Annotated in this window: 38 protein-coding genes and 1 tRNA gene; 20 read left to right on the top strand and 19 right to left on the bottom strand. The window is 73.0% G+C overall.

What is annotated here, in order from left to right; translation table 11 throughout:
- Positions 1 to 20: 20 nt before the first annotated feature.
- Positions 21 to 1,265 carry an exo-beta-N-acetylmuramidase NamZ family protein gene (locus tag ACZ4M3_RS32595; protein WP_467738785.1) on the bottom strand — a complete coding sequence of 415 codons (1,245 nt, stop codon included), beginning with the start codon at positions 1,263 to 1,265 and terminating at the stop codon, positions 21 to 23.
- Positions 1,266 to 1,362: 97 nt separating this feature from the next.
- Between ACZ4M3_RS32595 and ACZ4M3_RS32600 the strand changes: the two genes are divergently transcribed.
- The 3 genes from ACZ4M3_RS32600 (at position 1,363) to ACZ4M3_RS32610 (ending at position 4,521) form a co-directional block, all read left to right on the top strand.
- A complete protein-coding gene (locus ACZ4M3_RS32600) occupies positions 1,363 to 2,127 on the top strand; it encodes an SDR family oxidoreductase (protein WP_467738787.1) in 765 nt (254 codons plus the stop codon).
- Positions 2,124 to 3,845, top strand: a complete 1,722-nt coding sequence (locus tag ACZ4M3_RS32605; protein ID WP_467738789.1) for a class I adenylate-forming enzyme family protein — start codon at positions 2,124 to 2,126, stop codon at positions 3,843 to 3,845. Before ACZ4M3_RS32600 ends, ACZ4M3_RS32605 begins: the two co-directional genes overlap by 4 nt.
- Before the next feature lie 64 nt (positions 3,846 to 3,909).
- On the top strand, positions 3,910 to 4,521 hold the full coding sequence (locus ACZ4M3_RS32610; RefSeq protein ID WP_467738791.1) for a TetR/AcrR family transcriptional regulator: 612 nt from the start codon (positions 3,910 to 3,912) through the stop codon (positions 4,519 to 4,521).
- A 55-nt stretch (positions 4,522 to 4,576) separates the two neighbouring features.
- Here the strand turns inward: ACZ4M3_RS32610 and ACZ4M3_RS32615 are convergent, their stop codons facing one another.
- The 7 genes from ACZ4M3_RS32615 to ACZ4M3_RS32645 all read right to left on the bottom strand — a co-directional run bounded on the left by ACZ4M3_RS32615 (position 4,577) and on the right by ACZ4M3_RS32645 (position 9,654).
- Entirely contained in the window at positions 4,577 to 5,815 is a 1,239-nt protein-coding gene (locus tag ACZ4M3_RS32615) for an acyl-CoA dehydrogenase family protein (RefSeq protein ID WP_467738793.1), read from the bottom strand.
- A 9-nt stretch (positions 5,816 to 5,824) separates the two neighbouring features.
- Positions 5,825 to 6,868: a phosphotransferase family protein gene (locus tag ACZ4M3_RS32620; protein ID WP_467738795.1), complete on the bottom strand. Its 1,044-nt coding sequence runs from the start codon at positions 6,866 to 6,868 to the stop codon at positions 5,825 to 5,827.
- Positions 6,869 to 7,003: 135 nt separating this feature from the next.
- Positions 7,004 to 7,915, bottom strand: coding sequence for an MBL fold metallo-hydrolase (locus ACZ4M3_RS32625; RefSeq protein WP_467738796.1), 912 nt, complete (start codon positions 7,913 to 7,915; stop codon positions 7,004 to 7,006).
- 94 nt (positions 7,916 to 8,009) lie between these two features.
- Positions 8,010 to 8,306 (bottom strand): hypothetical protein, encoded by a 297-nt coding sequence (locus ACZ4M3_RS32630; RefSeq protein ID WP_467738798.1) that lies wholly within the window; start codon positions 8,304 to 8,306, stop codon positions 8,010 to 8,012.
- An 83-nt stretch (positions 8,307 to 8,389) separates the two neighbouring features.
- Complete coding sequence (locus ACZ4M3_RS32635) at positions 8,390 to 8,719, bottom strand: DUF202 domain-containing protein (protein ID WP_467738872.1); 330 nt, start codon at positions 8,717 to 8,719, stop codon at positions 8,390 to 8,392.
- A 5-nt stretch (positions 8,720 to 8,724) separates the two neighbouring features.
- The gene (locus tag ACZ4M3_RS32640; RefSeq protein ID WP_467738800.1) at positions 8,725 to 9,123 is read right to left on the bottom strand and encodes a YidH family protein; all 399 of its coding nucleotides are present in this window, start codon (positions 9,121 to 9,123) and stop codon (positions 8,725 to 8,727) included.
- A gap of 9 nt (positions 9,124 to 9,132) precedes the next feature.
- Complete coding sequence (locus ACZ4M3_RS32645; protein WP_467738802.1) at positions 9,133 to 9,654, bottom strand: NUDIX domain-containing protein; 522 nt, start codon at positions 9,652 to 9,654, stop codon at positions 9,133 to 9,135.
- A gap of 84 nt (positions 9,655 to 9,738) precedes the next feature.
- Here ACZ4M3_RS32645 and ACZ4M3_RS32650 point away from each other — a divergent pair, with 84 nt between their 5' ends.
- The 7 genes from ACZ4M3_RS32650 (at position 9,739) to ACZ4M3_RS32680 (ending at position 20,093) form a co-directional block, all read left to right on the top strand.
- Entirely contained in the window at positions 9,739 to 11,394 is a 1,656-nt protein-coding gene (locus ACZ4M3_RS32650) for an FAD-binding dehydrogenase (protein WP_467738804.1), read from the top strand.
- A gap of 794 nt (positions 11,395 to 12,188) precedes the next feature.
- Positions 12,189 to 13,136 (top strand): hypothetical protein, encoded by a 948-nt coding sequence (locus tag ACZ4M3_RS32655; RefSeq protein ID WP_453356024.1) that lies wholly within the window; start codon positions 12,189 to 12,191, stop codon positions 13,134 to 13,136.
- A gap of 75 nt (positions 13,137 to 13,211) precedes the next feature.
- Positions 13,212 to 14,756 (top strand): APC family permease, encoded by a 1,545-nt coding sequence (locus tag ACZ4M3_RS32660; RefSeq protein WP_467738806.1) that lies wholly within the window; start codon positions 13,212 to 13,214, stop codon positions 14,754 to 14,756.
- Between the two features lie 219 nt (positions 14,757 to 14,975).
- The gene (locus ACZ4M3_RS32665; RefSeq protein ID WP_467738808.1) at positions 14,976 to 16,415 is read left to right on the top strand and encodes an amino acid permease; all 1,440 of its coding nucleotides are present in this window, start codon (positions 14,976 to 14,978) and stop codon (positions 16,413 to 16,415) included.
- Positions 16,416 to 16,786: 371 nt separating this feature from the next.
- A complete protein-coding gene (locus tag ACZ4M3_RS32670) occupies positions 16,787 to 18,274 on the top strand; it encodes an FAD-dependent monooxygenase (protein WP_467738810.1) in 1,488 nt (495 codons plus the stop codon).
- Positions 18,275 to 18,300: 26 nt separating this feature from the next.
- The gene (locus ACZ4M3_RS32675; RefSeq protein ID WP_467738812.1) at positions 18,301 to 19,572 is read left to right on the top strand and encodes an amidohydrolase family protein; all 1,272 of its coding nucleotides are present in this window, start codon (positions 18,301 to 18,303) and stop codon (positions 19,570 to 19,572) included.
- Positions 19,569 to 20,093: a VOC family protein gene (locus ACZ4M3_RS32680; protein ID WP_467738814.1), complete on the top strand. Its 525-nt coding sequence runs from the start codon at positions 19,569 to 19,571 to the stop codon at positions 20,091 to 20,093. The genes ACZ4M3_RS32675 and ACZ4M3_RS32680 overlap by 4 nt, the downstream gene beginning before the upstream one ends.
- Positions 20,094 to 20,107: 14 nt before the next feature.
- On the opposite strand, the gene ACZ4M3_RS32685 is transcribed toward ACZ4M3_RS32680, so the two are convergent.
- The gene (locus tag ACZ4M3_RS32685; protein WP_467738816.1) at positions 20,108 to 20,716 is read right to left on the bottom strand and encodes a TetR/AcrR family transcriptional regulator; all 609 of its coding nucleotides are present in this window, start codon (positions 20,714 to 20,716) and stop codon (positions 20,108 to 20,110) included.
- A gap of 116 nt (positions 20,717 to 20,832) precedes the next feature.
- A tRNA-Leu gene (locus tag ACZ4M3_RS32690) sits at positions 20,833 to 20,917 on the bottom strand.
- 170 nt (positions 20,918 to 21,087) lie between these two features.
- Here ACZ4M3_RS32690 and ACZ4M3_RS32695 point away from each other — a divergent pair.
- From ACZ4M3_RS32695 to ACZ4M3_RS32705, 3 genes are all read left to right on the top strand, one after another.
- Positions 21,088 to 22,413, top strand: coding sequence for a M20/M25/M40 family metallo-hydrolase (locus tag ACZ4M3_RS32695; RefSeq protein WP_467738818.1), 1,326 nt, complete (start codon positions 21,088 to 21,090; stop codon positions 22,411 to 22,413).
- A 137-nt stretch (positions 22,414 to 22,550) separates the two neighbouring features.
- Positions 22,551 to 22,784, top strand: a complete 234-nt coding sequence (gene chpH, locus ACZ4M3_RS32700; protein ID WP_405981454.1) for a chaplin ChpH — start codon at positions 22,551 to 22,553, stop codon at positions 22,782 to 22,784.
- A 154-nt stretch (positions 22,785 to 22,938) separates the two neighbouring features.
- Complete coding sequence (locus tag ACZ4M3_RS32705; RefSeq protein ID WP_467738820.1) at positions 22,939 to 23,745, top strand: chaplin family protein; 807 nt, start codon at positions 22,939 to 22,941, stop codon at positions 23,743 to 23,745.
- A gap of 61 nt (positions 23,746 to 23,806) precedes the next feature.
- Here ACZ4M3_RS32705 and ACZ4M3_RS32710 read toward each other — a convergent pair whose 3' ends face one another.
- Positions 23,807 to 23,995 (bottom strand): DUF5703 family protein, encoded by a 189-nt coding sequence (locus tag ACZ4M3_RS32710; protein WP_112452273.1) that lies wholly within the window; start codon positions 23,993 to 23,995, stop codon positions 23,807 to 23,809.
- 47 nt (positions 23,996 to 24,042) lie between these two features.
- On the opposite strand from ACZ4M3_RS32710, the gene ACZ4M3_RS32715 reads away from it, so the two are divergent.
- Positions 24,043 to 24,705: a hypothetical protein gene (locus ACZ4M3_RS32715; RefSeq protein ID WP_453409311.1), complete on the top strand. Its 663-nt coding sequence runs from the start codon at positions 24,043 to 24,045 to the stop codon at positions 24,703 to 24,705.
- A 58-nt stretch (positions 24,706 to 24,763) separates the two neighbouring features.
- On the opposite strand, the gene ACZ4M3_RS32720 is transcribed toward ACZ4M3_RS32715, so the two are convergent.
- A complete protein-coding gene (locus tag ACZ4M3_RS32720; protein ID WP_467738823.1) occupies positions 24,764 to 27,079 on the bottom strand; it encodes a helix-hairpin-helix domain-containing protein in 2,316 nt (771 codons plus the stop codon).
- On the bottom strand, positions 27,076 to 28,068 hold the full coding sequence (locus tag ACZ4M3_RS32725; protein ID WP_467738825.1) for an aldo/keto reductase: 993 nt from the start codon (positions 28,066 to 28,068) through the stop codon (positions 27,076 to 27,078). The genes ACZ4M3_RS32720 and ACZ4M3_RS32725 overlap by 4 nt, the downstream gene beginning before the upstream one ends.
- A gap of 100 nt (positions 28,069 to 28,168) precedes the next feature.
- Between ACZ4M3_RS32725 and ACZ4M3_RS32730 the strand changes: the two genes are divergently transcribed.
- A complete protein-coding gene (locus tag ACZ4M3_RS32730; protein WP_467738827.1) occupies positions 28,169 to 29,218 on the top strand; it encodes an LLM class F420-dependent oxidoreductase in 1,050 nt (349 codons plus the stop codon).
- A 179-nt stretch (positions 29,219 to 29,397) separates the two neighbouring features.
- Positions 29,398 to 30,186, top strand: coding sequence for a ferritin-like domain-containing protein (locus tag ACZ4M3_RS32735; RefSeq protein ID WP_467738829.1), 789 nt, complete (start codon positions 29,398 to 29,400; stop codon positions 30,184 to 30,186).
- Between the two features lie 50 nt (positions 30,187 to 30,236).
- Here the strand turns inward: ACZ4M3_RS32735 and corA are convergent, their stop codons facing one another.
- Positions 30,237 to 31,238 carry a magnesium/cobalt transporter CorA gene (corA, locus tag ACZ4M3_RS32740; protein WP_467738831.1) on the bottom strand — a complete coding sequence of 334 codons (1,002 nt, stop codon included), beginning with the start codon at positions 31,236 to 31,238 and terminating at the stop codon, positions 30,237 to 30,239.
- A gap of 54 nt (positions 31,239 to 31,292) precedes the next feature.
- On the opposite strand from corA, the gene ACZ4M3_RS32745 reads away from it, so the two are divergent.
- From ACZ4M3_RS32745 to mshC, 4 genes are all read left to right on the top strand, one after another.
- Positions 31,293 to 31,982 carry a histidine phosphatase family protein gene (locus tag ACZ4M3_RS32745; protein ID WP_467738833.1) on the top strand — a complete coding sequence of 230 codons (690 nt, stop codon included), beginning with the start codon at positions 31,293 to 31,295 and terminating at the stop codon, positions 31,980 to 31,982.
- A gap of 83 nt (positions 31,983 to 32,065) precedes the next feature.
- Positions 32,066 to 32,656, top strand: coding sequence for a DUF3090 domain-containing protein (locus ACZ4M3_RS32750; RefSeq protein WP_467738835.1), 591 nt, complete (start codon positions 32,066 to 32,068; stop codon positions 32,654 to 32,656).
- A 5-nt stretch (positions 32,657 to 32,661) separates the two neighbouring features.
- Positions 32,662 to 33,456 (top strand): SCO1664 family protein, encoded by a 795-nt coding sequence (locus ACZ4M3_RS32755; protein WP_467738874.1) that lies wholly within the window; start codon positions 32,662 to 32,664, stop codon positions 33,454 to 33,456.
- 121 nt (positions 33,457 to 33,577) lie between these two features.
- Positions 33,578 to 34,807 (top strand): cysteine--1-D-myo-inosityl 2-amino-2-deoxy-alpha-D-glucopyranoside ligase, encoded by a 1,230-nt coding sequence (gene mshC, locus ACZ4M3_RS32760; RefSeq protein WP_467738837.1) that lies wholly within the window; start codon positions 33,578 to 33,580, stop codon positions 34,805 to 34,807.
- 156 nt (positions 34,808 to 34,963) lie between these two features.
- Here mshC and ACZ4M3_RS32765 read toward each other — a convergent pair whose 3' ends face one another.
- The 5 genes from ACZ4M3_RS32765 to ACZ4M3_RS32785 all read right to left on the bottom strand — a co-directional run bounded on the left by ACZ4M3_RS32765 (position 34,964) and on the right by ACZ4M3_RS32785 (position 41,205).
- Positions 34,964 to 35,947: a PAC2 family protein gene (locus tag ACZ4M3_RS32765; RefSeq protein ID WP_361314165.1), complete on the bottom strand. Its 984-nt coding sequence runs from the start codon at positions 35,945 to 35,947 to the stop codon at positions 34,964 to 34,966.
- A gap of 128 nt (positions 35,948 to 36,075) precedes the next feature.
- Positions 36,076 to 37,683, bottom strand: coding sequence for a glycerol-3-phosphate dehydrogenase/oxidase (locus ACZ4M3_RS32770; protein ID WP_467738839.1), 1,608 nt, complete (start codon positions 37,681 to 37,683; stop codon positions 36,076 to 36,078).
- Positions 37,684 to 37,720: 37 nt separating this feature from the next.
- Complete coding sequence (glpK, locus tag ACZ4M3_RS32775) at positions 37,721 to 39,262, bottom strand: glycerol kinase GlpK (RefSeq protein ID WP_467738841.1); 1,542 nt, start codon at positions 39,260 to 39,262, stop codon at positions 37,721 to 37,723.
- 74 nt (positions 39,263 to 39,336) lie between these two features.
- On the bottom strand, positions 39,337 to 40,119 hold the full coding sequence (locus ACZ4M3_RS32780; protein ID WP_467738843.1) for an MIP/aquaporin family protein: 783 nt from the start codon (positions 40,117 to 40,119) through the stop codon (positions 39,337 to 39,339).
- Between the two features lie 318 nt (positions 40,120 to 40,437).
- Positions 40,438 to 41,205 (bottom strand): IclR family transcriptional regulator, encoded by a 768-nt coding sequence (locus ACZ4M3_RS32785; RefSeq protein WP_467738845.1) that lies wholly within the window; start codon positions 41,203 to 41,205, stop codon positions 40,438 to 40,440.
- Positions 41,206 to 41,606: the final 401 nt, after the last annotated feature.

Genomic DNA, 41,606 nt, shown 5'->3' on the forward strand with positions numbered 1-41,606 from the left:
CCACCCGGATCGGTTCCGTCTCACCGGTACAGCAGGTACCCCTCCCGGACCGCCGCGAACCGGGCCAGTCCGGCCGCCCAGTCACCGGCGATCTCCTCCACCCCGGCTCCGGCGTCCACCAGCGTGCGCACCCGGTCGGAGCCGGTCAGCCGGTCGATCCAGTGGTCGGGCCGCCAGCCGAACCCGCTCCACGTCCGGCGCGCGGTGACCAGCAGCCCGATCCCCGTCCGCACCGGGTCGAAGGCCGCGCGGTCGTGCACGAGCAGCCGGACCCCGCCGCACACCTTCCCGGCGTGCTTGGAGAAGACCGGCGTGAAGTAGGCCTCGCGGAACCACACCCCGGGGAGGTCCAGGGCGTTCGCCGCTTCCGCCCACCGCCGGTCGACGCCCTCCGCGCCCACCACCTCGAACGGCGTGGTCGTCCCCCGCCCCTCGGACAGGTTGGTCCCCTCGAACAGGCAGGTGCCCGGGTAGACGAGGGCGGTGTCCGGAGTCGGCACGTTCGGGCTCGGGGGCACCCAGGGCAGCCCCGTCTCCCCGAAGAAGGCCCCCCGGCGCCACCCCGACATCCGTACGGTGCTCAACGCGAGCGGGCGCTCGGCGGGGAACTCGCCCTGGAACAGCAGCGCCAGCTCGGCCACCGTCATGCCGTGCGCGAGCGCGACCGGCTCGCGCCCCACGCCGCTGGCGTACGGCCGCTGGAGGACCGGGCCGGCCGCGCGCAGCCCGCCGATCGGGTTGGGCCGGTCCAGCACGACGACCGCCTTGCCGGCCAGCGCGGCGGCGCGCATGCAGTCGTACAGGGTCCAGATGTAGGTGTAGAACCGCGCGCCCACGTCCTGGACGTCGAAGACGACCGTGTCGATCCCGGCGGCGGTGAAGACGTCCGCGAGTGCCCGCCCGCTCTTGCCGTAGATGTCGTGGACGGGCAGTCCGGTGGCCGGGTCCCGGGCGGAGCCCTCGGACCCGCCCGCCTGCGCCGTGCCGCGGAAACCGTGCTCGGGCCCGAACACCGCGGTCAGCTGGACCCGTTCGTCGGCGTGCAGGACGTCGACCAGGTGGCGGGCGTCCGCGGTGAGGCCCGTCGGGTTGGTGACGACCCCGATCCGCTGGCCGCGGAGCATCCCGTACCCGGCCGCGGCGAGCCGCTCGAACCCGGTACGCACCCGCCCCCGCGCGGCGGCGGCGCCCGCCGGGCCGCCCACGGCCCCCGCCGACCCCACGGCCCCCGCCAGTCCCAGCACCCCGCGTCGCGACAGCGTCATCCGCGCACGCTAGCCCCCCGCCCCCTTCCGATCCGACATACCGACTGGTTAGTCTGCCCGGATCACCGATACCCCGGCAGCGTCGAAAGGCATCCCCGTGAACGCGTACCAGGACCAGCGAGTCGTCGTCACCGGCGCGGGCGGCGGCATCGGGGCGGCCCTCGCCCACCGCTTCGCCGCCGAGGGGGCCACCGTCGTCGTCAACGACCTAGACCCGGCGAAGGCCGCCGCCGTGGCGGACGGGATCGGTGCCCGGGCGATCGCGGTTCCCGGCGACGCCTCGGCCGTGGTGGAACAGGCCCGCGAGGCCCTCGGCGGAACGGTCGACGTCTACTGCGCCAACGCCGGACTCGCCTCCGGCGGCGACGCCTTCGCCGACGAGGGCGTCTGGGAGGCCGCCTGGGACGTCAACGTCATGGCGCACGTGCGCGCCGCCCGCGCCCTGCTGCCGCACTGGCTGGAGCGCGGGAGCGGCCGCTTCGTCTCCACCGTCTCCGCCGCCGGGCTGCTGACCATGATCGGGGCGGCCCCGTACAGTGTCAGCAAGCACGGCGCCCTCGCCTTCGCCGAATGGCTCTCGCTGACCTACCGCCACCGTGGCGTCCAGGTCCACGCGATCTGCCCGCAAGGCGTACGCACGGACATGCTGACCGCCGCGGGATCGGCGGGCGAGCTCGTCCTGGCGCCGACCGCGATCGAGCCGGAAGCGGTCGCGGACGCCCTGTTCGACGGCATGGAGAAGGGCCGGTTCTTGATCCTCCCGCACCCGGAGGTGGCCGACTACTACGCGGCCCGCGCCACCGAACCCGACCGCTGGCTGTCCGGCATGAACCACCTCCAGCAGAAGTGGGAGGCCCGGTGAGCGCGACCCCCCGCTACGCCGACCGGCCCTGGCTGGGCCGCCTCACCGCCGCCCAGCGGGCCCCCGTCACGCCCCCGCCCAGCGTCCTGCACGCCTTCCGCGCGGCCGTCGCCCGCGCCCCCGAACACCCGGCGCTCGCCTACTTCGACGGCCGGCTCAGCTACGCCGAGACCGACACGCTCTCCGACGCCGTCGCCGGACACCTGGCCGCGCGGGGCGTCCGCCGCGGCGACCGGGTCGCGGTCATGCTCCAGAACACCCCGCACTTCGTGCTCGCCGTGCTGGCGGCCTGGAAGGCCGGCGCCGTCGTCGTCCCCCTCAACCCCATGTACAAGTCGGGTGAAGTCGGGCACATCCTGGGGGACTCCGGGGCCACCGCGCTGATCTGCGACGCCCGGGCCTGGCCGGCGTACCTGCGCGAGGCCGCCCGGGACAGTGCCGTGCACACCGTCCTGACCGCCCACGACACCGACTTCCAGACCCGCGACGACGTACGGGTCCTCGGGCCCGGCCGGGAGCAGCGGACGGCCACCCTCCCGACGGTCCCGCACCAGGGCCACCCGCCCGCGCCCGCCCCGGCCGGCCCCGGCCCCGAGGCCGCCGACCTCACCACCGTCGCCCGCCAGGGCCGCCCCGCCCCGCCCGGCCCAGGCCCCGCTGCCACCGACACGGCCCTCATCAGCTACACCTCCGGCACCTCCGGCAGGCCCAAGGGGGCCATGAACCCGCACGGCGCCCTGAGCTACAACGCCACCCGCCAGGTCACCGGCCACCCCGTCCCCGAAGGCGCCGTCTACTTCGCGCTCGCCCCGCTCTTCCACATCACCGGCATCGTCTGCGAGCTCGCCGCCTGCATCGCCAACGCCGGCACCCTCGCCCTCGCCCACCGCTTCGACGCGGGCGCCGTCCTCGACGCCTTCCTCGAACACCGCCCCGCCTACACCGTCGGCCCGGCCACCGCCTTCATGGCCCTCGCCGCCCACCCCGCCGCCACCCCGGACCACTTCACCTCCTTCCGGGTGATCTCCTCCGGCGGCGCACCGCTGCCGCCCGCCCTCGTCGCACGGCTGCGCGCCGACTTCGGCTTCTACCTGCGCAACGGCTACGGGCTCACCGAGTGCACCGCCCCCTGCGCCTCCGTACCGCCCCACCTGGAAGCCCCCGTCGACCCCCGCTCCGGCACCCTGTCGGTCGGCGTTCCGGGCGCCGACACCTGCGTACGCATCCTCGACGAGCACGGGGCCGAAGTCCCCTTCGGCGAGACCGGCGAGATAGCCGTCCGCGGCCCCCAGGTCGTACCGGGCTACTGGGGCCTGCCCGACGAGAGCGCCAAGGCGTTCCCGGACGGCGAACTGCGCACCGGGGACGTCGGATTCATGGACCGCGACGGCTGGCTCTACGTGGTCGACCGCAAGAAGGACATGATCAACGCGTCCGGCTTCAAGGTCTGGCCGCGCGAGGTGGAGGACGTGCTCTACACCCACCCCGCCGTCCGCGAGGCGGCCGTGGTCGGCGTCCCCGACCCCTACCGCGGGGAGAGCGTGAAGGCCTACGTCAGCCTGCGCCCGGGCACCTCGGCCGAGCCCGGGGAACTGTCCGCGTACTGCGCCGAACGCATCGCCGCGTACAAGTACCCGCGCCAGGTGGAGATCCTGCCTGTCCTTCCGAAGACGACCAGTGGCAAGATCCTGCGACGGGAACTGCGCGAGCGCGGCTGAAAACAGTCGGACGGTCGTACAGCGCGCCCTGACAGGCGAGGGAACAGAGAGGAAGGCGAGCGCCATGGCCGCCAGAACCACCACGGAGCCGGAGGGCGCCGCCCGGGAGACCCCGGTGCCGCAGCGGCTGCTCGCCGTCGCCACCCGGCTGTTCGCCGAACGCGGCTACGACCGCACCTCCGTCCAGGAGATCGTCGAGGCGGCCGGGGTCACCAAGGGCGCGCTCTACCACTACTTCGGCTCGAAGGACGACCTGCTGCACGAGGTGTACGCGCGCATGCTGCGGCTCCAGCAGCAGCGGCTCGACGCGGTGGCCGATTCCGACGCGCCGGTCGAGGAACGGCTGCGGGCCGCGGCCGCCGACGTCGTCGTCACCACCATCGAGAACCTCGACGACGCGGCGATCTTCTTCCGTTCGATGCACCAGCTCAGCCCGGAGAAACTGGGACAGGTGCGCGCCGAGCGCCGGCGCTACCACGAGCGCTTCCGCGCGCTGGTCGAAGAGGGCCAGCGCACCGGCGTGTTCTCCGGCGCCACGCCCGCCGACCTGGTGGTGGACTACCACTTCGGGTCGGTGCACCACCTGTCCACCTGGTACCGCGCCGACGGCCCGCTCACGCCGCAGCAGGTCGCCGACCACCTCGCCGACCTGCTGCTGCGCGCCCTGCGCCCCTGAGCCGTCGGGGGCCGCGGGGAGCCGGCGGTACCGCGTTCAGCGGTACCGCCCGCGCTCAGCGGTACCGCTTCAGCTCCCGGAGCGCCAGCGAGCGCTGGTGCACCTCGTCCGGGCCGTCCGCCAGCCGCAGGGTGCGCGCCGCCGCCCACAGTTCGGCCAGCGGGAAGTCCTGGCTCACCCCGCCCGCGCCGTGCAGCTGCACCGCGTCGTCCAGGATGCGCACCACCGCGCGCGGCGTCGCGATCTTGATGGCCTGGATCTCGGTGTGCGCCCCCCGGTTGCCGACCGTGTCCATCAGCCAGGCCGTCTTGAGCACCAGCAGGCGCAACTGCTCGACGGTGACCCGGGCATCCGCGATCCAGTTCTGCACCACGCCCTGCGCGGCCAGCTCCTTGCCGAAGGCGGTACGGCCGACCGCCCGCCGGCACATCAGCTCGATCGCCCGCTCCGCCATGCCGATCAGCCGCATGCAGTGGTGGATCCGGCCCGGGCCGAGCCGCGCCTGGGCGATGGCGAAGCCGGACCCCTCCTCGCCGATCAGGTTCGCCGCCGGGACCCGGGCCCCGTCGAAGACCACCTCGGCGTGACCGCCGTGGTCGTGGTCCTCGTACCCGTACACCCGCATCGCCCGCCGGACCTCCACGCCCGGCGTGTCCCGCGGCACCAGGATCATCGACTGCTGGCGGCGCGGGTCCGCGCCGTCCGGGTCGGTCTTGCCCATGACGATGAAGACCTTGCAGTCCGGGTTCATGGCGCCCGAGATGTACCACTTGCGGCCGGTGACGACGTACTCGTCACCCCGCGCGGAACGCTCGATGCGGGTCTCGACGTTCGTCGCGTCCGAAGAGGCCACCTCGGGCTCGGTCATCGCGAAGGCCGACCGGATCTCCCCGGCCAGCAAGGGCTCCAGCCACTGCTTCTGCTGCTCCTCGCTCGCGAACTGCGCGAGCAGCTCCATGTTCCCGGTGTCCGGGGCGGCGCAGTTGGTCGCCATCGGCGCCAGGTGCGGGCTGCGGCCGGTGATCTCCGCGAGCGGCGCGTACTGGAGGTTGGTCAGCCCGGCGCCGTGCTCCGCACCCGGCGAGCCGTCCTGGCTTACGTAGAACAGGTTCCACAGGCCCTGACGGCGCGCCTCGGCCTTCAGTTCACCGAACACGGCCGGGGTGTCCCAGGGCGAGGCCAGCCGTGCGCGCTGCTCGGCGGCGACGGGTTCCGCCGGGTAGACGTACTCCTCCATGAACGCGGAGAGCCGTGCGCGGAGTTCCTCGGTACGGGCGTCGAATGCGAAGTCCATGCGGATGCCTCAGCCTTCCTGGAGGGTGTTCAGGCCGTGTTCGATGAAGACCGGGACCAGTTCGCCGATCCGGTCGAAGCCCGCGCCGACGGTCTGACCGAGCGTGAAGCGGTAGTGGATGCCTTCGAGGATCACCGCGAGCTTGAACCACGCGAACGCCGTGTACCAGGCGATCGCCCCGGTGTCCCGGCCCGAGCGGGCGGCGTAGCGCTCGATCAGCTCGGCGGGCGAGGGGTGGCCCGGAGCGCCGCTCGTCGTGCTGACCGGGGAGTCGGTCAGGCCGAGGTCCGCGCTGTACATGGCGAGCAGCCCGAGGTCGGTCAGCGGATCGCCGAGCGTGGACATCTCCCAGTCCAGCACCGCCCGGATGGTGTCGTCCGGGCCGCCGATCAGTACGTTGTCGAGCCGGAAGTCCCCGTGCACCACGGTGGCGGCGGGGGAGCCGGGCAGGGCCCGGCCGAGCGCGCCGTGCAGTTCGTCGATACCGGCGAGCTCCCGGCCCCGGGAGGCCGCGAGCTGCTTGCCCCAGCGGCGCAGCTGCCGGTCGAGGAAGCCCTCGGGGCGCCCGAAGTCGCCCAGGCCCACGGCCTGCGGGTGCACCGCGTGCAGGTCCACCAGGGTGTCCACCAGGCCGAGGACGGCCCGGCGGGTTCGCTCGGGTCCCAGGGCGGCGAGCTGGTCGGCCGTCCGGTACGGGACCCCGTCCACGTACTCCATGACGTAGAACGGCGCTCCCAGCACCGACTCGTCCTCGCACAGCAGCACCGGCTGGGGCACCGGCACGGCCGTCCCGTGCAGGGCCCGGATCACCCGGTGTTCGCGCCGCATGTCGTGCGCGGTGGCCAGGACGTGACCCAGCGGCGGGCGCCGCACCACCCAGCGGGCGGACCCGTCGGTGATCACGTACGTGAGGTTCGACCGGCCGCCCTCGATCAGCCGGCCGCTCAGCTCCCCGGCCACGAGCCCGGGCCGCGCCGCGTCGAGGTGGCCGCGCAGCCGGCCGAGGTCGAGGCCCCGTGGGCCGGCCGGCGGCGAGGCTGGTGCTGGGGTCATGGGGCGCACCTCCGTGCGGAGTGGACGACGGTGGGACGAACGAGAGCCATCATGCCGACCAGTCGGTATGCCGTCCAGTGCTCCGGGCCGGGAAATGCCGGGGCGCAAGGGTCCCGCCCCGGCCCTCCCGGCGCGTCAGGCGTGGCAGAGTATCGGCGTCCCGCCGTTCATCACGGTCATGTCCTTGAGCACGGCCAGGATGTCCAGCGGCGCCCCTTCGGGCTCCCCGGCCAGCTCCGCGTACGCCCGGTGCAGGTTCGCCACCAGCCGCTCGCTCTCCCGCCAGGCCGCGAACTCCCCCAAGTCGGCCTCCTGGGCCACCTCCAGCGGGGTCAGCCCCTTCGCCCGGCCCTCCCGGGCGAGTTCGGCGACGTAGCGCAGGTACCGCTCGGTGGCGTCGTACGCCGACGCGTCGGTCAGCGGCCCGTGGCCCGGTACGACGGTCTCCGCGCCGAGCGAGCGCAGCAGCTCCAGTGCCCGCAGGGACCCCGCGAGCGAGCCCATCGCGAGGAACGGGGTGCCCTCGGCGAAGACCAGGTCCCCCGTGAAGACGATCCGCTGCCGGGGCAGCCAGACGACGGAGTCCCCGGTGGTGTGCGCGACGCCCGGGTGGATGACCTGGACCTCGGTCTCCCCGACGTGCAGGGTCATCCGGTCGCTGTAGGTGAGGGTGGGAGCGGTGATCTCCACGGCGCCGAAGTCGGTCGCGGGCCAGATCAGCTCCAGCTGGTGCCCGGCGGCGAGCTGCTCGGAGCGCGCGTTGTCGTGGCCCAGGACCAGCGCCTCGGGCACGAACACGCCGTTGCCGTAGGTGTGGTCGCCGTGGTGGTGGGTGTTGACCACGGTCCGGGGCAGCGGTACGCCGGCCGCCACGACCGCGTCCCGCAGGGCCAGCGCCCGGCGCTCGGTGGCGGCGGTGTCGATGAGCAGCGTCCGGCCGCCGTCACTGACGAACCCGGCGTTGTTCAGGCACCAGCCGCCGTCGGGCTGGACGTAGGCGTACACCCCGGCCGCGGGCTGGACGAGGTACGGCTCGGCGACGGTCATGCGCGCTCTCCCCGGGTCGCTTGACGGACAGTCGGCAATCCTGCCAGCCGCCGCGACACCCGGGGAGGGCGGGGTCTACCCGCCGCGGGGGCGGTCAGTGGTCGTCGTAATGGTCTTCGTGCTCGGCGTGCCGGTGCCCGTCGTGCAGGTAGTCGACGTGGTCGCCGTGGGGCACGCTGTCGTGCCCGCACGCGGGGCCGTGCTCGTGCCCGTGGTCCTGGTGCGCCGCGTGCCCCTGGGGGTCGCACTCGTCCCAGTGTCCCGAGTGTTCCCGGTGCAGGTGGCCGTCGTGCGCGTAGTCGACGTGGTCACCGTGCGGCACCTGCGGGTGGCCGCAGCCGGGGCCGTGCGCGTGCTCGTGCAGGGGGTGTTCCTGGTGGAGGGTCGTCATGGCACCGAGGCTAATACGCATCGTCCAGGTATGTCGGCTATGTTCCGGACGGCGCGGAAAAGGCGGATCATCCGGCAGTCCGATCAGAAGATCACCGTCATGGCGAAGGCCGCCAGTGCCACCGTGCACAGCACCGCCCCCAGCGCCACCCGCGGCGCCAGCACCGGGGGGCGATAGGCCTCCAGCTCCCGGATCCGCCGGTGCGCCACCCCCAGGAACGCCAGCCAGACCAGCGCGATCACGGCCGCCCCGGCCACCTCCAGCGGCGCACCCGACCCGCGCAGCGCCTGGCGCAGCGCCAGCAGCGCCGCCACCGAACAGGCCAGAGTCGTACGCCGCCACGCCAGCCGGGTCCGCTCCGGCTGGAGCCCCGCGTCCCGCCCCTCGTCAGGGTCGCGCCCCGGCCCCGGCACCGTCGTCACCGCCCGTTCGTCAGGCCCAGCAGGACGACCAGCACCATCGCCCCCGCGACCAGCCCCACCCCCAGGCCCATCAGCACCGGGAACCGGGACAACGGCAGATCCACGCCCCGGCGCATCGCCCGCTCGCACCGCATCCAGTGGTTCACCGCCCGCAGCGCACAGGCCGCCCCCACCCCCAGCAGCGCCAAGGACATCCCGACCCGCACCCCCCAGCGCAGGTCCGGCAGGAACTGGTCCACCGCGAACCCGCCGCCCACCAGCGCCAGCGCGGTCCGGATCCAGGCCAGGAAGGTCCGCTCGTTGGCCAGCGAGAACCGGTAGTCCGGGGTCTCGCCCTCGTCCTTCAACCGCTGGGGGGCGAACCAGAGGCGCACGTCCTTGACCAAGTCGATCACCCGGTCAATCTACTGGCGCCATCCCTCCTGCGCGCGCAGCCGCCGGTACGCCTCCATCCCGTCCGGCACCCACGCCCAGCCGCCCTGCGCCACCCGCTGCGCCAGCTCCTCCTCCGAGAGCCACGCGTGCCAGGCCACCTCCGACTCCTGCGGACGCACCGGCAGCTCGCACCGGACCTCGTGCACGTACGACCACCAGGCGCCGCCCGGCCCCTCGTAGAGGAACTTGAACAGCGGTCGCGGCTGCTCCAGCCCGCGCACCCCCAGCTCCTCCTCCGCCTCGCGCAGCGCCGCTTCCGGGTAGCTCTCCCCGGTGCCCAGCACCCCGCCCACGAACATGTCGTAGTACGAGGGGAACACCAGCTTCGAGGCGGTCCTGCGGTGCACGAAGACCCGCCCCGCCGCATCCCTGGCCCGCACGAACACGCACCGGTGGATCAGGCCGCGCGCGTACACCTCCCCGCGCGGCGCCCGTCCCGTCACCCGATCCTCGCGGTCCACCACGTCCAATACCTCGTCTGCAGCGCTCACGCGATTCATCCAACACCCCTGTTGACGGGTTACCGGTCCGTAGCAAAGGATCTGCCCCACCAGCCGACCGAGGACGGGCAGCGCATGACGTACGACGCAGACGTGATCGTGATCGGGGCGGGGCTCGCGGGTCTCGTGGCCACCGCCGAGCTCGTCGACGCGGGCCGCAAGGTCATCCTGCTCGACCAGGAGCCCGAGCAGTCGATCGGCGGGCAGGCGCACTGGTCCTTCGGCGGCCTGTTCTTCGTCGACTCGCCCGAACAGCGCCGGATGCGGATCAAGGACAGCCGCGACCTCGCCCTCCAGGACTGGCTCGGCACCGCCGGGTTCGACCGGGAGGAGGACGCCTGGCCGCGCCGTTGGGCCGAGGCCTACGTCGACTTCGCGGCTGGGGAGAAACGGCCCTGGCTGCACGCCCAGGGGGTGCGCTTCTTCCCCGTCGTCGGCTGGGCCGAGCGCGGCGGCTACGACGCCGGCGGCCACGGCAACTCCGTACCCCGCTTCCACATCACCTGGGGCACCGGCCCCGGACTGCTGGCCCCCTTCGAACGCCGGGTCCGCGCCGGGGTCGCCCGCGGCCTGGTCGAGCTGCGGTTCCGCCACCGCGTCACCGGCCTCTCCCGTACGGCCGGCGCCGTGGACACCGTCAGCGGCGAGGTCCTGGAGCCCTCCGACGCCGTACGGGGCTCCGCGAGCGGCCGCGGGCGCGCCGGCACCTTCTCGCTGCGGGCCCAGGCGGTGATCGTCACCAGCGGCGGCATCGGTGGCAACCACGACCTCGTCCGCGCCCAGTGGCCGGCCCGGCTCGGGACCCCGCCCGAGCGGCTGCTCTCCGGGGTCCCGGCCCACGTCGACGGCCTCATGCTCGGCATCGCCGAGGAAGCCGGGGCCAGCCACATCAACAAGGACCGGATGTGGCACTACACCGAGGGCATCGAGAACTGGAACCCGATCTGGGCCCGGCACGGCATCCGCATCCTGCCCGGGCCGTCCTCGCTGTGGCTCGACGCCACCGGCAAACGGCTGCCCGTACCGCTCTTCCCGGGCTTCGACACGCTCGGCACCCTCGACCACATCATGAAGACCGGCCACGACCACACCTGGTTCGTGCTCAACCAGCGCATCATCGGCAAGGAGTTCGGCCTCTCCGGCTCGGAGCAGAACCCGGACCTGACGGGCAAGTCGGTCCGTGACGTCATCGACCGCGCCCGCCAGGCCGTGCCGGGGCCGGTCCAGGCCTTCATGGACCGCGGGGCGGACTTCGTCGTCGAACGGGACCTCCCCTCGCTGGTGCGCGGTATGAACGCCGTCACCAAGGAGAACCTGCTGGACGAGGCGACCGTCCGGGAGGCGGTCGTGGCGCGGGACCGGGAGATGGCGAACCCGTTCTCCAAGGACGCCCAGGTGACCGCGATCCACGGAGCGCGCAGGTACCTGGGGGACCGGCTGATCCGGACCGCCGCGCCGCACCGGATCCTGGACCCGAAGGCCGGCCCGCTGATCGCCGTCCGGCTGTCCGTCCTGACCCGCAAGTCCCTCGGCGGCCTGGAGACGGACCTCTCCTCGCGGGTGCTGACCGGTGCGGGCGAGCCGCTCCCGGGGGTGTACGCGGCCGGCGAGGCGGCCGGCTTCGGGGGCGGCGGCGTCCACGGCTACCGCGCCCTGGAGGGCACCTTCCTGGGCGGCTGCCTCTTCTCCGCCCGCACGGCGGGCCGCGCCGCGGCCCACGCGGTGACCTGACCGCCCCCCGGACCCGCCCGCGCCCCCGGGCCGGTACGGCCGCCCCGTGCCTCCGCGCCGGTCCGCTGCGGTTCGCACCCCCGGGCGGGGCCGGGCCGATCCGCCCGCGCCCGCGTGGGCCCGCCGCCGGCCGCGGGCCCGGTCCGTACGGCGGGGCCGGCGGCCTACCGCCCCGCGCCGCACCCGCTTCGGGGCCGGCCCGGCGGGATCGGCATTCGGCCACTGATGCCCGGCCGTCTGCCGCGACCGCGCGGGCGCCGGGGGCGCGCGGGGCGGCGGTGGGGCGCCCGTGCCCGTCACCTCCGCGACAGCCGGCGGACAGCCGGCAGGGCCCGCTCCCGCCGCCCGCCGGCCCCCGGCGGGCGGCGCCCCGGCCCGCGGCCGGTGCGCGTACCGCGCTCGCGCCGCCACCGCCTTCGCGCAGGTCGGCGCGGCTGCCGCGGGCCCCGCGGGACGCGGCCCGGGCCGGCCGGACCGGGCCGGGGAAGGAGCTTCGCCGACCGCCGCCGGGCCGCCGCGGAAGGCCCCCGGCCGCCACCACCACGGTACGGTCAAACCGGAACAAGCGCCTCAACTCGCCCCACGGAAGCTGCACTTGAAACCCGCCACGCGCCGGGCTGGACCTTGACGCGGAGCTGTGCTCACCGGTTTGCTGTGCGTGATCATCCGGTCCTCGACCGGCGTGATCCAGCCGTAACGCCCGCACCACCAGTACCACCCGCGCCACCCGACCATCCCGCGCGTGCCGCCCGCACGCCGTCCACCCGCGTCCGTGTCCAGGAGGGAACCCGCGGATGTCGCCGCCTCCGCCGCCCCTCGGCCGCGCCCGCAAGCGGGACGCCCAGCTCTTCGACCCCGCCCTCTGCGACGCCGAACTCGTCGACGTCCGCTCCCAGTTCACCCAGGGCCGGTGGTCCAAGGCCCGCTCCCTCCTCGTCGGCACCGGCGACGACTGGGACCGCCGCGGCCACCGCGTCGTCGTCCTCGCCCAGACCCCGGCCGCCACCGCCTGGGCCCGCGAATGGCTGCTGGCCGAACCCGACAGCGCCGACGCCGCCACCCTCCTCGCCTGCGCCGCCGTGTTCGACGCCCTGCGCCGCAAGGGCACGCCCGAGGCCGCCGACGAGGCCTGCCGTCGCGCCGCCGCGCTGCTCCCCGCCGACCCCACCCCCTGGCTCGGCCTGCTCCTGCTCTCGCGCGCCCACGGCACCGAGGAGGAGTTCAGCCGCCACTTCGACCAGGTCCGGGCCCGCCACCGCGAGCACCACCACGCCCACCACCTCATGGTCGCCAAGCTGGCCGAGCGCAACCCCGCCACCGGGTACGACCCGCTCCACGAGGTCTACGACTTCGCCGCCTGGGCCGCCGAGGAGTCCCCGGCCGACTCACCGCTCGCCGTGCTCCCCGTCATCGCGCACGCCGAGCGCTACCGCGTCCTCGCCGCCGTCCACGGCCGCAGCCCCGACGCGGCCGCCGCGCACTGGTCCGGCCGCCGGGCCCGCCAAGTGCTCCGCTCGGCCTTCGACTGGTGGCTCGAATGGGAGCGCGAGGACCACCCCCGCAACCGGGTCGACCTCAACTTCCTCGCCCACGCCAAGCTCTGCGAAGGCCGCCCCGCCGAAGCCGCCGCCCTCTTCCACCGCATCGGCAGCCACGCCACCCGCGCCCCCTGGTCCTACCCCGACCTCGACCCGCACAAGGCGTTCCTCGCCGCGCGCAGCGCCGCGCTCGGCACCGCTTGACCCCTCGGGGATCCCCCGGTCCCCGACGTCCCCCGGCGTCCCCGACGCCCCGCCCTTCCGGAAAGGACACCCGCCATGCCGACGGGCAGATCCACCACGCTCACCGACCCGCCCGAGATACGGACGTACAAGGGCCAGGACCGGGCCCTGCGCGCCGACCGGCTCGGCACCGCCGGTCTGCTGCTCTCCGTACTCGCCGCCAGCGCGCCCCTGATGGTCGTCGCCGGCGTCATGCCCACCATCTTCGGCGTCATGGGCATCGTCGGCCAGCCCCTGCTGTACGTCGTCCTCGGCGCCGTCCTGGCCCTGTTCAGCGTCGGCTACGCCGAGATGAGCCGCCACGTCCACAACGCCGGCGCCTTCTACGCCTACATCGCCCGCGGGCTGGGCCCCACCGCCGGCTCGGCGGCCTCCTTCGTCGCCCTGATCGCCTACAGCGCCATGCAGGTCGGCGTCTACGGGATCCTCGGCTTCGAGATCTCCGGCCTCTTCGCGAGCTACCTCGACATCGAGCTCGCCTGGTGGATCCCGGCCCTGCTCGCGGTCGCCGCGACCGGCGCCCTCGGCTGGCTGAAGATCGACCTCAACGCCAAGGTGCTCGGTGTCCTGCTCCTGATCGAGTGCGCCCTCGTCGTCGTCTTCGACCTCGCCGCCCTCGGCAAGCCCGGCGCCGAAGGCCTCTCGCTGCACGCCTTCGACCCCTCGACGCTCGGCGGAGCCGGGCTCGGCACGGCCCTGTGCTTCTGCATCGCCGCCTTCGTCGGCTTCGAGCAGTCGCCGGTCTACGCCGAGGAGACCAGCAAGCCGCACATCGTCGTCTCCCGCGTCATGTTCCTGGCCGTCGGCTTCGTCGCCCTGTTCTTCGCGCTCAGCGCGTGGGCGCTCACCGTCGCCACCGGACCCGGCGAGGTGGTCAAGACCTCCGCCGAGGCCGGTCCGGGCCTGCTCTTCCAGCTCACCGAGAGCCGCCTCGGCACCGCCTTCACCGACGTCCTGCACGTGCTCTTCGTCACCGGCATGTTCGCGGCCATGCTCAGCTTCCACAACGTGGTCGCCCGCTACGCCTTCGCCATGGGCCGCGAGGGCCTGCTGCCGGCCCCCTTCGGCCGGACCAACGCCGGCACCGGCGCCCCCGCCACCGGCTCGCTCCTGCAGACCGGGATCGCCGCCGTCGTCGTCATCGCCTTCGCGGCGACCGACGACAAGCCGGCCGGCGACCCGACCGCGCCCGTCCTGCACCTGTTCACCTGGATGGGCAGCGTCGGCGCCCTCGGCGTGACCCTCCTCATGGCCGCCGCCTCCTTCGCCGTGATCGCCTTCTTCGTCCGCCGGGGCACCGCCGCGGCCCAGATCTGGCGGCTGGTCGCGGCCGGCGCCGCGGGACTCGCCCTGCTGTTCATCGCCGGCTACACCGTCAAGGACTTCGCCGTCCTGGTCGGCGCCGAGGAGGGCTCCGCCCTCAGCTGGATCCTGCCCGCCATCATCGCCGTCGCCGCGCTCGCCGGCCTGGCGCACGGTCTGGTGCTGCGCTCCCGCCGCCCCGAGGCACACGCCCGGATCGGCCTGGGCAACGAGGCCTTCCGCCTCGACCAGGCGGCGGAGTCCGGTCCGCGCGGCTGACCCCGCCACGCCGCTTTCCAGCGCCCAGGAAGCCCCCGGCACCCCTTTCCATGGTCGCCGGGGGCTTTCGCGCACATGACCGCGTTTTTGGCGGGCAGCGGAGCCTCATGGTCTCCTGGGGCCACCAAACCGTCCGGACCGCGGCACAGGTGAGACCACCCAGCTCCCCTGCCCCGCGGCCGGACCTGCCTGTCCCACCCACGAAGGCGAAGTCATCACATGAGTGACAGCACCTTGGCCAAGGCCCCCAGCCCGCCGTCTTCCCCGCACGTCGACGCCGGCGACGAGGGCTACAGCAAGGACCTCAAGTCCCGCCACATCAACATGATCGCGATCGGCGGGGCGATAGGCACCGGCCTGTTCCTCGGCGCCGGAGGCCGCCTCGCCGGCGCCGGACCCTCCCTCGCCATCGCCTACGCGGTGTGCGGGATCTTCGCCTTCTTCGTGGTCCGGGCTCTCGGTGAGCTCGTCCTCTACCGCCCGTCCTCCGGCGCCTTCGTCAGCTACGCGCGCGAGTTCATGGGCGAGAAGGGCGCCTACGCGGCCGGCTGGCTCTACTTCCTGAACTGGTCGACCACCACCGTGGCCGACATCACCGCCGCCGCGACCTACGCCCACTTCTGGGCGATGTTCACCGACGTCCCCCAGTGGGTCCTCGCCTTCATCGCCCTCGCCGTCGTGCTCACCGCCAACCTGATCTCGGTGAAGTACTTCGGCGAGATGGAATTCTGGTTCTCCCTGGTCAAGGTCGCCGCCCTGGTCGTCTTCCTGGCCGTCGGCATCTACCTCGTCGCCACCAGCCACCCCATCGACGGCCACACCCCCGGCCTGGCCTCGATCACCGACAACGGCGGCATCTTCCCCGTCGGCATGCTCCCCATGCTCCTGGTCATCCAGGGCGTGGTCTTCGCGTACGCCTCCGTCGAGCTCTGCGGCGTCGCCGCCGGCGAGACCGAGAACCCCGAGAAGATCATGCCGAAGGCGATCAACTCGATCATGTGGCGCGTGGGCCTGTTCTACGTCGGCTCGGTCGTCCTGCTCGCCCTGCTGCTGCCGTACACCGAGTACTCGGCCGACCAGAGCCCCTTCGTCACCGTCTTCGACAAGCTCGGCGTGCCCGGCGCCGCGGGCGTCATGAACCTGGTCGTCCTGACCGCCGCCCTCTCCAGCCTGAACTCCGGCCTCTACTCCACCGGCCGCATCCTGCGCTCGATGGCCATGTCCGGCTCCGCGCCCAAGTTCACCGGCGTGATGAACAAGGGCAAGGTCCCCTACGGCGGCGTCCTGTTCACCGCGGCCTTCGGCGTCGCCGGCGTCGCCCTGAACGCCTACATGCCGAAGGACGCCTTCGAGATCGTCCTGAACTTCGCCTCCCTCGGCATCCTCGGCACCTGGGCGATGGTCATGCTCTGCTCGCTGCACTTCTGGCGCCGGGCCAAGCAGGGCCGCGTCGAGCGCCCCGCCTACCGGCTGCCCTGGGCTCCGTACACCCAGCTCGTCACGCTGGCGTTCCTGCTCACCGTGCTGGTCCTGATGTGGTGCGACGGCGGAGTGGGCCGCACCACGGTCCTCTTCGTCCCGGTCATCGCCGCGGCCCTGGTGGGCGGCTGGTTCCTGGTCCGCGGCCGCGTCGCCGCGATCGCCGCGGCCCGCGACTGACCCCCCCGCCACGACGACGGAGGACCCCGCCCCGGCGGGGTCCTCCGTCGTTCCGCGAGGCATTGCAGGACCAGCGGGCGGACGCCCCCCTCGGCGCCGCGGGCCTCCGATCACACCAAGGTGACGACGTCGTCGACGCGGCGGAGTGGATGCCCGCGGAAGCCTCGCGCACGTAGCGTTCGCGCAGCTAGTGGGCCTTCTTGTACGCGTCGGGTGCCGACTGCGACACCACGACACTAAACGAAAACGACCGTTTGCGTTAAGCCCCTCTCCGGTGTTAGATTCCTCATGAAGCGAAAACGATCGTTTCTCTTTTGTGAGGCGGATCTCCTGCGGATCTCGCGGGTCATCCCGCACGACGAGGAGGCGTCATGCCTGCGTCGCCCATCACCACCCCCCTCCCGCCGCACACGGACGTTATGATCGTCGGCGCAGGGCCCGTGGGGCTGACCCTGGCCGCGAGCCTGCGGCAACTGGGCGTGGACCACGTTCTCATCGACCGCGACACCGACGTGCGGACCGGGAGCAGAGCGGCAGCGCTCCAGCCCCGCTCCCTGGAATATCTGGAACGGATCGGCGTCGCCGAACGCCTCGTCGAGGCGGGCGGGCGAGGGCGTGGGTTCCGCATCCATGACCGGGAGCGCACCCTGCTGCACGCTTCCTACGGCGGCCTGGACACGCCCTACCCCTATGTCCTGCTCGCCTCCCAGCAGACGACGGAGGAGCACCTGCTCCGCCGCCTGCGGAAGCTCGGCGGCGAGGTGCACCGCGGTCACAAGTTCCTCGGCTCCACTCCCGACTTCCCCGGCGTCACCGCCGTCATCGCCGGTCCGCAGGGCGTGGTGCGCCCGGTCTCCGCGCGCTACCTGGTGGGCTGCGACGGTGTGCACAGCGCCGTACGCACGGCCGCGGGGATCGGGTTCCCCGGAGAGGCGCCGGAGCAATTGTTCGCCCTGGCCGACGTCCGCCTGGACGCGGGGGCGAGCGGCCCGGGGGAGGACGACACCACCTTCTTCCTCTCCTCCGCGGGGATGCTGCTCCTCTCGCCGCTCGCTGACGGACAGCACCGCATCGTGACCCCCACCGCACCGGGGTCGGCCGCGCCCGGCGACGCCGCCGACATCGAGCGGCTGGTGGCCGAACGCGGGCCGCTGGCGGGACGTATCCGGGTGACGGCGGTGGTCAACGCCTCCACGTACCGCGTACAAGAGCGGGTCGCCGAGCGGTTCCGGGCCGGTCCGGTCTTCCTGGCCGGGGACGCCGCGCACACGCACAGCCCGGCCGGCGGCCAGGGCATGAACACCGGCATCCAGGACGCCGGGAACCTGGCCTGGAAGCTGCACGCCGTCCTCACCGGCGCGGCCCCCGCCGAACTGCTGGACGGCTATCACGCCGAGCGGCATCCGGTCGCATCCGAACTGGTCGCCCTCACCAGCCACTTCGCCAGAATGGCCACCCTCAGTGACCCGGCCGCCGGACAGCGCCGCAACGACCTCCTCGCGGCTGCCGCGGCCACCCCCGGGGCCCTCGACCGGATAGCCGCCAAACTCGCCCAGCTCGACATCGGTTACGCGCACGAGCCCGGCCACGTCTCCCCCCGTGCGGGAGACCGGGTCTCGCCACTGACAGTCCCGCAAGCGGGCCTGCGCTGGACGCTGGCCCTACCCGGCCGGAGCGACCCGAAGGACGGGCGGCAGTGGGACACCGTCCTGTCCGTGTGCCACGTACCGGGACTACGAACTCCCTTGCTGGTGCGCCCGGACGGCTACCTGGCCGCGCACGGAGTACCGGCCGAGCCGGCCGAGGTACTCAGCCGGCTGGCCCAGCACCTGCCCCTGCCCGTTCCGTCCACCCGATGACCCGGCTGTGCAAAGGAGACAAGGGCATGTCGACTTCTGCTTCCGCCCCCACCCTCATCCGCAACGTCGCCGTCTTCGACGGCAGCGAGCTCCGCGCACCCCAGGACGTCCTCATCGACGGTCCCCTGATCACCGCCGTCGGCCCCGCCCTCGGCACACCGACCGGGGCCACCGTTGTCGACGGCAGCGGCCGCACCGTGCTGCCCGGGTTGATCGACGCCCACACCCACACGAGCGACACCGAACAGCTGCGGCGGGCACTCCTCTTCGGGATCACCACCGAGCTCGACATGGGCGGTACGCCCTCGGTCGCCCGCGCGGTACGGGAGGCCGCGCGCGAACGTGACGACCTGGCCGACCTGCGCATCGCGACGACCGGAGCCACCGCACCCGGCGGCCACCCGAGCCAGTTGGTCGACCTCGGCCTGCTGGACCCCTTCCCCGCCGTCGCCGGTCCCGCGGACGCCGGAGCCTTCGTCGCGGCGCGGATCGCCGACGGGGCGGACCACCTCAAGATCTTCATCGAGGACGGCACGGCGATCGGGACGCCGATGCCCGTCATGTCCCCCGAGACGATCAGCGCGTTGGTGCGGGCCGCACACGAGCGCGGGCTGCGCACCGCCGCCCACACCCTCACCCGCCGCTCGGCCCGCCTCGCGATCGACTGCGGCGTCGACGGCCTCGCCCACGTCCCGGCCGACGCGCCCTCCGACGACGCCCTCGTGGAAGACGCCGCGGCCCGGGGTGCGTTCGTGATCCCCACCCTGGCCTCACTGACCGGCATGACCGACAGCCCGGCCGAGTACGCCCTCGTTGACGACCCGCGGTTGCGGCCCTACGCCGACCCCCAGTGGCTCAAGGAGATCGAGCGGATGCGTACCGACGGCCCGGGCGAGGTGCGGGTCGGACCGGTCTCGGTCGACGCCCGCCACGCGGCCGACCTCGCACTGCGGATGTTCCGGGCCGGGGTGCCCCTACTGGCCGGGACCGACGGCACCGGCGGCGCGGGCCACCCCACCACGCACGGCATCAGCTACCACGGCGAACTGGCCCTCCTCGTGGGCGCCGGACTCACCCCGGCTCAGGCCCTGACGGCCGCAACCGCCGCCCCCGCCGACGCCTTCGGCCTCCACGACCGCGGGCGCGTCGCCGCCGGGCTGCGCGCCGACCTCCTGCTGGTCGAGGGCAACCCCCTGGTCGACATCACCGCGGTCCGGGACATCGCCGGCCTGTGGCGGCGCGGCGTCCCCGTAGACCGCACGGCCGCGCTCCTCACAGACGGACTGGTCCGGTCATGAGCGCCCTGACGACCACGCCGACGGCCCCGGCACACCAGGGCCTCCACCACCTCAAGCTGTGCGTCAGCGACCTGGAGCGCAGCGCCGGCTGGTACGGCGCCGTCCTGGGCGCCCACCGCATGGCCGGACTGGACCACCGCCGCCCGGACGGCACGCTGTTCGCCCTGGTCCTCGACGTCCCCCACCTGCCCTGCCGGCTGGAGCTGCGCCTGGACCCGGTGACCGCCCGCGCCCTGGACGGGAACGAACTCCTCACCCTGGCCGTCGAGGACCGCGCCGCCGTGGACGAATGGATCGCGCATCTGGACGGCCTGGGGGTCCGCCACTCACCGCCGGTCGTCGCGATGGTGGGCTGGGTGCTGGTCGTCCCCGACCCGGACGGGCTGCGCCTGCGGCTCTACACGACCGAGCCCCACGGGCTCGACCGCTCGCGCGTCGAGTACGGCTCCCCCTGGCTGAGCACCGGACCCACCGACGGCACGGCCGGGGGAGGGGACACCGCCGGAACACCGCGCACGTGACGGCGTTCGGCCCGTCACCCGGTCCAGGAGGCCGGGCCGAGGGAGGACAGGCCCGCGATGAGGTGCTCGGCGGACACGGGTGCCACCAGGTGCCGCCCGACGAGGAGACCCGGCATGAGGGTCATCAGGACCGTCGCGATCCCCCGGGGATCGGCATCCGCTGCGACCTGGCCCTCCGCGCGCCACCGCCGGGCCAGTTCCGCCAGTTGCCCGTGCGCGCCGAGGTAGAAGGCCCGGGTGCGTTCCTCCATGCCCGGCCTGCGCAGGGCCTCCCCCCACGACTGGATGGCGATCCGCGTGAGGTCGTACTCCGACCGCGCGTCCCGGTCCCGGACCTCCCCGACCATCGCCGCGACCACCTGGGCCGGTGACGCGGTGGGACGCTGCGCCAGCAGTCCGTCGAACAAGTTCCGCACGAGGGCGAGCGCCTCGTCCGCGGCGGCGTCGATGAGGTCGTCCTTGCTGCGGAAGTACCGGTAGACGGCGCTGGAGGACATGCCGGTCGCGGCGATCACGTCGTCCATGGACGTGGCGTGGAAGCCGTTGGCGGAGAAACAGGTCCAGGCACTGGTGAGGATGTGACGGCGCCGCTCTTCCCGGCGCTCGTCCGTCAGGCGGGGCATCCTCCCACCCTAAACGAGAACGATGGTTTCCGTTCCAGTCGGAGTTGCAAACGACGGAGCCGGTCAGAGCGACGTGGTGTCGCTCTGACCGGCTCAGTCTGGTCGGTTGACCGCTGTGTCCGAGGGGGGACTTGAACCCCCACGCCCGATAAAGGGCACTAGCACCTCAAGCTAGCGCGTCTGCCATTCCGCCACCCGGACCAGGTGTGTGTCTCGCGTCCCTCGCGGGCCGTTCCGACGTGGAAAACATTACCAAACATTCCGGGGTCCCCGATCACACCCCCCGGTGACCGGGGAACGCCCTTGGGGACGGCGGCCCGGGGCGGGAGGATGGGGGAGGCAGTCGGTACTGATCAGTGGGAGGAAGCAGCGTGAGCGAGTCGAGCGCGGGCAGGACCGTCTCCGGTGAGGACGAGGTCGTCGACCTCTGCCGGGACCTCATCCGGATCGACACCAGCAACTACGGGGACCACTCGGGCCCCGGCGAGCGCAAGGCGGCCGAGTGGGTCGCGGAGAAGCTGGCCGAGGTCGGGCTGGAACCGCAGATCTTCGAGTCGCACAAGGGACGGGCCTCGACGGTCGCGCGCATCGAGGGCGAGGACCCCTCGCGGCCCGCGCTGCTCATCCACGGGCACACCGACGTGGTCCCGGCCAATGCCGCCGACTGGACGTACGACCCCTTCGCCGGTGAGATCGCCGACGGCTGCCTGTGGGGGCGCGGCGCCGTCGACATGAAGGACATGGACGCGATGACGCTGGCCGTCGTACGCGACCGCATGCGCAGCGGCCGCAAGCCCCCGCGCGACATCGTCCTCGCCTTCCTCGCCGACGAGGAGGCGGGCGGCGTCTACGGCGCCCGGCACCTCGTCGACAAGCACCCCGGCCTCTTCGAGGGCGTCACCGAGGCCATCGGCGAGGTCGGCGGGTTCTCGTTCACCGTCAACGAGAACCTCCGCCTCTACCTGGTGGAGACCGCCCAGAAGGGCATGCACTGGATGCGGCTCACCGTGGACGGCACCGCCGGCCACGGTTCCATGACCAACAACGACAACGCGATCACCGAGTTGTGCGAGGCCGTGGGGCGGCTCGGACGCCACCAGTGGCCGGTGCGCGTGACGAAGACCGTACGGTCCTTCCTCGACGAACTCTCGGACGCCCTCGGAACCCCGCTCGACCCCGACAACATGGACGCCACGCTCGCCAAGCTCGGTGGCATCGCCAAGATGGTCGGCGCGACGCTGCGCAACTCGGCCGCCCCGACGATGCTGGGCGCCGGCTACAAGGTCAACGTCATCCCCGGCCAGGCCACCGCGCACGTCGACGGCCGCTTCCTGCCGGGCTACGAGGACGAGTTCTTCGCCGACCTCGACCGGATCCTCGGCCCGCGCGTGAAGCGCGAGGACGTGCACGCCGACAAGGCCCTGGAGACGGACTTCGACGGCAAGCTGGTCGACGCGATGCAGGGCGCGCTCAAGGCGGAGGACCCGATCGCCCGCGCGGTCCCGTACATGCTCTCGGGCGGCACGGACGCCAAGTCCTTCGACGACCTGGGGATCCGCTGCTTCGGCTTCGCGCCGCTCCAGCTGCCGCCCGAACTGGACTTCGCGGGCATGTTCCACGGAGTGGACGAGCGGGTGCCGGTGGACGGTCTGAAGTTCGGCGTTCGCGTGCTGGACCGATTCATCGACAACGCCTAACGCCGGGGAATCGGGAAGGTGTGCGGATTCCACTGAGAAGAGTGAATGCGCTCATACGCTCGTAGCCCTGGTGATCCCTCCTCGTTACAGGTGGTGCGGTCCGCGGCTGGGACCGCACTTGCCTACTAGGAGGAACAATGCTCAAGAAGGTTGTCGCCGCTGCGGCTGCCACCGGTGGTCTGGTTCTCGCGGGTGCGGGCATGGCTGCCGCCGACGCGGGCGCCCAGGGTGCGGCCATCGGCTCCCCCGGCGTCCTGTCGGGCAACGTCGTTCAGGTCCCGGTCCACATCCCGGTCAACGTGTGCGGTAACACCGTCAACGTGATCGGCCTGCTGAACCCGGCCTTCGGCAACACCTGCGTCAACGCCTGACGCGTCTGAAGTCCTTGGCCCCGGAGCGCATCCCAGCGCTCCGGGGCTGCCGGGCTTTCGGGCCCGCACCTCTTCATCTATTCGGCGTCGCAGGCGGGGGAGCGTGTACGGCCTGTACGCCGACCGAACGTACACAGCATGGGGACGAGTACAGATGCGACGACCGGTAGTACAGGTCACCAGGAAGACCCTGATCACCATGGCGGCCGCAGGGGGCGCGCTGGCGCTCGGCGGCGGTTACGCGCACGCGGACGCCGGGGCGGCGAGCCACGCCGTGAACTCGCCGGGCGTGCTGTCCGGCAACAACGTGCAGGCGCCCGTGGACGTGCCGGTGAACGCCTGCGGCAACACGGTCACCGTGATCGGAGGCCTGAACCCGGCCTTCGGCAACCGCTGCGTCAACGGGGGCGGCCCCGCGAAGCCGGACCACCCGGGCCACCCCGGAACCCCGGGCCACCCGGGAACCCCGGGCCACCCGGGGCACCCCGGCAACCCCGACGAGCCGTGCGACGACGACCACCCGGGGCACCCGGGACACCCCGGAACTCCGGGCCAGCCCGGCAACCCGGGTACGCCCGGCAACCCCGGTACGCCGGGTCAGCCCGGCAACCCGGGTACACCTGGAAACCCGGGTCAGCCCGGCAACCCTGGAACCCCGGGCACGCCCGGCACGCCTGGCAATCCCGGTAACCCGGGCAACCCCGGCACGCCTGGGAACCCCGGTACGCCGGGTCAGCCCGGCAACCCGGGCACACCCGGTACGCCGGGCCACCCCGGCAACCCGACCGCACCCGGCCACGGCACGGGCACTCCCGGTACCCCCGCAACGCCCGGCCAGGGCACCGGCGGGGGACTCGCCGCCACCGGGGCCGGTGACGTCCTGACGGCCGGCCTCCCGCTCGCGGGCGGCCTGCTCCTCGCGGGCAGCGTGCTCTACCGACGCGCCCGCAACGCCGCCTGACGCGGGCGGAAAACGGGCACACCGGCACTCCCGACGCGGGCCCCCTGCCAGGGGGTCCGCGTCACCACGTGGCGCGGACCTGGCGGATGATCCGGCGGCGCAGCCGCACGCGGCGACTGCCGTCCCGGAGCAGCGTCAGCCGGTCGAGCTCCCAGTGCCCGTACTCGGCATGGTCGGTCAACAGGCGGGTCGTCTCCTGGCGGGGCACCCCGCGGGGCACGTACAGGTCGACAAATTCGTATTCCGGCATCGCATCTATTGTGCGGGCAGAGGCCTGCTACGGATAGCGTCTGCACTATGTCTGATGCCGCTCTGCCCACTGTTGCCGAGGTACGCGCCGCCGCCGAGGCGGTCAAGGCCGCGCTCGACCGCCACCTCGCCGCGGTCGAGAGCAGGATCGGGGACGACGACCCGGCCGTCTACGCCGCGTTCAACGAGCTCGCCGCCGCCGCCGACGAGTACGACGAACTGCTCTACGACCGCTACGACGAGGTCACTCCCTTCGAGATCCCCACCCCCGAGGACGGTGTCCCGTACACCGGGCCCGCCGAGCCCGCCGCCTTCAGCGTGCTCATCCGCCGCGACTACGCCGTGGTGGAACCACAGCGCCTGATCGCCCAGGCCGACCGCGTCGCCGCGCACGACCCGGACGCCGAGCCCGTCGAGGACGGCGGCACCGCCGGGGCGCTGGGCGTCCTCTTCGGGGAGTACGAGCCCGACGAGATCCACTCCCGCTACCGGGAGTTCGGCCTGGAGGAGGGCGACTCCACGCTCTGGGTCGCCGCCGCGGAGGAGGTCGCGGAACCGGGCGAGTGGCTCGACTCGCCCTTCGAGCACGCCGACGCGCAGAACGTGCTGCACCGGTTCGACGTGAGTTCCGTCTTCGACGACGAGCCGGAGGACTTCGAGGACGACGACGCGCCGGACGGGGCCTCGGCGCCGGGCCTCACCCCGGCCTGATCACCGCACGGCGCTGTGGGTCGCCGCCCGGCTCCGGGCGGCGACCCACAGCGCACCGTTACTGCGGCTGTTCCGCGGCGGCCGCCGCGAGGGCCCGCAGCAGGTCCGCCAGCCGGGTCGTGCGCGGCTTGGCCGGTACGCCGGCCACCGCGCGCGCCAGCGCCTGGTCCACGCCGTGCACCACGGACAGGTGCCGCTCGGCGCGCCCGAAGGCCGTGTACACCCAGTCCCGGGACAGCGCGTCCGCCGCGTCCCCGGGCAGCACCACGACCACCGCCGGCCAGCGTGCGCCCACGGCCTGGTGTCCGGTCACGGCCCAGCCGTGCCGCACCTCCGACTCCACGCGCTCCTTCGGTACGACGATCCGCGGGCCCGCCGCGTCCAGGTGCAGCCCCTGCGCGTCGGCCGACACCACCCGGGCCGGCCGGGCCCGCCCGGGCGCCGGCACGTGCACCACCTTGTCGCCGGGGTCGAAGCCGCCGAACCGGCCCGGGCCGGGGTTCAGCCGCTCCTTGAGGGCCGCGTTCAGCGCCCGGGTCCCCGCAGCACCGCCGTGGCCCGGGGTGATCACCTGCACCTCGTCGGCCGGGATCCCGAAGGCGCGCGGTACCGACTCGGCCACCAGCTGGACCGTGCGGTGGACGGCCTCGCCCGCGTCCCGCACCGGGACGATGACGACCTCCTTGCCGGGGGCGTCGACCTGGTTCAGCTCCCCGGCGCCGATCCCCGACACCAGCTCGCCCAAGGGGCCCGGATCCGGGACGCGGGAGACCACCTGGGGGCAGGTCCGGGCCGCCAGCACGTCGGCGAACACCCGTCCGGGGCCCGCGGAACCGAGTACGCCGGGATCCCCGGACAGCACCAGGCGGGCCCCGTCGGGCAGTGACTCCACCAGCGCGGCCGCGCTCTCCACGTCCAGCTGGGGCGCGTCCAGGACGATGAGCAGGTCCAGCGCGAACTGCCCGTCGGCGTCCCGCCCGGGCCCCTCCGTCCCGTCCAGCAGGCCCGCCACGGTGACGGTGCCGGCCGCCGGGGCGTGCGCGGCCAGAGCGGCCCGCAGCCCGAGCCGGCGGGCGGCCGCCAGCAGGGCCGCCGGTTCGGCGCGGGCGGCCTCGCCGCCGGTGTGGGTGACCAGGCCGTGGCCGGAGACGGCCCGGATCAGCTCGGCGCCGAGGCCGCCGGCGGCGGCCTCGGTCCAGTCCGTCGGGCCGGCGAAGGTGCTGGCCAGCCGGGCCAGGCCGTCGGCCAGGCTCTCCTCGGCCAGCGCATAACCCTCCAGCCCCACCAGGACCGTGCCGGGCGGCTCGTCCCGCTGACCGTCCTGCCCGTCTTGTCCTGGTTCCCCGGACTCCGCGGACCCGGCGGCGCCCGCCGCCGGTTCGTGGAACACCAGCACCGCGCCGTCGCCGATGGCCCGCTCCAGGGCCCCGGCCGGGTCCGGTACGCCGTACTGGGCCAGCGCCTTCTCCAGGACCGGCGCCTCCAGGGCGGTGTGCCCCTTGAGCGCGGCCCGGGCCAGCAGCCAGCCCACCAGGGCCGCGCCGCGGCGCTCGTCGCCCGGGCCCGCGCCGGGGCCCAGCAGGGCTCGGGCGAAGCCGTCGGCCTGGGTGGGGCGCACCGAGGCCACCGCCAGCAGCCGCCACGGATCCTCCGCGAGCTGCTCGGCGGCGCCCTCGCCCAGCGCGGTGGCGGCCGCCTCGGCCAGCGCCTCGGGGGCGCCGCCCCGGGCCAGCACCGCCCGTACGCCCTCGGCGTCACCGGCCGCGGCGACCGGCGCGGGGGTGCGGGGCTGCGGGGGAGCGGGGGCGGCCGCCTTGCGCGGCGCGGCCGGGGCGTCGTCGAAGTACGCGGCGGGCTTGGCCCCGCTCTCCACCGCCCGCACGGCGGCCAGCAGGTCGGCGGCGGTCCCGCTGAGCTTGGCGCCCGCCTCGACCGGCGCCTGCCGCTCCGCCTTGCGCCGGGCGATCCGCTCCCGCTCGATCTTCTGCGCGGCCAGCTCCGCCTGGGCCTCGGTCAGCTCGGGCTTGGCGCCCTGGGCCGCCGCGGCCCCGTCCGCCGTCAACCCGGCATCCCCTTCGGCCGCGCCCGCGCCCTCCTCCGGGCCCGTCCCCGGGTCCTCCTCGGGCGCCGGGTCCACGGCTGCCGCCGGGTCCTCCTCGGGCGCCGGGTCCACGGCTGCCGCCGGGTCCTGGGCCGGCGCCGGTTCCGGCGTCTCCCGCGGGCCCGGGCCGGCTTCGCCGGCGGCGTCCGACGCCCGGGGCGCGGGTTCCCCGCCGGGGGGTTCCGGGGTACGCGCGCCCTGGACCGCCCCGGCCTCCGGGCCGGGGGTCTCCGGTTCGTCCGCGGCGCCGGTGGCGGCGGGGTCGGTACTCACAGCGTGCTCCAGTCCTGATCGGGATAGCGGTGCACGGGCGCCGACACGTCGTCCAGCGCCCGGCAGATCTCCTCCGGAAGACTAAGGGCCTCCACCGACAGCGCCGCCCCCAGCTGCGCCGCGGTACGCGCGCCGACGATCGGCGCGACGACTCCCGGCCGGTCCCGCACCCACGCCAGCGCCACCTGGAGCGGGGTCACGGCCAGCCCGTGCGCGGCCGTCGCCACGGCGTCCACGATCCGGCCCGACGCCTCGTCCAGGTACGGGTCCACGAAGGCGGCCAGGGTCTGCGACGCGCCCCGCGAGTCGGCCGGGGTGCCCGCCCGGTACTTCCCCGTGAGCACGCCGCGCCCCAGGGGCGAGGACGGCAGCAGGCCCACGCCGAGGTCCAGCGCGGCCGGCAGCACCTCGCGCTCCACGCCCCGCTGGAGCAGCGAGTACTCCATCTGCGTGGAGGCGAGCCGGGTCCGGGTGCCGGGGGCCGCGAGCTGCCAGGTCGCCGCCTTCGCCAGCTGCCAGCCGCTGTAGCCCGCCACCCCCGCGTACCGGGCCCGGCCGCTGCTGACGGCGAGGTCCAGCGCCTGGAGGGTCTCCTCCAGCGGGGTCCGCGGGTCGAAGGCGTGCACCTGCCACAGGTCCACGTACTCGGTTCCCAACCGGGCCAGCGAGTCGTCCAAGGCCGCCAGCAGGTGCCCGCGCGAGCCGTCGCACCGCCGGTCCGGGTCCCGCACGGAGCCCGACTTCGTCGCGATCACCAGCTCCCGGCGCGGCACCAGCTTGCCGGCCAGCTGTCCGAGGAGGTACTCCGCCTCCCCGCCCCCGTACACGTCGGCGGTGTCGACGAAGGTGCCGCCGGCCTCCCAGAAGGTCTTCAACTGTTCGGCGGCGCCCGCCTCGTCCGGTCCCTCCGCGGACCGGCCCCAGGTCAGGGTGCCGAGGCCGATCCGGGACACGCGCAGGCCGGTGCGGCCGAGATGCCTCTGCTCCATGAGCGCTGAGACTACTGGGGCCCTGCCGCGGACGACCGGGGCGCGCTACAGTCCCCGCAGACCTACGTTACTGATCGGTAAACCGGTAAGGGGACGACTCATGCGGCTCGGCATCAATCTCGGTTACTGGGGTGCGGGCATGGACGGCGACAACCTCGCCGTCGCCCAGGAGGCCGACCGCCTCGGCTACGACGTCTGCTGGGCCGCCGAGGCCTACGGCTCCGATGCCGCGACGGTGCTGGCCTGGGTCGCGGCCCAGACCGAGCGGATCGACGTCGGCTCGGCGATCTTCCAGATCCCGGCCCGCCAGCCCGCGATGACGGCCATGACCGCCGCCACCCTCGACTCCCTCACCAAGGGCCGCTTCCGGCTCGGCCTCGGCGTCTCCGGACCGCAGGTCTCCGAGGGCTGGTACGGCGTGAAGTTCGACAAGCCGCTCGCCCGCACCCGCGAGTACGTGGAGATCGTCCGCAAGGCCATGAGCCGCGAGCGCCTCTCCTACGACGGGCAGCACTGGACCCTCCCGCTGCCCGGCGGCCCCGGCAAGCCGATCAAGCTGACCGTTCACCCCGAGCGCGAGCACATCCCGCTCTACATCGCCGCCATCGGGCCGAAGAACCTGGAGCAGACCGGCGAGATCGCCGACGGCGCCCTGCTGATCTTCCCCGCCGCCGAGCACCTGGAGGAGACGGCCCTGCGCCACATCCGCGCGGGCCGCGAGAAGGCCGGGCTGACGATGGACGGCTTCGACGTCTGCCCGACCGTGCCCCTCGCCGTCGGTGACGACGTCAACGCCCTCGCGGACACGTTCCGGCCGTACACCGCCCTGTACGTCGGCGGTATGGGCAGCCCGAAGCAGAACTTCTACAACCAGCTCGCACAGCGCATGGGCTACGAGAAGGAAGCGGCCGAGATCCAGACCAAGTACCTGGGCGGCGACAAGGCGGGCGCCGCCGCCGCGGTCCCGCACTCGCTGATCGACTCGACCACCCTGCTCGGTTCCGTGGAGCGGATCGCGGACGGGATGCGCGCCTACGCCGACGCCGGGGTCACCACCCTGACGCTCGCGCCCGCCGGGTTCACCCTGGACGAGCGGGTCACCGCCCTGCGGGCCGGGGTCGAGGCCCTGGACCGCGCCGGTCTGGCCTGAGGAACGCCCGCGGCCGTGGTGGGGGCTCGGGGGTCTTCCCCGCCACGGCCGACACCCGCATCAACGCGTACGCGGGCCCCGGGGTTACGCCCTGGGGCCACGGCCTTCGCTTCGTTCATTCGGCCGAGTCCCGCCACGTATCGGTTGCCCGCCCGCCGCATCCGCCTTTGACTCGGAACATGCTCTCTGCCCGCAGCCTGTTCCAGGAGATCGTGGACAACGACGACTCCTTCCAGCTGTTCTGTTCCATCGCCGCCAGCGGGGAGGCCCAGGGCGGCTGGGAGAACGGCCGGATCGCCGCCCTCGTTCCCGACGGCATGCGCCACCTCGCGCCGAAGATCACCCGGCACGGAGCGGACGAGGACAAGCACGGCCGCATCTTCCAGGCCCTGCTGCGCAAGCGCGGTCTGCCCGCCGTCCCGGTCCCGCCCGAGACGGACTACACGATGCTGCTGGAACGCCGGGGCATCGGCCTCGCGCACGACAAGCTCAGCCGTGAGGAGCCGCTGACGGTGGAGGACATCGTCGTCTACCTCGCGCACAGCCGCGTCACCGAACAGCGGGCCGCCGACCAGATGGACATGCTGGTGAGGCACTTCGGCGACCACCCCGAGGTCGGCAAGGCCATCCGCATGATCAGCAACGACGAGGACAACCACCTCGCCTACTGCCACGAGGAGCTGCTGGCCCTCGTCCGGGCCGGCCACGGCCGCACCATCCAGCGGGTGCTCCGCGACAGCGCCCTCGTGGAGATCGGCATCTACCGGGACGTCAGCCTCGCCGTCATGGGCCACATGGGCCGGCTGCTCAGGTGGCCCGCCCCCAAGGCGGCCGCCCTCGCCGCCGGGATCCGGGCGATGTACGGCTACGAGCGGTTCAGCGGCTGGCACCGCATGGTCAGCCTGCGCATGCCGCGGCGGCGCGACGCCCTGGGCGGCGTCCCGGCCGGCGCACCGGGCTACGTCTGACGGCCCGGGCGACCGGGCGGGTCAGTACGCGGCCCGGCGGGTCAGTACGCCTAGAGCCAGCCGCGGCGCTTGAACAGCCGGTGGAGCCCCAGGCAGGCGCCCGCCATGACCACCAGCACCGCCGGGTAGCCCCACTCCTGCCGGAGCTCCGGCATGTGGTCGAAGTTCATCCCGTAGATCCCCGCCACCATCGTCGGGACGGCCGCCATCGCCGCCCACGCGGAGATCTTGCGCATGTCGTCGTTCTGCCGGACGCCCATCTGCGCCAGGTGCGCCGACAGCGCGTCCGACAGCAGCCGGTCCAGCCCCTCGATGTACTCGTTCGCCTTGGTCAGGTGGTCGGCGACGTCGCGGAAGAAGGGCTGGGAGCGCTCGTGCACGAACGGCACCTCCCCGAAGGCGAGCCGGTCCATCGGCTGGAGCAGCGGGCTGGTCGCCCGGCGGAACTCCAGCACCTGCCGCTTGAAACCGTAGATCCGGGCGGCCGTGGACTTGGTGCGCCGGGTGTCCGAGTCGTTCGGGGCGAACACCTCCGCCTCCAGCTCCTCCAGATCCGCCTGCAGCTCCGCCGCCACCTCGATGTAGTGGTCCACCACCGCGTCCGACACGGCGTACAACACCGCCGTCGGACCGTGCCGGAGCACGTCCGGATCCTGCTCCAGGCGGCGCCGTACGGCGGCCAGCGCGGCCCCCTCGCCGTGCCGGACCGTGACCACGAAGGAGTCGCCGATGAAGACCATCAGCTCGCCCGTGGTCACCGTGTCGGTGTCGTCGTCGTACATGACGGGCTTGAGGACGACGAAGAGCGAATCGTCGTAGACCTCCAGCTTCGGGCGCTGATGCGCGGTCAGCGCGTCCTCCACCGCCAGCTTGTGCAGCCCGAACTCCTGGCTGACGTGCTCGAATTCCTCTTCCGTGGGCTCGTGCATCCCCACCCACAGGAAGGCGTCACCCGTCGCCCGCGCCTCGTCGAGGGCATCCGAGAAATCCTCGGGTGCCTCGGAGCGGCGGCCGTCCCGGTACATCGCGCAGTCGACTATCACGTCGGGCATTCTCCCTTGACCCGCGCCCACTCGCACACCGCCGCCACCGCTTAGGGTGGGCCCATGGCCACGCTGATCCTCGTACGGCACGGGCGGTCCACCGCCAACACCGCAGGCTTGCTCGCCGGATGGACCCCGGGAGTGAGCCTTGACGAACGCGGCGCCGAGCAGGCCGCCGCACTGCCCGGACGCCTCGACGGGGTGCCGCTCGCCGCCGTCGTCAGCAGCCCGCTGCAGCGCTGCCAGGAGACCCTCGCCCCCCTGCTGGCGGCCCGGCCCGGGCTGAGCCTGCAGACCGACGAACGGATCGGCGAGTGCCACTACGGCGACTGGTCCGGCCGCAAGCTCTCCGAACTCGCCGACGAACCCCTGATGAAGATCGTCCAGCAGCACCCCTCCGCCGCCGCCTTCCCCGGCGGCGAGACCATGCGCGCCATGCAGGCCCGCGCCGTGGACGCCGTACGGGAGTGGAACGCGCGGATCGAGGAAGAGCACGGCGCCGACGCCGTCTTCCTCATGTGCTCGCACGGCGACATCATCAAGTCCCTCGTCGCGGACGCCCTGGGCATGCACCTCGACCTCTTCCAGCGGATCCACGTCGACCCCTGCTCCGTCACCGCCATCCGCTACACACCGACCCGGCCGTTCCTGTTCCGCCTCGGCGACACCGGGGACTTCGCCGCTCTCGTGCCGCGCAAATCGCCCGAAGACGGCGGGGACGCCGTCGTGGGCGGCGGCGCGGGCGCGGCCTGATCGAACGGCGCAGTAGGGTGGACGGGCCAACACAGGCAGCCCGCCCACGCCCCGCCCCTGCCACCGACACTTGGAGACTGGACGTGCCCCGTCAGGTGTTCCTTTACGACCCGCCGGACCGCTTCGTGGCCGGCACGGTCGGTCTGCCTGGACGCCGTACGTTCTTCCTCCAGGCCTCCTCCGGCACCCGGGTCACCAGCGTCTCCCTGGAAAAGACCCAGGTCGCCGCGCTCGCCGAGCGGATGGACGAACTGCTGGACGAGGTCGTACGGCGCACCGGCGGCAACGCCCCGGTCCCGGCCGTCGCCTCCGCCGAGGCCGCCGACACCGCACCGCTCGACGTACCCGTCGAGGAGGAGTTCCGCGTCGGCACCATGGCACTGGCCTGGGACGGCGAGGAACAGCGCATGATCGTCGAGGCGCAGGCGCTCGTGGAACTCGACGCCGACTCCGACGAGGACCTCGCCGAGGCCGAGGAACGGCTGCTCCAGGACGAGGAGAACGGCCCGCCGATGCTGCGCGTGCGCCTCTCCGGCGCCCAGGCCCGCGCCTTCGCCAAGCGGGCCCTGGACGTGGTCAACGCCGGCCGGCCGCCGTGCCCGCTGTGCAGCCTGCCGCTCGACCCCGAAGGGCACGTGTGTCCCCGCCAGAACGGCTACCGGCGCCAGGCGTGAGCGCCGTGAACCCGACCGAGGAACTGCTCGCCAAAGGTGAGCTCACCGTCCGGGGCCGCATCGCCGAGGCCTCCAACGCCGTCCTGCTGTGCACCGTGACGCACGACGGCGTCAGCGCCGAATGCGTCTACAAGCCCGTCAAGGGCGAGCGGCCGCTGTGGGACTTCCCCGACGGCAGCCTCGCCCAGCGCGAGCGCGCCGCCTACCTGGTTTCCGAGGCGACCGGCTGGGGGCTGGTACCGGAGACGGTGCTGCGCGAGGGCCCCTACGGCGAAGGCATGGTCCAGCGGTGGATCGACGCCGGCGAGGCCCCCGGGACGGAGCTGCTGGCGCTCGTCGAGGGCGAGGAGGCCGGGGAGGGCTGGAAGCCGGTCGCCCTCGCCGAGGTGGGGGAGGGGCGCACCGCCCTGCTCGTGCACGCCGACGACCCGAGGCTGCGCCGGCTCGCGGTCCTCGACGCCGTCATCAACAACGCCGACCGCAAGGGCGGCCACCTGCTGCCCGCCCCCGACGGCCGGCTCTACGGCATCGACCACGGCGTGACCTTCCATGCCGACGACAAGCTGCGCACCCTGCTGTGGGGCTGGGCCGGCGAGCCGCTGACGGACGAGGCCCGCACGGTGCTGGCCTCCCTGGCCGCGCAGCTGGCCGACGGAGGGCCGCTCGCCACCCGGCTGGCGGAACTGATCACAGCCGGTGAGCTGGCCGCCGTACGGACCCGTGTGGCCCTCCTGCTGCGCGAAGGGACGCATCCCCGCCCCTCGGGGCAGTGGCCCGCCATCCCCTGGCCGCCCGTCTGACCCGCGCGGGGGCCGCCGACGGCCCGCACGCACAGAACCGGCCGGACCGCAAGGGTGGCGATCAAGCCAACAGTGCTGGTCCGGTTCGATGACGGAACATCCGTCCGGTTAGGCTCGAAGCATGCATGCCTGGCCCGCTTCTGAGGTCCCCGCCCTGCCTGGCAAGGGCCGCGACCTCCAGATCCACGACACCGCGACCCAGGGGACGATCACCCTCGACCCCGGTCCCGTCGCCCGAATCTACGTCTGCGGCATCACGCCGTACGACGCCACCCACATCGGTCACGCGGCCACCTACAACGCGTTCGACCTGGTGCAGCGCGTGTGGCTCGACACCAAGCGGCAGGTCCACTACGTCCAGAACGTCACGGACGTCGACGATCCGCTGCTGGAGCGGGCGCAGCGCGACGGCCACGACTGGACCGAGCTCGCCGAACGCGAGACGGCCCTCTTCCGCGAGGACATGACCGCCCTGCGGATCCTGCCGCCGCGGCAGTACATCGGCGCCGTCGAGGCCATACCCGGCATCGTGCCGCTCGTCGAGCGGCTCAGGGACGCGGGCGCCGCCTACGAGCTCGAAGGCGACGTCTACTTCTCGGTGGAGTCGGACCCGCACTTCGGCGGCGTCTCGAACCTGGACGCCGAGGCCATGCGGCTGCTCTCCGCCGAGCGCGGCGGCGACCCCGAGCGCCCGGGCAAGAAGAACCCGCTCGACCCGATGCTGTGGATGGCCGCGCGGCCGGGCGAGCCGAGCTGGGACGGCGGCTCGCTGGGCCGGGGCCGGCCGGGCTGGCACATCGAGTGCGTGGCCATCGCCCTGGACCACCTGGGCATGGGCTTCGACATCCAGGGCGGCGGCTCCGACCTGGCCTTCCCGCACCACGAGATGGGCGCCTCGCACGCCCAGGCGCTGACGGGCGAGTTCCCGATGGCCAAGGCCTACGTGCACGCGGGCATGGTCGCGCTGAACGGGCAGAAGATGTCGAAGTCCAAGGGCAACCTGGTCTTCGTCTCCGCGCTGCGCCGGGCGGGCGTCGACCCGGCCGCGATCCGGCTCGCGCTGCTCTCGCACCACTACCGGGCCGACTGGGAGTGGACGGACGCCGTCCTGGAGGAGGCGGTGGCCCGCCTGGAGCGCTGGCGGGCCGCGGTGTCCCGGCCGGACGGCATTCCGGCGGACGCCCTGGTCGAGGAGGTCCGCGAGGCCCTCGCGAACGACCTGGACGCCCCCGCCGCGCTGGCGGCCGTCGACCGCTGGGCGCAGGCGCAGAACGCCTCGGACGGCGATGACGAGTCGGCTCCGGGGCTGGTGTCCCGCACCGTGGACGCGCTGCTGGGCGTGGCCCTGTAAGACGCCGCGGGGCGAACGCAGAACGCCGGACCGGCCGCGGGTGCGGCCGGCCCGGCGTTCTGCGTTCGGCAGGCGGCCCGGCCTCGTGGGGCTCCGCCCCACACCCCGCGCCTCACACGCCGGCGGGGCTGGAAGCGGCGGGGTCGCGCGGAACCGCTACGCCTCCGGGGGGGTGTCCTCCTCCGGAGGGGCCGCCGGGGGGTCCTCCGGGGGCTCCGGGTCCGGCCTCAGGCGGGGCTTCGTGCGGCCGCTGGAGGTGTCCCGCAGGTACGATCCGTCCCCCGGCTCCGCGGTCGCGGAAGGGTCCCGCCGCCGCAGGTACCGCTCGAACTCGCGGGCGATGGCGTCCCCCGACGCCTCGGGCAGGTCGGCGGTGTCCCGCGCCTCCTCCAGCGTCTGCACGTACTCCGCCACCTCGCTGTCCTCGGCGGCCAGTTGGTCCACGCCCAGCTGCCACGCCCGCGCGTCCTCGGGCAGTTCGCCCAGCGGGATCCGGATGTCGAGCAGGTCCTCCAGCCGGTTCAGCAGCGCCAGCGTCGCCTTCGGGTTCGGCGGCTGCGACACGTAGTGCGGCACCGCCGCCCACAGCGACACCGCCGGGACGCCCGCGTGCGTACAGGCCTCCTGGAGCACGCCCACGATCCCGGTCGGGCCCTCGTACTTCGTCTCCTCCAGGTCCATCGTCCGTGCCAGGTCGGCGTCCGACGTCACCCCGCTGACCGGGACCGGCCGGGTGTGCGGGGTGTCCCCCAGCAGCGCGCCCAGGATGACCACCATCTCCACGCCCAGCTCGTGCGCGAAGGCGAGGATCTCGTTGCAGAACGAGCGCCAGCGCATGGACGGTTCGATCCCGCGCACCAGCACCAGGTCGCGCGGCTTCGCACCGCCGATCCGGACCACCGAAAGCCTGGTCGTCGGCCAGGTGATCTTGCGAACCCCGTTCTCCAGCCACACCGTCGGCCGGTTGACCTGGAAGTCGTAGTAGTCCTCGGCGTCCAGCGCAGCGAAGACCTCGCCCTTCCACTCCCGGTCCAGGTGCGTGACAGCACCGGAGGCGGCGTCACCCGCGTCGTTCCAGCCCTCGAACGCGGCCACCATGACCGGGTCGATCAGCTCGGGCACGCCCTCAAGCTCGATCACCCAGGTCTCCTTCCGAAGTTCCCCTTGCGTACGTGGGTCAGCCTAAGCCTTGAGGGGACACCAGCCACAGCCCACGACGGAGGGGCGGTTCCCCTCGGAACCGCCCCTCTTCCCCACTGCGGCGAGTGCTACGCCTTGCCGCCCAGCATCTCCTCGACCCGGGCGCGGACCTCGGCGCTGTCCAGGCCGCGGACGGTCACCGTCGTGCGCCGGCGCAGCACGTCGTCGACCGTCTCGGCCCACTCGTTGTCACGGGCGTACGCGACCTGCGCCCAGATCTCCGGCCCGTCCGGGTGGATCCGCTCGGCCAGCGCCGGGTCCTCGTTCGCCAGCCGGGCGATGTCGAAGGCCAGCGAGCCGTAGTGCGAGGCCAGGTGCCGGGCGGTCAGCGGGTCCATCCGGGTACCGGGCTCGCGGTCCACCAGCAGCCGGTGCGCGACCGCGTTCGGGTTGGCGACACCGGGCAGCGGGACCCGGCGCACCAGGGACTTCACCGGCTCCATGTCCTCGGTCAGCGGGCTGCCCGGCAGCTTCGCCAGCTTGTCCATGACCACCCGGCCGATGTGGCGGTACGTCGTCCACTTGCCGCCGGCCACCGACAGCATGCCGCCCGCGCCCTCGGAGACGACCGTCTCGCGCTTGGCCTTCTCGACCCCGCCGGGGCCGCCGGGCAGCACCCGCAGGCCCGCGAAGGCGTACGTCATCAGCGAGCGGTCCAGGTCCGCGTCCTTCACCGAGAACGCCGCCTCGTCCAGGATCTGCTGGATGTCGGCCTCGGTGGCACGCACGTCCGCCGGGTCGCCCTCGTACACCTCGTCGGTGGTGCCGAGCAGCAGCTGGTCCTCCCACGGCAGGGCGAACGTGATGCGGTACTTGTCGATCGGGGTGGCCATGGCGGCCTTCCACGGCGACTTGCGCTTCATCACGATGTGCGCGCCCTTGGAGAGGCGGATCGACGGCATCGCGTGCTTGTCTTCCATGCGCCGCAGGTGGTCCACCCACGGGCCGGTGGCGTTGAGCACGACGCGCGCGTCGACCCCGAACTCGGTGCCGTCCAGGCGGTCCTTGAGCTCGGCGCCGCTGACCCGGCCGCGCGTCATGCGCAGGCCGGTGACCTCGGCGTGGTTCAGGACGACCGCGCCCGACTCGACGGCCGCGCGGACCGTCATCACGGCCACGCGGGAGTCGTTCATCTGGTGGTCGTAGTAGACCGCGACGGCCTTGAGGTTGTCGGTCTTCAGGCCGGGGTTGTCCGCGACGGCGCGGGCCGGGGATATCACCTTGCCGATGCCGTCGCCGAAGGCCGACAGGGCGGAGTACGCGAAGACGCCCGCGCCCAGCTTCGCGGCGCCGACCGGGCCGCCCTTGTAGACCGGCAGGTAGAAGGTGAGCGGGTTGACCAGGTGCGGCGCCACGTCCTTGGCCAGTACCCGGCGCTCGTGGTGGTTCTCCGCGACCAGCTTGACCGCGCCGGTCTGCAGGTAGCGCAGACCGCCGTGGACCAGCTTGGAGGAGGCCGAGGAGGTGGCGCCGGCGAAGTCGCCGGCGTCCACCATGGCAACCCGCAGACCCGACTGCGCGGCGTGCCAGGCCACGGACGTGCCCAGGATTCCACCGCCGATGACCAGCAGGTCGTACGTGGCCTTCGCCAGCTGCTCACGGGTCTCGGCGCGGCTCGCGTTGGAGCCGGCGGTCGGGTGCGAACCCAGTGCGGGAACGCTCTGCAGGGTGCTCATATCTCTTAGCTCCTCGTCGATTGACTCAGCTGAAGCGTCAGCTGGCGTCTTCGTCGTCGATCCAGCCCATGGACCGCTCGACGGCCTTGAGCCAGTTCTTGTACTCGCGGTCCCGCTGCTCGGCGGGCATCCGCGGGGTCCACTCCGCCGCGCGGCGCCAGTTGGCGCGCAGGGCGTCGGTGTCGGGCCAGAAGCCGACGGCCAGGCCGGCGGCGTAGGCCGCGCCGAGGCAGGTGGTCTCGGCGACCATCGGGCGCACCACGGGGGCGTCCAGGAAGTCCGAGAGGGTCTGCATCAGCAGGTTGTTGGAGGTCATGCCGCCGTCGACCTTGAGGGCCGCGAGCTCGACGCCCGAGTCCTTGGTCATGGCGTCGGTGATCTCGCGGGTCTGCCAGGCGGTGGCCTCCAGCACGGCACGGGCGATGTGCGCCTTGGTGACGTACCGGGTGAGGCCGGCGATCACACCGCGGGCGTCGGAGCGCCAGTACGGGGCGAACAGGCCGGAGAAGGCGGGCACGAAGTAGGCGCCGCCGTTGTCCTCGACGGAGGAGGCCAGCGTCTCGATCTCGGCGGCCGACTTGATCAGGCCCATCTGGTCGCGCATCCACTGGACGAGCGAGCCGGTGACGGCGATGGAGCCCTCCAGGGCGTAGACCGGCTTCTCGTCGCCGATCTGGTAGCCGACCGTGGTCAGCAGGCCGCTGTAGGAGTTGATGATCTTGTCGCCGGTGTTCATCAGCATGAACGTGCCGGTGCCGTACGTGGACTTCGCCTCGCCCTCGGAGAAGCAGGTCTGGCCGAACAGGGCGGCCTGCTGGTCACCGAGCGCCGAGGCGACCGGGACGCCGGCGAGCACGCCTTCCTTGACGTGGCCGTAGACCTCGGCGGAGGACCGGATCTCGGGGAGGACGTTGAGCGGGACCTCCATGGACTCGGCGATGCGCTCGTCCCACTGCCGCGTGTGGAGGTTCATCAGCATGGTGCGCGAGGCGTTGGTGACGTCCGTGACGTGCACTCCGCCCTGGACGCCGCCGGTCAGGTTCCAGATGACCCAGGAGTCCATGGTGCCGAAGAGGATGTCGCCGGCCTCGGCGCGCTCGCGCAGGCCCTCGACGTTGTCGAGCAGCCAGCGGACCTTGGGACCCGCGAAGTACGAGGCGAGCGGCAGGCCGGTCTCGCGGCGGAAGCGGTCCTGGCCGACGTTGCGGCCGAGCTCCTTGCACAGGGTGTCGGTGCGGGTGTCCTGCCAGACCAGCGCGTTGTGCACCGGCTCGCCGGTGTTCTTGTCCCACAGGAGCGTGGTCTCGCGCTGGTTGGTGATGCCGACGGCCTTGACGTCGGCCGCGGTGAAGCCCGGAATGTCCTGGGCCGCCTTGGCGATGGCCCCGGCGACGACCTCCTGGACGTTGGTCCAGATCTCGGTGGCGTCGTGCTCGACCCAGCCCGGCTTCGGGAAGATCTGCTCGTGCTCCTTCTGGTCGACGGCGACGATGCGGCCGTCGCGGTCGAAGACGATGCAGCGGGAGGACGTGGTGCCCTGGTCGATCGCGGCGATGAAGGGGCCGGTGCTGCTGGTCATGGTGGCTGCTCCTGGCGGCTCTGGTTGGCGGAATCAGGGGGCGGTGCGGATCTTGCGATACGTGCCGATGCTGATCAGACGAACGCGATGTTGTACAGACCACCGGCGAGGACGGCACCGACGAGCGGGCCGACGACCGGGATCCAGGAGTATCCCCAGTCCGAGCCGCCCTTGTTGGGCAGCGGCAGCAGGGCGTGCACGATGCGGGGGCCGAGGTCGCGCACCGGGTTGATGGCGTAGCCGGTCGGGCCGCCGAGGGAGAGGCCGATGCCGACGACCACGAAGGAGGTGATCAGGACGCCGATGACGCCGAGGCCCTTGCCGTCGTCCTGGAGGCCCTGGGTGAGGATCGCCAGGATCAGGACGGCGGTGCCGATGATCTCGGTCAGCAGGTTCTGGACGACGTTGCGGATCTCGGGTCCGGTGGAGAAGATCCCGAGCACCGGGCCGGCCACGTCGTGCGGGTGCGGGTCCTCGGGGCCGAGCTTGGCGTCACGGATGTGCTCCGGGTCCGCCAGGTGCGCCAGGAACTGTCCGTAGTACGTGATCCACATGAGGACCGCGCCGATCATGGCGCCGAGCAGCTGGCCCGCGAGGTAGACCGGCACGTCGCCCCACTCGCCGGTCTTGACGGCTATGCCGACGGTGACCGCGGGGTTGAGGTGTGCGCCGGACAGGGGGGCGGACACGTACGCGGCGATCAGGACGGCGAAACCCCAGCCGAAGGTGATCGCGAGCCATCCCGCGTTGCGGGCCTTGGAGCTCTTGAGCGTGACGGCGGCGCAGACGCCGCCGCCGAGCAGGGTGAGCAGGGCGGTACCGATGGTCTCGCCGATGAAGATGTCGGAGCTGGACACCCGCGACTCCTTTGTCTTACGTCCAGGGGGTGGGCGGACAACCGGGTCCCTCCGGTGGCCCACCGCACTCGGTGAGTGCTGCACCGGTCCTTGGCCTCGCCATACCCTAACGCGTATTGCCGGTAGGTGTTCGACAATGCCGACCGATGAACGGCAGTTTTCCGCCCGGGTGAAGAATGCGTCAAGGGCTGGGCAGGTCACAGATCCGGATCGTTACCGCTCGGTGTGATCGCCCAAATCCAGCCAACTAGTGGGCCAAAAATCGCCAAATACACCCAGATGGCGGCTGATGCCGCCCTGGGTGCAGGCAAAGCAAGGTCAGAACCGGCCCGCGCCGAGATCGCGCGAAACCGACCGTGCGCAGTCCCGTACCGACGCGATCAGGCTCGCCCGCGGCTCCCCGGCCTCCCCGCAGACCCGCTCCACGGCCCCCGCTACCGCCACCGCGCCGACCGGCATCCTGCGCCGGTCGTGGATGGGGGCGGCCACCGAGGCGATGCCCTCCCAGGTCTCCTCGACGTCGCAGGCCCAGCCGCGAGCCCGGGTCAGGTCCAGGACCTCCTCGAAACCGGCGGCGTCGGTGACCGTACGGGCCGTGAACGCCTCCCGCTCCACCTCGACCGCCTGGGTGTGGGCCACCGGGTCGTACGCCGACAGCACCTTGCCCAGGGCCGTGGAGTGCAGCGGCTGCATGGCACCCACCTCCAGCACCTGGCGGCTGTCGTCCGGCCGGAACACGTGGTGCATGATCAGCACCCCGCTCTTGTGGAGCACTCCCACGTACACGCTCTCGCCGCTCGCCCGCGCCAGGTCGTCCGTCCACACCAGCGCCCGGGCCCGCAGCTCGTGCACGTCCAGATAGCTGTTGCCCAGGCGCAGCAGCTCCGCGCCGAGCTGGTAGCGGCCGGAAGCCGGGTCCTGCTCCACGAACCCCTCGGCCTGGAGGGTGCGCAGGATCCCGTGCGCGGTCCCCTTGGCCAGCCCCAGCGCACCGGCCACGTCCGACAGGCCCAGCCGGCGTTCGCCGCCCGCCAGGAGCCGCAGCATCGCAGCGGCTCGTTCGAGCGACTGGATGTTCCGTGCCATCGTGCAGCCTCCTGCTGACGTAGTTCGACAATGCTGAACACTATCGGCCGATGTCGACCTTGTGCATGCTCGGGGAACTCTTCGGGACACCCGTGTGCCGCACCCGCCCCCCGGAGTCCTGGTGGAGCCAGGCCAAAGAATGCAGTCCGCCACGTGGGACAGCCCCACCGGGTCCGGGTGCACACGGTTACCCTGACCGCGTGCGCCCTTGACACAGCGAGGACGCAAAGCCGACAGCCGTCGCACTCCAGGGAGCTTGACCATGGCCTCGTTGCCGAACCCGCCCGCAGACACCCAGACCCGGGCCGATGCCCTCCGGGAGGCGTTCGCCACCCGTGTGGTGGTCGCCGACGGGGCGATGGGGACCATGCTCCAGGCGCAGGATCCGACGATGGAGGACT

The sequence above is a fragment of the Streptomyces sp. NPDC026522 genome, assembly GCF_055567555.1.

Coding starts and splice junctions, on each gene's coding strand:
- ACZ4M3_RS32595 (WP_467738785.1), bottom strand. CDS start 1,265: ATGACGCTGTCGCGACGCGGGGTGCTGGGACTGGCGGGGGCCGTGGGG.
- ACZ4M3_RS32610 (WP_467738791.1), top strand. CDS start 3,910: ATGGCCGCCAGAACCACCACGGAGCCGGAGGGCGCCGCCCGGGAGACC.
- ACZ4M3_RS32615 (WP_467738793.1), bottom strand. CDS start 5,815: ATGGACTTCGCATTCGACGCCCGTACCGAGGAACTCCGCGCACGGCTC.
- ACZ4M3_RS32620 (WP_467738795.1), bottom strand. CDS start 6,868: ATGACCCCAGCACCAGCCTCGCCGCCGGCCGGCCCACGGGGCCTCGAC.
- ACZ4M3_RS32625 (WP_467738796.1), bottom strand. CDS start 7,915: ATGACCGTCGCCGAGCCGTACCTCGTCCAGCCCGCGGCCGGGGTGTAC.
- ACZ4M3_RS32630 (WP_467738798.1), bottom strand. CDS start 8,306: ATGACGACCCTCCACCAGGAACACCCCCTGCACGAGCACGCGCACGGC.
- ACZ4M3_RS32650 (WP_467738804.1), top strand. CDS start 9,739: ATGACGTACGACGCAGACGTGATCGTGATCGGGGCGGGGCTCGCGGGT.
- ACZ4M3_RS32655 (WP_453356024.1), top strand. CDS start 12,189: ATGTCGCCGCCTCCGCCGCCCCTCGGCCGCGCCCGCAAGCGGGACGCC.
- ACZ4M3_RS32660 (WP_467738806.1), top strand. CDS start 13,212: ATGCCGACGGGCAGATCCACCACGCTCACCGACCCGCCCGAGATACGG.
- ACZ4M3_RS32665 (WP_467738808.1), top strand. CDS start 14,976: ATGAGTGACAGCACCTTGGCCAAGGCCCCCAGCCCGCCGTCTTCCCCG.
- ACZ4M3_RS32670 (WP_467738810.1), top strand. CDS start 16,787: ATGCCTGCGTCGCCCATCACCACCCCCCTCCCGCCGCACACGGACGTT.
- ACZ4M3_RS32675 (WP_467738812.1), top strand. CDS start 18,301: ATGTCGACTTCTGCTTCCGCCCCCACCCTCATCCGCAACGTCGCCGTC.
- ACZ4M3_RS32680 (WP_467738814.1), top strand. CDS start 19,569: ATGAGCGCCCTGACGACCACGCCGACGGCCCCGGCACACCAGGGCCTC.
- ACZ4M3_RS32685 (WP_467738816.1), bottom strand. CDS start 20,716: ATGCCCCGCCTGACGGACGAGCGCCGGGAAGAGCGGCGCCGTCACATC.
- chpH (WP_405981454.1), top strand. CDS start 22,551: ATGCTCAAGAAGGTTGTCGCCGCTGCGGCTGCCACCGGTGGTCTGGTT.
- ACZ4M3_RS32705 (WP_467738820.1), top strand. CDS start 22,939: ATGCGACGACCGGTAGTACAGGTCACCAGGAAGACCCTGATCACCATG.
- ACZ4M3_RS32710 (WP_112452273.1), bottom strand. CDS start 23,995: ATGCCGGAATACGAATTTGTCGACCTGTACGTGCCCCGCGGGGTGCCC.
- ACZ4M3_RS32715 (WP_453409311.1), top strand. CDS start 24,043: ATGTCTGATGCCGCTCTGCCCACTGTTGCCGAGGTACGCGCCGCCGCC.
- ACZ4M3_RS32725 (WP_467738825.1), bottom strand. CDS start 28,068: ATGGAGCAGAGGCATCTCGGCCGCACCGGCCTGCGCGTGTCCCGGATC.
- ACZ4M3_RS32730 (WP_467738827.1), top strand. CDS start 28,169: ATGCGGCTCGGCATCAATCTCGGTTACTGGGGTGCGGGCATGGACGGC.
- ACZ4M3_RS32735 (WP_467738829.1), top strand. CDS start 29,398: ATGCTCTCTGCCCGCAGCCTGTTCCAGGAGATCGTGGACAACGACGAC.
- corA (WP_467738831.1), bottom strand. CDS start 31,238: ATGCCCGACGTGATAGTCGACTGCGCGATGTACCGGGACGGCCGCCGC.
- ACZ4M3_RS32745 (WP_467738833.1), top strand. CDS start 31,293: ATGGCCACGCTGATCCTCGTACGGCACGGGCGGTCCACCGCCAACACC.
- mshC (WP_467738837.1), top strand. CDS start 33,578: ATGCATGCCTGGCCCGCTTCTGAGGTCCCCGCCCTGCCTGGCAAGGGC.
- ACZ4M3_RS32770 (WP_467738839.1), bottom strand. CDS start 37,683: ATGAGCACCCTGCAGAGCGTTCCCGCACTGGGTTCGCACCCGACCGCC.
- glpK (WP_467738841.1), bottom strand. CDS start 39,262: ATGACCAGCAGCACCGGCCCCTTCATCGCCGCGATCGACCAGGGCACC.
- ACZ4M3_RS32785 (WP_467738845.1), bottom strand. CDS start 41,205: ATGGCACGGAACATCCAGTCGCTCGAACGAGCCGCTGCGATGCTGCGG.